At 57.2% G+C, this 57,671-nt stretch carries 51 protein-coding genes and 1 pseudogene (1 of these 52 running past the window's edge); 38 read left to right on the top strand and 14 right to left on the bottom strand.

What is annotated here, in order from left to right:
• Positions 1-771 carry the 5' portion of a sugar phosphate nucleotidyltransferase gene (locus U9R25_14715; protein MEA3337159.1) on the bottom strand. 480 nt of this gene lie to the left of the window's left edge, so 771 of the gene's 1,251 nt are visible here — the first part of the coding sequence; it begins with the start codon at positions 769-771; its stop codon lies beyond the left edge, outside the window.
• 27 nt (positions 772-798) lie between these two features.
• Positions 799-2,061 carry a glucose-1-phosphate adenylyltransferase gene (locus tag U9R25_14710; GenBank protein ID MEA3337158.1) on the bottom strand — a complete coding sequence of 421 codons (1,263 nt, stop codon included), beginning with the start codon at positions 2,059-2,061 and terminating at the stop codon, positions 799-801.
• 749 nt (positions 2,062-2,810) lie between these two features.
• On the opposite strand from U9R25_14710, the gene U9R25_14705 reads away from it, so the two are divergent.
• From U9R25_14705 to U9R25_14625, 17 genes are all read left to right on the top strand, one after another.
• Entirely contained in the window at positions 2,811-3,659 is an 849-nt protein-coding gene (locus U9R25_14705; protein MEA3337157.1) for an exonuclease domain-containing protein, read from the top strand.
• A 14-nt stretch (positions 3,660-3,673) separates the two neighbouring features.
• On the top strand, positions 3,674-4,747 hold the full coding sequence (locus U9R25_14700) for a peptidoglycan bridge formation glycyltransferase FemA/FemB family protein (GenBank protein ID MEA3337156.1): 1,074 nt from the start codon (positions 3,674-3,676) through the stop codon (positions 4,745-4,747).
• A 950-nt stretch (positions 4,748-5,697) separates the two neighbouring features.
• Positions 5,698-6,084, top strand: coding sequence for a DUF4332 domain-containing protein (locus U9R25_14695; GenBank protein ID MEA3337155.1), 387 nt, complete (start codon positions 5,698-5,700; stop codon positions 6,082-6,084).
• A gap of 95 nt (positions 6,085-6,179) precedes the next feature.
• Positions 6,180-7,085 carry a DMT family transporter gene (locus U9R25_14690; protein MEA3337154.1) on the top strand — a complete coding sequence of 302 codons (906 nt, stop codon included), beginning with the start codon at positions 6,180-6,182 and terminating at the stop codon, positions 7,083-7,085.
• 9 nt (positions 7,086-7,094) lie between these two features.
• The gene (locus tag U9R25_14685) at positions 7,095-7,961 is read left to right on the top strand and encodes a class I SAM-dependent methyltransferase (protein MEA3337153.1); all 867 of its coding nucleotides are present in this window, start codon (positions 7,095-7,097) and stop codon (positions 7,959-7,961) included.
• 356 nt (positions 7,962-8,317) lie between these two features.
• Positions 8,318-9,346, top strand: a complete 1,029-nt coding sequence (locus U9R25_14680) for a LacI family DNA-binding transcriptional regulator (GenBank protein MEA3337152.1) — start codon at positions 8,318-8,320, stop codon at positions 9,344-9,346.
• A gap of 135 nt (positions 9,347-9,481) precedes the next feature.
• Entirely contained in the window at positions 9,482-10,867 is a 1,386-nt protein-coding gene (locus U9R25_14675) for an extracellular solute-binding protein (protein MEA3337151.1), read from the top strand.
• Positions 10,868-11,096: 229 nt separating this feature from the next.
• Positions 11,097-12,032 carry a sugar ABC transporter permease gene (locus U9R25_14670; GenBank protein MEA3337150.1) on the top strand — a complete coding sequence of 312 codons (936 nt, stop codon included), beginning with the start codon at positions 11,097-11,099 and terminating at the stop codon, positions 12,030-12,032.
• Positions 12,032-13,120: a carbohydrate ABC transporter permease gene (locus U9R25_14665; protein MEA3337149.1), complete on the top strand. Its 1,089-nt coding sequence runs from the start codon at positions 12,032-12,034 to the stop codon at positions 13,118-13,120. The genes U9R25_14670 and U9R25_14665 overlap by 1 nt, the downstream gene beginning before the upstream one ends.
• Positions 13,121-13,132: 12 nt before the next feature.
• Complete coding sequence (locus U9R25_14660; GenBank protein MEA3337148.1) at positions 13,133-14,215, top strand: ABC transporter ATP-binding protein; 1,083 nt, start codon at positions 13,133-13,135, stop codon at positions 14,213-14,215.
• A 14-nt stretch (positions 14,216-14,229) separates the two neighbouring features.
• Entirely contained in the window at positions 14,230-17,481 is a 3,252-nt protein-coding gene (locus U9R25_14655; protein MEA3337147.1) for an alpha-mannosidase, read from the top strand.
• Between the two features lie 11 nt (positions 17,482-17,492).
• Positions 17,493-17,840 (top strand): hypothetical protein, encoded by a 348-nt coding sequence (locus tag U9R25_14650; protein ID MEA3337146.1) that lies wholly within the window; start codon positions 17,493-17,495, stop codon positions 17,838-17,840.
• 22 nt (positions 17,841-17,862) lie between these two features.
• The gene (locus tag U9R25_14645) at positions 17,863-18,465 is read left to right on the top strand and encodes a 2'-5' RNA ligase family protein (GenBank protein ID MEA3337145.1); all 603 of its coding nucleotides are present in this window, start codon (positions 17,863-17,865) and stop codon (positions 18,463-18,465) included.
• Positions 18,466-18,469: 4 nt separating this feature from the next.
• The gene (locus U9R25_14640; GenBank protein ID MEA3337144.1) at positions 18,470-19,840 is read left to right on the top strand and encodes a glycosyltransferase family 4 protein; all 1,371 of its coding nucleotides are present in this window, start codon (positions 18,470-18,472) and stop codon (positions 19,838-19,840) included.
• Positions 19,841-19,844: 4 nt separating this feature from the next.
• Positions 19,845-21,236 carry a glycerate kinase gene (locus U9R25_14635; GenBank protein MEA3337143.1) on the top strand — a complete coding sequence of 464 codons (1,392 nt, stop codon included), beginning with the start codon at positions 19,845-19,847 and terminating at the stop codon, positions 21,234-21,236.
• Positions 21,237-21,252: 16 nt separating this feature from the next.
• On the top strand, positions 21,253-23,016 hold the full coding sequence (locus U9R25_14630) for an alpha-amylase family glycosyl hydrolase (GenBank protein MEA3337142.1): 1,764 nt from the start codon (positions 21,253-21,255) through the stop codon (positions 23,014-23,016).
• 251 nt (positions 23,017-23,267) lie between these two features.
• Positions 23,268-24,221, top strand: a complete 954-nt coding sequence (locus U9R25_14625; GenBank protein ID MEA3337141.1) for a YihY/virulence factor BrkB family protein — start codon at positions 23,268-23,270, stop codon at positions 24,219-24,221.
• On the opposite strand, the gene U9R25_14620 is transcribed toward U9R25_14625, so the two are convergent.
• From U9R25_14620 to U9R25_14600, 5 genes are all read right to left on the bottom strand, one after another.
• Entirely contained in the window at positions 24,205-24,870 is a 666-nt protein-coding gene (locus U9R25_14620; protein MEA3337140.1) for a helix-hairpin-helix domain-containing protein, read from the bottom strand. The genes U9R25_14625 and U9R25_14620 overlap by 17 nt on opposite strands.
• Positions 24,871-25,349: 479 nt before the next feature.
• On the bottom strand, positions 25,350-25,628 hold the full coding sequence (locus U9R25_14615) for a type II toxin-antitoxin system prevent-host-death family antitoxin (protein ID MEA3337139.1): 279 nt from the start codon (positions 25,626-25,628) through the stop codon (positions 25,350-25,352).
• 109 nt (positions 25,629-25,737) lie between these two features.
• Positions 25,738-26,103: a hypothetical protein gene (locus tag U9R25_14610; GenBank protein MEA3337138.1), complete on the bottom strand. Its 366-nt coding sequence runs from the start codon at positions 26,101-26,103 to the stop codon at positions 25,738-25,740.
• A gap of 12 nt (positions 26,104-26,115) precedes the next feature.
• Entirely contained in the window at positions 26,116-27,516 is a 1,401-nt protein-coding gene (locus U9R25_14605) for a phospholipase D-like domain-containing protein (protein MEA3337137.1), read from the bottom strand.
• Positions 27,517-27,649: 133 nt separating this feature from the next.
• Positions 27,650-28,492, bottom strand: a complete 843-nt coding sequence (locus U9R25_14600) for an SPFH domain-containing protein (protein MEA3337136.1) — start codon at positions 28,490-28,492, stop codon at positions 27,650-27,652.
• Positions 28,493-28,760: 268 nt separating this feature from the next.
• Here U9R25_14600 and U9R25_14595 point away from each other — a divergent pair, with 268 nt between their 5' ends.
• The 4 genes from U9R25_14595 (at position 28,761) to U9R25_14580 (ending at position 33,627) form a co-directional block, all read left to right on the top strand.
• The gene (locus tag U9R25_14595) at positions 28,761-31,937 is read left to right on the top strand and encodes a transglycosylase domain-containing protein (protein MEA3337135.1); all 3,177 of its coding nucleotides are present in this window, start codon (positions 28,761-28,763) and stop codon (positions 31,935-31,937) included.
• A 181-nt stretch (positions 31,938-32,118) separates the two neighbouring features.
• Entirely contained in the window at positions 32,119-32,250 is a 132-nt protein-coding gene (locus U9R25_14590; GenBank protein ID MEA3337134.1) for a hypothetical protein, read from the top strand.
• A gap of 46 nt (positions 32,251-32,296) precedes the next feature.
• Complete coding sequence (locus tag U9R25_14585; GenBank protein ID MEA3337133.1) at positions 32,297-33,211, top strand: DMT family transporter; 915 nt, start codon at positions 32,297-32,299, stop codon at positions 33,209-33,211.
• Between the two features lie 89 nt (positions 33,212-33,300).
• Positions 33,301-33,627, top strand: coding sequence for a hypothetical protein (locus U9R25_14580; protein ID MEA3337132.1), 327 nt, complete (start codon positions 33,301-33,303; stop codon positions 33,625-33,627).
• A gap of 19 nt (positions 33,628-33,646) precedes the next feature.
• Here the strand turns inward: U9R25_14580 and U9R25_14575 are convergent.
• Positions 33,647-34,114: pseudogene (locus U9R25_14575) on the bottom strand (DsbA family protein).
• A gap of 12 nt (positions 34,115-34,126) precedes the next feature.
• Positions 34,127-34,528, bottom strand: coding sequence for a hypothetical protein (locus U9R25_14570; GenBank protein ID MEA3337131.1), 402 nt, complete (start codon positions 34,526-34,528; stop codon positions 34,127-34,129).
• Positions 34,529-34,858: 330 nt separating this feature from the next.
• Between U9R25_14570 and U9R25_14565 the strand changes: the two genes are divergently transcribed.
• The 5 genes from U9R25_14565 to U9R25_14545 all read left to right on the top strand — a co-directional run bounded on the left by U9R25_14565 (position 34,859) and on the right by U9R25_14545 (position 39,429).
• On the top strand, positions 34,859-36,385 hold the full coding sequence (locus U9R25_14565) for a catalase (protein MEA3337130.1): 1,527 nt from the start codon (positions 34,859-34,861) through the stop codon (positions 36,383-36,385).
• An 82-nt stretch (positions 36,386-36,467) separates the two neighbouring features.
• The gene (locus U9R25_14560; GenBank protein ID MEA3337129.1) at positions 36,468-36,632 is read left to right on the top strand and encodes a hypothetical protein; all 165 of its coding nucleotides are present in this window, start codon (positions 36,468-36,470) and stop codon (positions 36,630-36,632) included.
• Between the two features lie 18 nt (positions 36,633-36,650).
• Entirely contained in the window at positions 36,651-38,144 is a 1,494-nt protein-coding gene (gene glpK, locus U9R25_14555; GenBank protein ID MEA3337128.1) for a glycerol kinase GlpK, read from the top strand.
• A gap of 180 nt (positions 38,145-38,324) precedes the next feature.
• Positions 38,325-38,969 carry a corrinoid protein gene (locus U9R25_14550; GenBank protein MEA3337127.1) on the top strand — a complete coding sequence of 215 codons (645 nt, stop codon included), beginning with the start codon at positions 38,325-38,327 and terminating at the stop codon, positions 38,967-38,969.
• Positions 38,962-39,429 carry a hypothetical protein gene (locus U9R25_14545; protein ID MEA3337126.1) on the top strand — a complete coding sequence of 156 codons (468 nt, stop codon included), beginning with the start codon at positions 38,962-38,964 and terminating at the stop codon, positions 39,427-39,429. Before U9R25_14550 ends, U9R25_14545 begins: the two co-directional genes overlap by 8 nt.
• Before the next feature lie 33 nt (positions 39,430-39,462).
• Here the strand turns inward: U9R25_14545 and U9R25_14540 are convergent, their stop codons facing one another.
• Genes U9R25_14540 through grpE form a run of 4 tightly spaced genes read right to left on the bottom strand, consistent with a single transcriptional unit; the run spans position 39,463 to position 42,301 of the window.
• On the bottom strand, positions 39,463-40,026 hold the full coding sequence (locus tag U9R25_14540) for a pyridoxamine 5'-phosphate oxidase family protein (GenBank protein MEA3337125.1): 564 nt from the start codon (positions 40,024-40,026) through the stop codon (positions 39,463-39,465).
• Positions 40,027-40,045: 19 nt separating this feature from the next.
• Positions 40,046-40,414, bottom strand: a complete 369-nt coding sequence (locus U9R25_14535; GenBank protein ID MEA3337124.1) for a hypothetical protein — start codon at positions 40,412-40,414, stop codon at positions 40,046-40,048.
• Positions 40,407-41,402 (bottom strand): J domain-containing protein, encoded by a 996-nt coding sequence (locus U9R25_14530; GenBank protein ID MEA3337123.1) that lies wholly within the window; start codon positions 41,400-41,402, stop codon positions 40,407-40,409. The genes U9R25_14535 and U9R25_14530 overlap by 8 nt, the downstream gene beginning before the upstream one ends.
• Positions 41,403-41,458: 56 nt before the next feature.
• A complete protein-coding gene (gene grpE, locus U9R25_14525) occupies positions 41,459-42,301 on the bottom strand; it encodes a nucleotide exchange factor GrpE (protein ID MEA3337122.1) in 843 nt (280 codons plus the stop codon).
• A 518-nt stretch (positions 42,302-42,819) separates the two neighbouring features.
• Here grpE and thrC point away from each other — a divergent pair.
• Entirely contained in the window at positions 42,820-44,148 is a 1,329-nt protein-coding gene (gene thrC / locus U9R25_14520) for a threonine synthase (GenBank protein ID MEA3337121.1), read from the top strand.
• 57 nt (positions 44,149-44,205) lie between these two features.
• On the opposite strand, the gene rsgA is transcribed toward thrC, so the two are convergent.
• Entirely contained in the window at positions 44,206-45,162 is a 957-nt protein-coding gene (gene rsgA / locus U9R25_14515; protein ID MEA3337120.1) for a ribosome small subunit-dependent GTPase A, read from the bottom strand.
• A 229-nt stretch (positions 45,163-45,391) separates the two neighbouring features.
• Here rsgA and U9R25_14510 point away from each other — a divergent pair, with 229 nt between their 5' ends.
• The 11 genes from U9R25_14510 to U9R25_14460 all read left to right on the top strand — a co-directional run.
• Positions 45,392-45,832, top strand: coding sequence for a hypothetical protein (locus tag U9R25_14510; protein ID MEA3337119.1), 441 nt, complete (start codon positions 45,392-45,394; stop codon positions 45,830-45,832).
• 50 nt (positions 45,833-45,882) lie between these two features.
• Positions 45,883-47,091, top strand: coding sequence for a hypothetical protein (locus U9R25_14505; GenBank protein MEA3337118.1), 1,209 nt, complete (start codon positions 45,883-45,885; stop codon positions 47,089-47,091).
• 233 nt (positions 47,092-47,324) lie between these two features.
• Positions 47,325-48,362 carry an N-acetyl-gamma-glutamyl-phosphate reductase gene (gene argC, locus U9R25_14500; protein MEA3337117.1) on the top strand — a complete coding sequence of 346 codons (1,038 nt, stop codon included), beginning with the start codon at positions 47,325-47,327 and terminating at the stop codon, positions 48,360-48,362.
• A 107-nt stretch (positions 48,363-48,469) separates the two neighbouring features.
• On the top strand, positions 48,470-49,255 hold the full coding sequence (argB, locus tag U9R25_14495) for an acetylglutamate kinase (protein MEA3337116.1): 786 nt from the start codon (positions 48,470-48,472) through the stop codon (positions 49,253-49,255).
• Positions 49,256-49,311: 56 nt separating this feature from the next.
• Complete coding sequence (locus U9R25_14490; GenBank protein MEA3337115.1) at positions 49,312-50,496, top strand: acetylornithine/succinylornithine family transaminase; 1,185 nt, start codon at positions 49,312-49,314, stop codon at positions 50,494-50,496.
• Positions 50,497-50,521: 25 nt separating this feature from the next.
• A complete protein-coding gene (locus U9R25_14485; protein ID MEA3337114.1) occupies positions 50,522-51,082 on the top strand; it encodes an N-acetyltransferase in 561 nt (186 codons plus the stop codon).
• Positions 51,083-51,209: 127 nt separating this feature from the next.
• Entirely contained in the window at positions 51,210-52,517 is a 1,308-nt protein-coding gene (locus U9R25_14480) for an AI-2E family transporter (protein MEA3337113.1), read from the top strand.
• Between the two features lie 151 nt (positions 52,518-52,668).
• Complete coding sequence (locus tag U9R25_14475; protein ID MEA3337112.1) at positions 52,669-53,931, top strand: argininosuccinate synthase; 1,263 nt, start codon at positions 52,669-52,671, stop codon at positions 53,929-53,931.
• A gap of 126 nt (positions 53,932-54,057) precedes the next feature.
• A complete protein-coding gene (locus U9R25_14470) occupies positions 54,058-55,602 on the top strand; it encodes an LUD domain-containing protein (protein ID MEA3337111.1) in 1,545 nt (514 codons plus the stop codon).
• Positions 55,599-56,312 carry an LUD domain-containing protein gene (locus tag U9R25_14465; GenBank protein MEA3337110.1) on the top strand — a complete coding sequence of 238 codons (714 nt, stop codon included), beginning with the start codon at positions 55,599-55,601 and terminating at the stop codon, positions 56,310-56,312. The genes U9R25_14470 and U9R25_14465 overlap by 4 nt, the downstream gene beginning before the upstream one ends.
• 106 nt (positions 56,313-56,418) lie before the next feature.
• Positions 56,419-57,671, top strand: a 1,253-nt coding sequence (locus tag U9R25_14460; GenBank protein MEA3337109.1) for a hypothetical protein, incomplete at its 3' end; no start/stop codon positions are given.

Genomic DNA, 57,671 nt, shown 5'->3' with positions numbered 1-57,671 from the left:
TGCCAGCAAGGCCATGTTTGCTTCCCAATAGGACTGGACAGTGCCCGCATCCATCCAGTAGCCATCGTAGCTGTAGGTGTACAAGGGATGCCCGGCATCGAGCATGTCCGGCACGACGTTTCTGCCAAAATCCACGTCACACGCTCCCGCACCGGTCAGCCAGGAAACCAGAGCGTCTCGTTTAAACACATAGATTCCCATGGAAGCCAGCCGGCTCGTGGTGCGCCTGGGCTTCTCCTGGAAACGGATGACACGCCCTGTATTGTCTGCTCCAACCATGCCAAAACGGTGGGCATCATGGGGACTGACAGAACGCGTGGCGATGGTGCAGTCTGCATCCCTATCCTGGTGGAAACGCAACAAGGGACGATAGTCCATCTTGTAAATATGGTCACCGGCCAGCAGCAATACTGTGTCGGCTCTTTGTTCCTCCAGAAAGTCCAGGTTGAAGCGCACGGCATCGGCAGTGCCCCGCTGCCAGGCGCCCGACTCACCAGCACCGCTGACATAGGGTTGCAGTAAACGCACGCCACCAACGGCCCGGTCCAAATCCCAGGGCTTGCCAACACGGACATGATCATTGAGGGAACGGGGCTTGTACTGAGTCAATATACCGACGTTATAAATGCCGGAGTTGACACAGTTGGAAAGGGTGAAATCGATAATTCGATATTTGCCGCCAAAGGGAATCGCGGGCTCAGCTCGGTCTGCAGTGAGTATGCTGAGAGCGGGGCTGGATCCACCGGCCAGGATCATTGCGAGTACGCGCATGATTGTCTCCTATTCAATCCCTTTCTTTTATACCGTCTCGCCACTGGGGACGTTGTCGCCGAAGGCCTCGAAATCCTCCTCGTCGCGACCAGCGTTGACCAGCACGTTGCGACCGAGGCGAACATTGGGTGGAATATGGGCGCTCTTTCCCACCACACTGATGCCGGTATACAAGCGGTCAGGTATCTCCATGTTGGCGATCGTCAAATCATCGCCAAAGCCAACCAGTGCCCCTGACCCGACTACAACCTGTTTGTCGATGACAACTTTGTCCAGCACCGCGCCGGGACCGATCCACGTGTCGTTCATGACAACCGATTCTCTGATCACTGCACCGGGTGAGACGTAAACCCCGGGCGATAGAACCGAGCCTTCTACATGGCCGCGTACCACGCAGCCATTGGATATCAGGCTATCATGCACGCGCGCCTGGGGTCCCACTTTGACCGGGGGACGCTCCTGGCTGCGAGTCAACAAGGGCCACGAACTGTCGTACAGATTCAATGGGGAGTCGGGCTCCAGTAGCTCCATACTGGTCTGCCAATAGCTCTCGACCGTACCGACATCTACCCAGTAACCATCAAATTCATAGGCAAAGACATTGGCTTCTTCGATCATGCCCGGAATGACATGTTTGCCGAAATCCAGGTCAGGGAATGCCTGGGTTTCCTGCAACAGACGTTGCTCCAGGACATCGGCATTGAAAACATAGATTCCCATGGACGCCAGGGTGCCTTTGTCGCGATCCCTGGGTTTTTCGTGGAATGCCGTGATGCGAGAGTCCTCGTCGACGGACATGATGCCGAATCGATCGGTTTCTTCCAATGGCACATTCATGACGGCCACCGTTAGATCGGCGCGTTTTTCGTCGTGGAAGCGCAACATCTCTGCATAGTCCATCTTGTAAATGTGATCGCCGCCCAGGACGAGCACCCTGTCGGAAGCCAGGTCCTTGACGAAGGCCAGGTTCTGTAGAACAGCATCCGCTGTCCCCCGATACCAGACCTGGGTACCTCCACCGGCCTGGTATGGCTGGAGAAGCCTCACACCGCCTGACGCACGATCCAGGTCCCATGGTTTGCCGATGCCAATATGTTCGTTGAGTGAGTGAGGTCGATATTGAGTGAGAACTGCAATATTATAGATATTGGAGTTGACACAGTTGGAGAGGGTAAAATCGATGATGCGATATTTCCCGGCAAAGGGAACCGAGGGCTTGGCACGCCGTTCAGAGAGGACCGTCAGGCGCGTACCTGCTCCTCCTGCCATGATCATGGCAACTACCTTCATTGGTGCCTCCTGGGAGAACTTGTTGTGGAGGATCGATCGAATGGCATTGACCTGCGATGCCACGTATGTTATATTCTAGCCTACCACCCTGTTGGAGGCAAGTCTGGAAGCTGCGCAATCATGCGGAAGGCAAGTAGGGCAGGTACACAAGTAGACAAGTAGGCAAGTAGACAAGTAGACAAGTAGACAAGTAGACAAGTAGACAAGTAGACAAGTAGGCAAGTAGACAAGTAGACGGGTAGACAAGTAGGCAAGTAGACAAGTAGACAAGTAGGCAAGTACACAAGTAGACGAGTAGGCAAGTACACAAGTAGACGAGTCAACATGATCGTTGGCACACCAGCAACGATGAAAATACAGGCTGGCACGATCGGTCCCTCACTCCGATGAATGAAAATGTGGATGCGGTGCTTTCTGGGTCTGACTCACCCCCCGACCCCCTCCCAAACTGGGAGGGGGAGAGGCTCAAGCTCCCCTACCCGGCCTTTCAGGCGTCTTTTAGACGGGCTGCCTGACCGCGTCACTCCCGCTGTCATCCTCGCGGACGCGGGGAACGCGGGAATGACGATGGCCGCTTTCGCAGGGATGATGTTCGCATATCGAAAAAGCGATTGTTTTCAAAGCAGCTGTCCCCAAGCAGGAAGTAGACGAGTTCCTTGTCTACTTGTTTCCTTGTTCTTTGTTCCTTGCTTCCTGCCAGCCCATCTGAATGGTTACGAGCCTTTTTTTGGTAGATCGGATCGATCGTAATGAGTACTATCTCACCTGCGGACTATTTGGGAAATGTGACCTTCTGTGTGGTCGACGTGGAAACCACCGGCTTGAGTGTCAACAGCGGTCATCGGATTTGTGAAATCGCCATGCTTCGCTATCGCGGCGGAGAGGTTCTGGGGACATTCGAAACGCTGGTAAACCCGCAGCGCTCAATATCAGCGGGCGCATCGTCGGTCAATAACCTCACCGATTGGCACGTGGCCAGCGCACCGGTTTTCTCGCAGGTCGCAGAACGGGTCAACGAGATGATGTCGGATGCTGTACTGGTGGCACATAATGCGCCATTCGACCTGGACTTTCTGGCAAATGAATGGAGGCGTCTGCGCCGGCCACCACGAAGAGGTTTTGCCGTGGATACGCTGGCGCTGGCAAGGCGGATGTACGCATTTCGCAGCAACAGACTGGGCGCGGTAGCCCAATCTCTGCGGGTACGGGTCGACCGGCAACACCGGGCCATGGGCGATGTGTGGACGAACCTTCGGGTGCTGGAGGTCATGCTGGCCGATCTCAACCGTGAGGATGTCGTTATCCTGGCGGACTTACTGGATGCCCAGGGAGGCAATGTGCCGTGGCCCGAACGAGAACTGCTGGAACTGCCACCGACTCTCGAACTTGCCATGGCCGAAGGGCGTCGCCTTTGGCTACGTTACCGCAGTCAATCGGGCCTGATAAGTGAGCGCTGGGTTGAGCCGCTGGACGTGGTTGGAGATGAGCGGGTTTCCTATCTGGCGGCCTACTGCACGCTTCGTGGCGAAGAACGGAATTTTCGCATGGATCGTATCCTGGCTATGCGCCTTGACGACGAAGAGGTTTCCGGCGATTAAGGCGCCAGGGTTTGATGAATCCAAGGATCGTTGTCGAAAGAGCTGACTGGAATCGGGCGCTGTTGTCGCTTCCGGCACCGCATCTGTTGCAGACATGGCAATGGGGAGAATCAAAGGCTCAGACTGGCTGGTCGGCCCACCGGATTCTCTGGCAGCAGGACGAGCAGCCGCGCGCGGCTGCCAGCCTGCTGGTGCGTCAGGCTACCACGTTGCCTCTCAAGGTAGCCTATGTGCCTAAAGGCCCTATTCTGGATTGGTCCGATGCATCTCTGGCGGATCAGGTGCTTGCCGATTTGCAGAGAGAGGCCCGCCGCCTTCGGGTGCTGTTCATCAAAATCGATCCCGATGTATCCCCGGAATCCCCCGAAGGTCGAAGACTTCTGAAATCGTTGGCGACCCGGGGATGGCGGTTTTCCAATGAGCAGATCCAGTTTCGCAATACAGCCCTCGTCGACCTGCGGCCTGGTGAGGATGAGCTGCTGGCTGCGATGAAGTCCAAATGGCGCTACAACATTCGTTTGGCGGAACGGCGCGGCGTGGAAATCAGACGGGGTAACCTGGACGATCTGAGTACCTTTTATTCACTGTACGCGGAAACGGGCCAGCGCGATGGCTTCATTGTGCGCCCCTACGAATATTATGCCCACACGTGGCGCACTTTTTTGGCCCCGCAAGATGACGACTCGCCATCGGCCTTTCTGCTACTGGCTGAAGTGGACGGAGATCCTATCGCCGGATTGATGCTGTTTTCTTTTGGTGAGATGGCATGGTACATGTACGGCGCCTCCAGTAGTCGCCATCGCAAGTTGATGCCCAATCATCGGCTGCAGTGGGAAGCGATGCGCCTGGCCCGGCAGCAGGGCTGTAGAGTCTACGATCTCTGGGGAGCGCCGGACCAGCTTGATGAGACCGATCCCATGTGGGGAGTGTGGCGCTTCAAGCAGGGTTTCGGTGCTCAGTTTTCACCTCACATTGGCGCCTGGGATTATCCGGTGTCCTCACCCCTCTATCGAACATACACGGTGTTGATGCCCAAAATCCTCGACCGAATGCGCGGTCGCCATCGTACATCGACGGCGGTCAGGTAAATAACTGGAGTTACGCAGGTAACAATGTGCTCGGCAGACGGCTTTCAGAAGACGGCAGACCGCAGAGGGACGCGGCGACACGGCGACGCTGCGACCCGGCGACACGGCGCGACACGGCGACCCTGCGACGCGGCGACACGGCGACGCTGCGACACGGCGACCTTGCGACCCTGAAACTCCGGCCCTCTGGGCCACAGACGGCAGTTGTGTGTTGGCAAGAATCAGCCACGGTCCGCGGTCGTCGGTCAGTGGTCTTTCAGGGAAAGCGGGGTTTTGCACAGGCCGCGCGACTCAGGTTGACAACATCGTTATTTCTGTGCATAATATTCGGGAGGAATTTCTCAGACAATGGGAAAACCTCGGCAATCCTCCAAGTATTTGGAGGTGCCCTTCCCGTCCTTTGCAGTAATCATTGTCGCCTGGCATGTTCCTCAGACATGCCTCAGCCCAAGGGAGGAGCAACTCTCAAGAATTCCTTGCCCCACTAAATTCAGGTGGGCATTCTCGCGCCTGGCAGTTCGCTGTCGGGTGAGTGGTCGACCGCCCTCCCTCGGTCGACGCACTTGGTTATGCCTGGTCATTGGTCGCGGGGCTGGCCATTGCCGCTGTTACTAAGGTATCATGTGCAGTTGGTAACCATTGTCGCGAACCGTTCCAGGGTAGGCGTTGGAGCCGGCATCGAAGCCGACGTCAACACACACACCGGCTCTAACGCCCCTAAAACCAGCAGTCATCGTGCAAAGCTCCGGCCGAATGCCGGGGTTTTTTCTTTGGTTGGAAAGCAATCGCGTTTGACAGGCTTCGGCAACGGCTGTATGATCGGCTGAGCACAGCGGGTGATCGGGTCGAAAGGCCGGTGGTCCGCAGCCAACCTTCGCAGCGCCAGGACTCGGAGGTTGTTGGCCAGACCGTTCCGGACAGTCATGGAGTTGCTTCAGAGAGGGATCATCATGCGCAAGATCGCCATTATTGCCGTTGGCGCCGTGGCCGGCTGGGTGTTCTTCCAGTACGTGACCCAACAATCCGAGAAGAAACGGTTGTTATCCACGCGTGATCAGGCGATTCGCACCCGGGAGCAGATGGCAACGGCCGTCGATGATTATATCGAGATTCCCAAGACCGATGGCGCTGACGTTAGCGCGGAATCTCAGGACGATCTGACGGTCATCAGCGGCATTGGCCCTGTTTTTCAAGACCGATTGCGCCAGGCCGGCATTGTTACCTATGCCCAACTGGCGGCCAGCACGCCAGATCAGGTGCGGGAGGCGATCAAAGCTACTGGCAGGCAGAAAACCGAAGTGGAGCGATGGGTCGAAGAAGCTGCGGCTTTGGTGTAGCGCTACCTCCTGGCTTTCGTGTCGTTTGAGTACTTCAAGAGGGCGTGCCCACCTGGACCTGAAACCGGCCAGGGTTTCTTGGAACGATCCAGGCAATGGGTGAACTGGCAGCCCTGGCAACTTCCCTTTTCTGGTCTGTCACCTCCGTCCAGTTCACACTGGCGGGCCAGCGAGTAGGCTCACCGGTCGTCAACCGCGTGAGGCTGGTGCTGGGCTTGCTCTTTTTGTCGCTTGCTCATTTCCTGATCTATGGCCGGCTCTGGCCGCTGGATGCAGCCAGCTACAGGTGGGTGTGGCTGGGATTGTCGGGCATCGTCGGTCTGGTGCTGGGGGACGCAAGCCTGTTTCAATCCTTTGTCCTCATTGGTCCCCGTCGCTCGATGCTCGTGATGACCCTGGTTCCCGTTATTTCTGCTGCTCTGGCATGGGTCTTTTTGGGTGAGGTTCTCAGTGGCATCGAGCTATTCGCGATTGCCTTGACCGTCGGCGGGGTCGCGTGGGTGGTGTCTCAACGCACGGCTGCCGCCGGTTACACTACATTCCCCGGGGATCGAGACCGGCGAATCTACACCCTGGGGCTTCTTCTGGCCCTGGGAGGTGCCCTTGGTCAGGCCGTGGGCCTGGTGTTGGCCAAGCGGGGCCTGGCGGGCGAGTTTCCAGCGCTCTCGGCCACCATCATGCGCATGTTGGTGGCAACGATCGTTATCTGGCTGCTTGCTGTTTTACAACGAAAGGCAGTGAAGACCTTGCGATCTCTTAAGGATCGTCGAGCCCTTTTTCTCATTGCAGGTGGCGCGTTCACCGGCCCGTTTTTGGGCGTCTGGGGTTCGATGATCGCAGTGCAGGCGGCCAACGTGGGTATCGCTTCGACCTTGATGTCATTGCCGCCGATCCTTCTTATTCCCATCGGGCATCTGGTCTTCGGTGAGCAGATTACGCCGCGTGCCGTAGCTGGAACGCTGGTGGCGCTGGCTGGAATCACCTTGATCTTCCTGACATAGGTTGCGTTTATGGAACAACTGGTCTCCACTCATTGGCAGGATTACGCTCTGCTGGACAGCGGCAACGGGCGCAAACTGGAGCGCTTCGGTCCCTACGTCCTGAGTCGTCCCGAGGCGCGGGCAACCTGGACACCCGCGCTGCCCAGCGCCGACTGGAATAACGCGCACGCGGAGTTTCGCGAAAAGGGCAAAGAGAAAGGGCATTGGCAGATTCGTCGCTCCATGGAGCCATCCTGGGAAATCACCTACCGTGCCCTGCGCTTCCGGCTACAGATCGATAGATCGCGCCAGATCGGCGTCTTCCCGGAAAACGCCACCCATTGGGACTGGATTGCCCGGCGGATCGCCAACGCAGAGCAGCAAACGCACGTCTTGAACCTGTTTGGCTATACCGGTCTGGCGACTTTGGTGGCTGCCAGAGCTGGGGCGCGGGTGACTCATGTGGATGCCAGTAAACGGGCGGTTAACTGGGCCCGCGAGAATCAACGCTTATCCGGATTGCAGGACAGGTCGGTGCGATGGATCGTCGACGACGCCTTAAAATATGTTGGCCGGGAGGCGCGGCGGGGTGTGCACTACGATGGCATTGTACTGGATCCGCCTGCCTTTGGGCGGGGTCCGGGCGGTGAGGTTTGGCGCTTCGAGAAACTGTTCCCGGAGCTGTGCGAGGCATGTCGCTCTGTGCTGGGGCTGGCGCCGAAGTTCGTCGTCGCCACAGTTTACACGCGGGGGATGAAGATCGAGCAGATCACCGACGCGGTTGCCGCAATGGTTGCAGGCTTTGGGGGACAACTCAACGCAGGCACGTTGATTACCCGGGAACAGAGCGGGGGACGAAACCTGGCCAACGCGTTATTTGTGCGCTGGTGGGTGTGAGAGAGGGCTCTCAGAAGACCGCAGACGACGGAACCGCAGAGGGCTTTCAGAAGACGGCGGACGACAACACGGCGAATGGGCGAGGGGGTGACACGGCGAACCGGACGATTGCGTGTACGCGTCACTCCCGCGAACGTCAGCAGACGATCCGTGAGGTACGCGGGAGTCCGTCGTCAAGATCAGCATTCCTGCGACGATAACTCGCCTTTGGAATCGCGTCGATGGGAGCGAAGGCTCAGGAATCCTTTTGTGAAAAAAGGTCTTGACTTCCAAAACGTTTTCGGCTATAATTGAGATGTTCCAAAACGTTTTGGAACCGTGGTTATTTCCCATGGCTGTGTATGAGCAGGAGAGCAATGCCGCCTCGTCTCAAGGATATTGCCGCCGAACTTGGGCTTTCCGTTACTACCGTCTCCCGTGCGCTCGCTGGCTACGATGACGTCTCCGAACGGACTCGTCAGCGGGTGCGGGGCGTTGCCGAAACGATGGGTTATGTGCCTGACATAACCGCGCAACGCCTGCGGCAGCAGCGCACCAACGTCATCGGCTTCATCCTTCCCACCCTTGGTCCCCGGTTCTCTGATCCCTTTTTCAGCGAATTATTAGCCGGCATTGGCGATGAGGCGGGTCGTCGCGGTTATGATCTGTTGATCTCGACGGCAGCTCCCGGTCCAGCCGAGATCGACCTCTACCGCCGTAAGGTGTTGAGCCGTCGCGCCGATGGCATCATTGTGGTGCGCATCAGGCGCGAGGATGCCCGTATCAAATTCCTGCTTGAGCACGATATGCCCTTTGTGGCCTTCGGGCATACAGAAAAAGACCTGGGATTTCCCTGGGTAGATGTCGACGGAGCCAAAGGTGTTGCGATGGCTGTTGAGCACCTGGTCAATCTTGGCCATAGCGATATCGCCTATTTTGGGGCTCCCTCCAGTCTGATGTTTGGCTATCTGCGCTTACGTGCATTTCGCCAGGCGTTGGAGAACTATGGCCTTGTGGCTTCTGATGAATGGCTGTTGACCGGCGACTTGACCCAGCGCAGCGGGCATCAACTGGGCCAGCATGTGCTGGATATGCCAAGACGACCGACGGCCATCATTGCCGCCAATGATTTGATGGCTCTGGGCGCCATGGCGGCTGCTCAGCAACGGGGATTGCAGGTCGGAAGCGACCTTTCTATCGTCGGTTTCGACGATATTCCTCCGGCAGAGCATGCTCATCCCTCGTTGACCACGGTGCACCAACCTATTTACCAGATTGCTACCCGCATTACCGCCATGTTGATCCAGATTCTCAACGGAGAAGACCTGGAAGAAAGGCAGGTGTTGCTGGCGCCCAAATTCGTCATCCGCCAATCGACGGGATCGATGGTGCCTGCATTTGCGTGAGGCCGCGATCCCCCGAAATTGTGGAGTTCCGGTCGGTACAACGGACCGGTTTCCGATAGTAGAAGATGTGGTGAATCGGCGATGAAACCGTTTATCTGCCGAAAAGTGTTCAGTTCAACTTTAGGAGGAAAGTCAATGAAACGCTTGAGTATTCTCACAGTACTCACAATCGTCGGGGCGCTGGTCATAAGTGCCTGCGTCGCCCCACCACCGGAGACGATCGAGGTGCCGGTCGTCCAGACCGTGCTCGTCGAAATCGAGAAGGAAGTGAAGGTCGTTGAGACCGTCGTGGTTGAGGTCGAGAAAGAGGTTGAGAAAGAGGTTGAAAAGATCATCGAGAAGGAGATCGAGGTACCCAGCAAGACTTTGGTCTTCTCCTCTCGCCTGTTCAGCCCCCCGCGCGAGCAGGAGTTCTTCATCAACGAGATTATCAAGCCGTTTGAGGAAGAACATGGCGTGACCGTCAACTTCCAGATTCTGGACGACAACACCTTGCTCGATCGCGCCCGGGTTCAGCAGGAAACCGACCATGTCACCACGGACATCGTGGTTGCCCACAACAGCCGCATGCCCGAGTGGACTGAGGCTGGCTGGGTCGAGGATCTCACCGATCAGGTCGCCGGCTGGCAAGACCGCACGTTCATGGAGACCTTCAACCAGGATACCAACATGGACGGCAAGCAGTTCTTCCTGCCCGTCGGTGCCGATGTTTATCTGCTGTTGGCCAACAACAAGGCACTGCCCTATGTGCCCGAAGGTGCTGACATCGATAACATCACCTGGGAGCAGTACGCCGAATGGGCCAAGGCCATTGCCGAAGGCGAGGGTGAAGGCAAGGTCTGCATCACCGGCATCCCCCAGAAGTCGTGGATCTATCAGTTTGGTGGCGAGGCCTTGTCCTTCGGCGCCGGTTTCCCCGATGCCAATTCCCCCGAGGCCATGGAAGCCTGGAAGATCTGGGGCGACATCGGCGTGGCCGGTGGCTTCATTCCCGGCGTGTTGAACGTGGACAGCTGTGTTGATCCAATGATGCGTGAAGAGGCCTGGTTGACGGTATTCCACAACGCCCGCGCTGGCCAGGTTTTCGCCTCCAATGAGACCCAGTATACCCTGGGCCCGGCCCCGAGTGGCCCGACCGGCATCGGTACGATTGCCGGCGTCAGCGGCTACGGGGTTATGAAAGGCTCGGAGAACTACGACCTGGCGGTCGCTTTCCTCGAGTACCTGACCCGACCCGATGTCCAGGTGAAGTTGGCCAAGGGAACCGGCGGCTTCATCCCGCCCGTTCAGGAAGCGATCGATTTCCTGGGCGACGATCCCACTGATGAGGTCATCAAAAAAGCTATCCTGGTGCTGGAGAACGGTATTGCTTCTGGCGTGCCCGCCGGCAACTACCAGGACTGGGGCGCTGTCAAGCAGTGCCTTGACGACCTGTTCCAGGACACCCTTATGGAAGGCAACGAGGTCACGCAGGAGCGCGCCGATGCAGCTCAAGCGTGCATCGACGGCCTGCTGAAATAAGCATGTTGGCGTAATGGCACTGGTCCTTTGAGGATCGGTGCCATTACCGCCATAGGATTAGGCTGAAACGAGCTATTGGTGGGGTCGGCGGATCCGACGCCAGCAAACGATGCGAGACGTCAGCACGCCTGCTACCTCCCGGTACGCCTGCTGGCGTGGCGTAACGTCGCAATGACAAACTGGAAAATCTTGCTTTCCAAAGCACTGGGTATGGACAAGGAATTATCCCATGTCTGAAGCTGTAGCCCTCGAGGGTGGTGGTGTCGCCAGGGCACCGAAGCGCGGACAATTTTCATGGAAGGCTGCCACACCCTACCTGCTGATTGCCCCTGTCATCATTTACTACATCTTTTTCTGGTTGCGGCCTGTTGTAGAGTTGGTAATCGGCAGCTTTACGGCGGTCGAAGGGGGATTTACCCTTCAAAACTTTGGCCTGGTTCTTCAGGACCCCACTTTTTGGCCCGCTGTGCGCAATACGACGATCATCGTGGTCTTCTCCGTTGCGCTGGAATTCGTTGTGGCCTTTCTATTGGCCTTGCTCATCAATGAGAAGTTTCCGGGGGCCAGCGCGTTCCTTTTTGTCGCCATGTTGCCCATGGCGCTGCCTGCCATGGCCGTAGCTGCCATGTGGCAGACAGGACTTACATCCCACGGCTGGATCAACAGCCTGCTCTACTATATGGGCTTTCTCGAGGAGGGGCAGAAGATATACTTCCTCACCGGCTCTGATCTCAAGAACCTGTTTTTGATCATCTTTGTGGACGCATGGACCGTCATCCCTTCCGTCATGATCATTTTGCTGGCGGGATTGCAGAATCTGCCCGAGGAAGCTAAGGAGGCTGGCTATGTCTTCGGTGGCACCTGGTGGACAGTGCTCAGGAAGATTATAGTTCCCATGGTCAAGCCGACGATTCAGACCGCCGTCATTTTGCGGCTGATTGCAGCCATTCAGATTTGGCTCATTATCGTCATGCTCTTTGGCTTCAACCGGCTGCCGGTGTTGGTTGAGCGAATCGTCTACTACACTGATGAAGTGCCCGGGCTATACAATTCATACCAGATGGCCGCGTCCTATACTATCGTCGTCTCGCTGGTTGTCTCAATCGCTGCTATTGCGTTTTTACAGGTCACTGGTGCCTTCAGAAAACAGGCGGAGGACGTTTAATGAGCGATCGATCAGGACGTTCTAATATAAAAAGGGTGGGCCGCAGGACAGTGCTCTATATCGTGGTAGTGGGCGTGGTCCTCGTTATATTGACACCGGTATACTTCCTGGTTAGCCTTTCCTTTTTGTCGACCCGTGAGGCCTATCAGTATCCCCTGCCACTGTTCCCCGATTTCACCACGGAATTCAAGTTGGAGCGGGGTGAAAGGGGCTATCTTCTCAGCGTCTACGATGACCAGTCAGGTGAATATGAGACCGTGCTCGACACGGAGGACATGGAGAAGGTGTCCACCTACATGCGCACTTTTCTCAACACCCTCATGACTCCTGAAGAGATCCAGCAGCAGGTTGACAGACTCGAGTCAAACATCACGGTGACAGGTATGGAGAATGATGCTATCACCTTCACCCACCGCAGGGACCTTTTCCAGAACTACAAGGTGTTTTTCAGGATTACCCGCGATGCCGTGCCCGCGCTGATTCGCAGCCTGCAGATTGCTCTTCTAACCATTATTATCTCCCTCTCTATTGGAGGTATGGCGGGATATGCCTTTGCCCGCTATCGTTTCAAGGGTCGGGAAGGCCTCAAGTTCAGCGTGCTGTTTGTTCGCATGTTCCCTGCCGTGGCGATCGCTATTCCCATGATCATTATTCTGGCGGATATGGGCCTCTATGACCAGCCGCTGGGACTGTCGCTGGTCTACTCGGTGGGTTCTATCGGCCTGACGGTCTGGATTACGGCCAGCATCTTTATGGGGATTCCGGTCTCATTGGAAGAGGCGGCTCAGGTCTTCGGTGCCAGCCGCCTGCGCGCTTTTCTGCGTATCACCCTGCCCCTGGCCTTTCCTGGCCTGGCTGCCGCGGCCATGTATGCTTTTCTTGGCGCCTGGAACGAAACGGTGTCGGCCATTATCCTTACCCAGTTCAGGCCTACCTTCTCTGTGGTCGTTTATCAGACGCTATTGGGGTCTACCGGTCAGGTCAACCTGGCCGCGGCCGCGGGCATGACGATGGCCGTCCCTGCAGTGATTTTCACATTCTTCATTCGCAACTACATCAACCAGATGTGGGGCGGGATCACGGTGTAAAAGGAGCCTGCCGTGGCGGAACTAAACCTGATCAACGTAACAAAACGCTTTGGCGATATCGTCGCCGTCAATGATCTGACGCTGGATGTCTACGATGGCGAGTTCCTGGTGCTGCTGGGGCCATCGGGCTGCGGCAAGACCACAGCTATGCGCATGGTGGCCGGTCTGGAGGAAGTGACCGCGGGCTCGATCACCATCGACGGCCAGGATATCACAGATCTTCCCCCACGCAAGCGCAATATCAGCATGATCTTCCAGAACTACGCGGTCTGGCCCCACATGACGGTCTACGAAAACATCGCGTACGCCCTCAAGTTGAAAAAGATGGACAAGGAGACGATCGATCAGGTCGTCAATGATGTGGCGGGCATGACCAATATCAGCGAACTCCTGGAAAGGTATCCCTCCCAGTTGTCGGGGGGGCAGCAGCAACGTGTTGCTGTTGCGAGAGCCATTGCTGTCAAGCCAAAGGTCTTTCTGATGGATGAGCCTCTCTCCAACCTGGACGCGAAGCTGCGCGGTACGATGCGAACAGAGCTGAAGGCAATTCATACCAAGACCGAAGCCACCACCGTCTTTGTGACCCATGACCAGTCGGAAGCCATGAGCATGGCCGATCGAATCGTTATCATGAAAAATGGCGGGATTGTCCAGATTGGCGCTCCGGATGAAGTCTACGAAAACAGTGCCGACATCTTCGTAGCAGGCTTCATCGGCACCCCTCCAACCAATTTCCTGGATGTCGACCTCAAGCGGACCAACGGCGAATTGCACCTGGCGAATCCCTACTTCGACATCGTTGCCACACCAAACCAAGCCCAATTGTTGAAGGACCACGGCAAGAAGTCGGTGGTTATGGGCATCAGGCCGGAGAATATCTATATCGTTCCCGAAAAGGACTCGATGATGACCACCGAGTGCCTGGTGGCCGAACCCCAGGGGTCACACCAGATTGTGGCGGTCGAGTTCGGCGATACACTGGTGAAGATCGTCGCGCCTCCCCGTCCCAAGATCGCAAACGGTGAGGTTATCCACCTGGCATTCGACGAGGAGACCACCCACTTCTTCGACATCGATACCACGATGCGGATCTGAAGCCAGGCAGTAGAATGTATCACGATATTCGCTGGACCTCCGAGAAGGTCCGGCAACGCCTTGCCCTTATCGAACCTCTCGTCTACCGATTTCGCCATCCTATTCCCGAGTTTCGCCTGGCAGCTCAGAAGGAGTCGCAGGCCAGCAATCCGGCCGCGGACGACACCGGGGCAGTGATTTCCTGGCACAGTTACTGGGCTGGCACAGACGAGGATTTCGTGCTGCATTCCCGATTTCAGGTGCCTCCCTCCTGGATCGGGCAGGGACCCGTTTCCCTCTATCTTCCCATTGGCGATGCAGGGGATTTCAGCCATCCGGAAGCGCTGGTTTCTATCGATGGCGAATCCTACGCGGCTTGTGACCGTCACCATCAAGAGATCCAACTGCCGCCCCGCTGGTGCCAGGGTGACTACCATGCATTGTTGCTCAGCGGCTGGACCGGTGGCACCCACAACCTGCGCGCACAGGGGCAACCACCGGCTGGCCATCTTTCGCCAAAGTCGAAACTCCAGATGGGGCGCTGTTGGGTTGTTATGATCGATCAGGCTACCCGTGATCTTATTGCGCTTGGCCGGGTGGCACTGGATGTGGCTGATTCGCTGGATCGCAACGATCCCTGTCGGATTAACCTGCTGAACGCGTTGGATGATGCGTTCAAGGAACTGGATACCAGGGAGCCGTTGGATCAGGCCTTTTACGATTCCGTCCCGGGCGCTCATGCCCTGTTGCAGTCCGGCGTCGACCAGGCCGGCCCATCCCTGGACGTGGACGTGATCGCCGTTGGGCATGCCCACATTGACTTGGCCTGGCTCTGGCCATTGGCAGAGACTCGCCGCAAGGCAGGCCGGACCTTTCACACCATGCTGCGTTTGATGGAACAATATCCCGAGTTCCGCTTCGTCCAGAGCCAGCCACAGCTTACCCAATGGGTCCGGCAGGACTACCCCATGCTCTTCGAGGCTATCAAGGAACGGGTCGAGGCGGGGCAATGGGAAGTTATCGGCGGCATGTGGGTCGAGGCGGACTGCAATATTCCAGGTGGGGAGGCATTGGCCCGGCAGTTCCTTATAGGACGAAATGCCTTTCGCGAGCACTTCGGAGAAAACACTGAATCTCCGGTGCTCTGGCTGCCCGACGTCTTCGGATATGCGTGGAGCCTTCCCCAGTTGATCAGGGAGGCGGGTCTGGAATACTTTTTCACCATCAAGATCGGCTGGAGCCAGTACAACAGAATGCCCTATGACTCCTTCTGGTGGCAGGGGCTCGATGGCACCAGGGTACTTACCCACTTCAGCCCAACCAGGGAGAGCGGCAGTGCCTTTGCAAGCACCTACAACGCCAAGGCCACCCCAGGCCAGGTACTGAGTACATGGACCAATTTCCGCCAGAAGGACGCAGGTAAGCCGGGCGCGACTCCACCGCTGTTGATGGCCTACGGCCATGGCGATGGCGGTGGCGGACCAACGGGGGAGATGCTCGGGAATATTCGTCAGCTTAACTGCTTTCCCGCCATGCCGCGCACTCGATGTGGTACCGTCCGTGAATTCTTCCATGACCTGGAAACCGGTGCCGGTGACCGGCTGCCGACCTGGAATGGTGAGCTTTACCTGGAATATCATCGCGGCACCTATACGACCCAGGCCCGCAATAAACGGGCGAACCGAAAGAGTGAATTCCTGTTACACGACGTCGAGTTTCTGGCAAGCTACGCGGCCCTTCTGGCAGATCAACAGGCTGCTTCCGCAGCGTGGCAACATGACTATGAATATCCCGCTGAAAAAATCCACCAGGCCTGGCAACTGGTCTGCCTCAATCAGTTTCACGACATCCTGCCCGGCAGCAGCATTGCCCAGGTGTATCGGGACTCACTGGCTCAGTATGCCCGGGTGGCGGAGATCGCTGAATCTCTCAAGCAGGTTGCCCTGGCTGTCATCGCCGCTGATCTTGGCGGCGACTTCCTGCTGGTGAACCCCACCTCCTTCGCTCGCTGCGATCTTGCTTACCTGCCTGACGAACTGCCTGAAGGCACCATGCTCCGGCGGTTGAACGGCGAGCAGGTTGCCCTTCAGCCGGTCGAGTCGGGATGGCTGCTTGATGCCGGGGAGCTTGCGCCCTACAGTGTCGAGCCACTGTGGCTGGGGAAGGGCAGGGATCAGACCGAGAGGCCGATGACCATGGATCGGGTCACCGTTGCCAAAGATCGCCTCGAAAACGGGTTCCTTCGGGTTGAGTTCAACGCCAACGGCGAGATCGAAAGCATTTTCGATAAGCAACTGGAGCGGGAGGTGCTGCCGGCGGCTGCTATCGCCAACCAGTTTCAGCTCTTTGAGGACCGGCCCAGGACTCCTGATGCCTGGGAAATCGACATCACCTATGATGACGTGATGTGGACCACAGGCCCGGCACAATCTGTGCGCGTCATCGAAGCGGGCCCGTGGCGAGGCATGATCGAGGTGCGAAAGAAACTTATGTCGAGCCAGGCGATCCAGCGCATTTCCCTGGCAAGCAACAGCCGTCGCATTGACTTTGATACCACCGTTCACTGGCGGGAACGGCACGTCATGCTCAAGGTGGCGTTCCCGGTCGATATTCTATCCCCTGTTGCCACCTACGAAATCCAATGGGGCAACGTCCAGCGACCAACCCATCGAAACACCAGCTGGGACTGGGCCCGTTTCGAGACCTGCGCTCAGAAGTGGGTTGACCTCAGCGAGGGCGACTATGGAGTCAGTTTGCTCAACGACTGCAAGTACGGCCACGATATCCGCGACAACGTGATGCGGCTGACCTTGCTTAGGGGACCGACCGATCCCGACCCTCAAGCCGATTTGGGAGACCATCGATTCACTTACAGTCTCTTTCCCCACCCGGGACGCTGGGACGAGAACACGATGCGCGAGGCCTACTCGCTGAACGATCCGTTGATTGTCTGGCAGAATGAAGTGCAGGGCGCAGGACGCAAGTCGCAGGGCCCAGGGGCCATCTCTCTCATCGCTGTCGACCAGGCCAACGTGGTGATCGAGACGATCAAACGGGCGGAGGATGGCAAAGGTATCATTGTGCGACTCTTTGAGAGTCAACGGCGGCGCAGCCGCTGCCGGCTGACAATCGGCTTTCCACTGCGCGAAGCCTGGCGAACAAACCTGCTGGAAGAGAATCGGGAACGGCTCGTAACCGGGGAGAACCACTGTACTTTTTTCATCAAACCTTTTCAGATTGTGACCCTACGGCTAGTACCGGCGTGGCAGGCAGGCCAGACAGCTTGACGGAGGTAAAGATGGACTTCAATGCATTCATCGTTGCATGGACGATGCACGACTTCACACAGTTGAAGAAGAAGTTAACCGGGAACGGCTTCGCTTTTTCCCGGGAGGGACAAAGTGAGCACATCAGGGTCACTGTGCCGATTGAGCGCCTGGAGGTGTTTGCTTCGCTGTGCCAGGCTCATCTCAACGAACCTTTTAACTATGTTGACATCCAGTTTTCCGGGCAGGGAAAGACGGCGGTGGTCTTCCAGGAGAAGACCTTCGTAATCACCAGCCCAGAGGAGAATGAGCTGGTCAAACAGTGGGCCATTGGCCTGGGTTTGCCGCCTGAGCAGGCAGAGTGGTCGACAAGCTATTGATGTATCGCAATCAGGAGAGATCATGTCCGACTCCCGTTTCGCCGTTTATCTGATCCCGCCCTATCGAGTTGCCCAGGCAGTTGCCGAAGTACACCGGTTGCTGCGCAAGCAGTTCGGCTTCATCGCGGCCGAACGCTTTCAGGTTCATGCAACGATCAAGGGTTTTTTCAAGAAGACGCCAAGCCCTCTGGACGAGCTGGAGGCCAGACTGGATGCTGTGTTCGCCGGGCAACCTCCGATTCCCATTGAGTTCAGCGGCTATCGCTGCAATCCGGTTGGGATCGGCCTGGATGTGTCACGCCTGAATGGGGATGTCAATCCAGGTCTGATGGCGCTGCGTGAACAGGTTGTCGACGCAGTCCGCCCGTTCATTGCGGCCGACTGCGATTTCGTTGCCAGGGACCTGGGCGACCCTTTCCGGGCTCATATCACGTTGGCCTTTCGGGATATCCCGCCGGAGATGCAACCTGAAGTTCTGGCCTATCTGGAGCAGGCAACCCTGCCCAGCGAGCCTTTCCTGGCGGACACATTCCATTTTTTGCAGTTTCGCAGCCAGGATTGGTCTGGCGCGTGGCAAAAAACCCTCACCTGGCAATTGCTAAGATCGTGGTGGCTAAAGGAGTGACACTATGAGTACTTTCGGCATAATCCATTATCAGGTTGGCAGAACCGACGGGGTCTCCCTGGAGATCGAAAAGTGGAAGCGTGTATTGGAAGAGATGGGACACCAGGTATTCCTTTGCGCCGGCGATCTGGGGGCCGCGCAAGGCACCCAGATCGAGGAGATGTATCATCACAGAGCCGATGCCAAACGGCTGAACTTCAACACCTTCAAAGAACTGGCAGACTATCCAGACGAGCAGGCCTACCGGGATGAGCTATATGGTCTGGCGGCGGTCATCGAAAAAAAACTGCGCAAGTTTGTCGACGATTTCGCTGTCGATTATCTCATTCCGCAAAATGTGTGGTCGGTTGCGGCCAACCCGGCCGTCGCGATTGCCGTGACGCAGGTGATGCGCGACCTGGCGCTACCGGCATTGGCTCATAACCACGATTTCTACTGGGAGCGCGTCGATGGGGTCGCCCTGACCTGTGGTACTGCCATGGAATTGGCCGATAAGTACCTGCCCCCTCGTGATCCCCTGGCCCGTCATGTGGTGATCAACAGCCTGGCTCAACAGCAATTGGCTGAACGCAAGGGTGTTCAGTCCGCAGTGGTGCCCAATGTGTTCGATTTCGACGCGCCAGCATGGCAGAAGGACACCTTCAACCGGGATTTCCGCCAAAAGATCGGCTTACGGGAAAAGGATGTGATGGTCCTGCAGGCCACGCGGATTGTTTCCCGCAAGGGCATCGAGCTGGCCATTGATTTCGTCAAGGCCCTGGACAGCCAAGAGCGCCGGAAGAAGCTCAGCGACCTGGGCCTGTACGATGGACGGTCCTTCGATGCCGATAGCCGCATTGTTTTCGTGCTGGCCGGCTATGCACGCGACGATGCCACGGGCAGCTACGTCAGGCGACTCAAGGAGAAAATCGAGGAAACCGGTATCGATGCGCTGTTTATCGAGGAGATGGTTGAGGAGAGCCGCCAGATCCAGGGGGATCGCAAGATATACTCGCTCTGGGATACCTACGTCTTCGCCGATTTCGTCACCTATCCCAGCCTGTGGGAAGGCTGGGGCAATCAATTCCTGGAGGCACTGCGGGCACGGTTGCCCCTCATGTTGTTTGAATATCCTGTTTACCTGGCCGATATCAAGGACAAGGGATTTCGAGTTGTCTCCCTCGGCTCTGAGATCGCCGGCCGGGACGAGGCAGGTCTGGCTGAGGTCGATCCACAGATCATCGAAGCGGCCGCGGACCAGGCAATCGAACTGCTGGCCAATAGCCGATTGAGAGAAGAGACGGTCGAACATAACTTCCAGTTGGGACAGAAATATTACTCGATGGATGCCCTTCGAGGATATTTGGCGCCGTTGGTAGTGGGCAGTGATTTTTAGGGCAATGACAGAAGCCGGCGAATCCCGTTTCGATGAACGGGTTCTGGAACCTGACCGGGAACGACGGTCGCGCATCCTGCCAGTGCTGGATGCCGCACTGGATGCGGTCGATCCGGAGCGAGCGGTGCAGCGCGTGTTGCGAGTGAAGGATAATTGGCTTCAGGCAGGTGATCAACGATATGACCTGAACGAATTTGAGAACTGTTACCTGATTGGCTTTGGCAAGGCAACGCTTCCAATGGCCAGGGCCACGGTTCATGTGCTGGGCCAGCGCATAACCGCAGGACTCCTGGTGACCAAATATGGCCAGGGGCTTGCGACTGGCCTGATCGAACCCAACATCCGCGTCCTGGAGGCAGATCATCCGGTGCCCGACGAACAGGGTGTGGCAGCAGCGCGGCAGGTCGTTGACCTGGCCCGGCACGCCAACGCCACCGACCTCGTGCTCTGTCTGATTTCAGGGGGTGGATCGGCCCTGATGACGTTGCCCGCTGACGATCTGACGCTGGCGGACCTGCAGGAGACCACCAGTGCCCTGTTGCAGTGCGGTGCGAGTATTGACGAGATCAACACGCTGCGCAAGCATCTTTCGGTGGTCAAGGGAGGGCAGCTGGCTCGTCTGGCAGCACCGGCGACGCTTATCAGCCTGGTACTTTCCGATGTGGTGGGCAGTCCCCTGGATGTGATTGCTTCAGGCCCGGCTGTGCCCGATTCCTCCACGTGGACCGATGCCTGGGAGATCGTCGAACGGTACAACCTGGAACCCGTTTTGTCGCAAGCTGTCTTGCAGCGCCTCGAACGCGGGATTGCCGGCGAGATCGAGGATACGCCCAAACAGGGGGATCGGGTGTTTGAGCGGGTTCAAACGGTGATCGTCGCAGATAACGCCGTGGCAGCAGGCGCCGCAGCTGACAAGGCTGCCGAGCTTGGTTTCGACTCCCGCGTTCTGTCGACCTTCATCGAGGGCGAAGCCAGCGAGGTTGCCAAAGTTGCAGTGGGTCTTGCCAGGGAGGTTGTGGTCCACAACCGGCCCGCGGTAGCTCCTGCCTGTCTTATCATGGGCGGTGAGACAACTGTCACCCTGCGGGGTGATGGGCTGGGAGGACGCAACCAGGAATTGGCCCTGGCCGCTGCGCTGGAATTGGACAGGATTCCCGAGGGTGGGCGAATCGTGCTGGTTTCCCTGGCAACCGACGGCACCGATGGTCCTACCGACTCCGCTGGTGGACTGGTCGACAGCACGACCGTGAAAAGGGGCCATGTTGCAGGTATGCCGGCCGGCAAATACCTGGCCGGCAACGATGCCTACCCGTTCCTTCAGGCGGTGGGCGATATGCTTATCACCGGTCCGACCCAAACCAATGTCAACGACCTGATCATGGCCTTCGTGTTCTGAAAGGGCTCAGGTGCTCATGCCATCTGACCGCAAGATAAAAAACTATCTGGCACTGCTCTATGGCGAACGGCGAGCCGATCTGGCCTGGCAGCAACTGTCCGAAAGACTGGCAGTTTTTGCAGCGCGTTATCCTGGATTGAACAGGGGTGTCAGGTCCACCGGCCAGCGCTTGACCGAAAAGGATGCGATCCTGATCACCTATGGGGATCAATTCCTGGAACCCGACCGTGCCCCCCTTGAGACGCTGCACCGGTTCCTTCGGACTTATCTGGCGGACGTGCTTAGCGGCGTCCATATTCTTCCATGCTTCCCATTCTCCTCGGATGATGGCTTCTCTGTAATCGACTACATGCAGATCGACCCGAATCTCGGAACATGGGCAGATATTGATGCCCTGTCCCAGGACTTTCGCCTGATGCTCGATGCGGTGATCAATCACATCTCCCGGCAGAGTGCCTGGTTTCAAGCCTTCTTACAGGAGGAAAGGCCGTATTCCCTCTATTTCATCCGGGTTGATCCAGAGACCGACCTTTCCAACGTGGTACGCCCGCGGGCATTACCCCTGTTGACGCCGGTGGAAACAATATATGGCACGAGCCATGTGTGGACGACCTTCAGTGACGACCAAATCGACCTGAATTACGCCGATCCTCAGGTCCTGCTTGAGATCATCGATGTTTTGCTGCATTATGTGTCCCACGGCGCCGAATTCATTCGCCTGGATGCTATCGCCTATCTTTGGAAGGAAATCGGTACCTCGTGCATTCACCTTCCCCAGACCCATCTCGTGGTCAAGTTATGGCGCGCGGTGTTGGATATGGTTGCTCCGGGGGTGATGCTGATCACCGAAACCAACGTGCCTCATGAGGAGAATATCAGCTATTTTGGCGATGCGGTGCCAGGGACAGGGAGTACCGACGAGGCACAGATGGTCTATAATTTCTCCCTGGCTCCGCTGACCTTGCATGCACTGCAGACAGGTGACGCGTTGCGCCTTTCCCGGTGGGCATCGATGCTCAAAACGCCGGTGCCCGGGGCCACTTTCTTCAACTTTATCGCGTCCCATGATGGGATCGGTGTGCGACCTGCCGAAGGTATCCTGACCGCTGACGAGGTGCAACGACTGGTCGATCAAACGATTGCCCATGGTGGCCAGGTGAGCTACAAGGACAATCCAGATGGCACTCGCAACGTCTATGAGTTGAATACTACCCTTTACGATTTCCTGAACGACCCGCGCAGTCCTGATCTCGAAATCGATGTAAACCGTTTCCTTGCTTCACAGGCGATCCTGCTGTCGCTGGCGGGGGTACCCGGTATCTACGTGCACAGCCTGTTTGGTTCGCGCAACTGTCGACCCTGTTATGAGGAAACGGGCAGATCCCGGTCGCTAAACCGGGAGAAGTTCGAATGCTGGCAGATCGAGGAAATGCTGGCCGATCAGTGCTCGCATTGCCATCATGTGTACCATGGAGTTCGCCAGCTGCTGCAGCTGCGACGAGAACACTCTGCCTTTCATCCGGCGTCGATCCAGGAGGTGCTTGCACTGAGTCGATCGGTTTTCGGGCTCATCCGTTCCTCTCTGGATGGTAGCGATACCGTCATTTGCCTCATCAATGTGTCCGATCGCAGCCAGGAGGTGGATCTGAGTCTGAATGCCATGTCTCTGACCCGCGGCGGGAGTTTGCAGGACCTCGTTAGCCAGGCAGATATTGGAGCCACGGATGGCCGATTGCATGTGGTTCTTCAACCCTATCAAATCATGTGGCTGACCAGCTAGCAAATTGTCAATTGTCAGTGGTCAATCCACTTCGCCCGCTCCGCCCACTTCGCTGACGCTCCGGGGTGGTTCTCCAAGGGCACCTGGCGGTGGGACCCTGGGGTGAATAGTCAATTGTTTGTGCGAGGTGTTCGCACTCATTTGCCCTGCGGGGAACGATTTGGTAGACTATGGCAGACCAGATCGTTCGATACCATAAAGGATCGTTCGCAATGAATCCGAAATGAATCGGTCACGCGGATTGGTGTGAGATGGCGCAAGAGAACAATACCCAAAAGCTGGCCGAGCAATTCGAAGAATTGTACGAGGAGGCCAACGCCAGATCCGGGGGAGTAGCAGGCATCCTGCGCCGGACGGTTGAGCAAGTCAGCGAGAAGCGGGCTGCCCAGTCGGCTGCAAGCATTTCCTATTACACCCTCTTCTCGCTTTTTCCCTTGATGCTTTTTTTGGTGTTCCTCGCCAGCCTGTTTGTCGACGTCAATCAGGCTCAGGCGTTTTTTGTCGAGATAATGTTTCTGGTGTTACCAGATGCTTTGGGGATTCAGGATATGGTAGTCAACACCATCGAAAGAGCTTTTACAGTGAGGGGAGAGATTGGGATTATCAGTGTCCTTGGTCTGCTCTGGGCGTCATCAGCGGCTTTTTCAACCCTTACCCTCAGCATTGGCGCCGCCTGGGACTATGAACCTCTTCGAAGCCCGATTCAACACCGGCTGTTGGGCATCGCGATGATCATCATCCTGGGTGTCGCGTTGATTACAACGCTGGTTGCCAGCACAGTTATCGGTGTTCTCGAAGCGCTGGATATCCCATTGGTGAGCGAACTATGGAACGGTGGCACCCTACTGGGAGCGAGCTATCCACGGGTTGTAACATTGGCGGTCAGCTTCCTTGTCTTTCTGGCCCTATATCACTGGATTCCCCGCGCCCATGTGCCCTGGCGTGCTGCGGCTATTGCAGCGGGACTGGCTGCCCTGGCCTGGCAGGTGCTTTCTGTTGGCTTTTCCTGGTATTTGAGCAGTGGGTTGGCTCGCTACGAGTTGGTGTATGGGTCCCTTACGACGGTCGTGGTTGTCATGTTTTGGGTATATCTCAGCATGCTCATCATCCTGGTCGGCGCGCATCTGAGTGCTGCGATCTCACTTCACCTGCGTAGCAAATGGTGGCGCTCCGCCAGGGAGAAACTCATCACGGACCAACAGTGATGAACTGCCTCAGCTTCGCCAACGTACTTTCTCCGATTCCTTTCACCTCTACGATATTGTCCACAGCAGCAAATGGACCGTTTTGGTCGCGATAGGCCAGGATTGCTGCAGCCGTTTTCGGTCCAATACCAGGTAAAGCCTGCAGCTCTGCTTCCGAGGCGCGGTTGATGTTTATGGGCATTTCAACCGGCGTTTCCTCAGCCGGGTTTTCCCCGGTCTGCATTTCCACGATCGGCTGAGGCGGCGGGGTTTCTCCGGCCACCGGTACGTATACCTTCTGACCATCTCGCAGGGCCACTGCCAGACTCAGGCTTGCCAGATCTGCTTCCTTCGCCAGGCCGCCGGCCGCCGCAATGGCATCCTGCAGCCGGCTGCCCGGCGCCAATTGAACTACGCCAGGGGTCTCGACTGCCCCATCCACGTGAACGAGTAACGGTGGCGGCGTGGCTGTCGGTTCTGGCGTGGCTGTTGGCAACGGCGTTACCGTCGCCGGTGGCGGCTGGATTTCGAACGCGACGGGCGCCGGTTTGCGCCATAGGAACAGCGCCAGGCCACAAACTGTCACCCAAAACAGGGACGTCAGCAGGACCGCCAGCGGCACGCGCGATCCCTTTGCAGCCCCTTCCACCGGAGGCGTTTCTTCTCCCATGATTCCCTCCCCACTTTTCGGTTATGATCCCCTTCAATGTTGCGGCTGAGAATTCCCTAACCTGGACAAGCCAGAGGAACGCTGATTATGCAGACCTTCGGCGCAGATTCACGCCGATCTTCTCTGATCTTTTTTTGTCTGATCTGCGTTTATCAGCGTTATCTGCGGTTGTGTTTGTTTTTTCTTCTTTTCACCGCAGTGCCACACTCAAATCCGGCGCAATCCATCGATCCACTCGAAGCGTCACTGGTATCTACTTGTAGGCGTCCCGCCTATGCGTCACTCTCAAGATGGTGACGATTCTGCTTTCGTCCTCGATGTCGTACAGGATACGATAATCACCTGCGCGTATCTTGTAGCCGGCATCCCCCCGCAACTTGGAGCAACGGTGTGGGCGCGGGTCGGTTGCAAGCAGCACTATGGCAGTCTTGACGCGCTCCCACAAAGAACCGCGCAACCGATCAAGGTCTTTCTGCGCGCTAGGCTTCAGCTGCAGGCGATACACTGCTCCCCCTGCTGGTTAGATAGTCGCCAAAGGAAATTGCGCCTGGCTCGTTCTTTGCTTCTATCGCGTCCAGGGCGTCTTGCAGATCTTCCAGCTCTTCGACTATGCGATTCCACTCTTCAGGGCTTACCAACACGGCCGCGCTGCGACCGTGCTGGGTTAGCACGATAGGCTGCCCGCTCAAACTGGCAAGGATATCGTTTTGTCGTTGGCGCATGTCGGAAATGGGTACCAGCTCCGGAATCCTGTTCATGGTTCACCTTCAATCAAGCAACTGATAAGCAATTGGTTGCTTGATTTTAGCACGGATTGCAATCCGATGTCAATTTCCCGTTCTGCGATGCGCTCTGTTGTCCCTTTCTTCAAACGGAGGCGCCGGTTGGCTTCTGGACCAACTGGGCCAGTTGATCCAAAACCTCCGGCAGTTCATCGGCAGACCCCATGACCCCCATGATCGTCAGGACTTGCAGTGTTTCCAGCAGCAACCGATATTCCCGTTCACCTAGCGACAATCGTTCACCCAGCGGAGCTTCCACGTCGCGGGTCGCGGTGAATCGAAAACGGCCACTGCGATCGAGCGAGATCGTCCACACGCCCGGGGACGGTGGTCGCTCCAACCTGGCTGTCAATTCGCTCGAAGACTTGTCGACCAGTCCATCCCAACCTGCATTCACCAGGTGGTCCAGGGCAGTACTCAGGTTGATTTCCTGGAACGCTTCCTGTGTCATTTGTCGCCTCGCCTATTCTATTACAACGACCTGCTCCAGGTCGTTGACGATGATTTCGGGCCACCCCCGGTATTTTTCGATCAGCCCGGTAACCTGGATCGTCTTGTCCATGAAGGCTTCGTCCGGTTCTGCCCCATATTCCTCTTCGAAAACACCGTAGGCGCTGGGGAAGAAGACGACCTTGAAGTTCGCATCCTCGTTCTGATCGCCCATCAGCCAGATTACACTGCCGTTGGGGTTATTGTAGATCCGCTGCACCGTCAATTCCACGGTCGCATCATCCCGATAATAGTACTTGTCCGCGTCGGTATGGGGGATCACTGCCGGCATCGGCTTGTCAGCATCAGGGAACGCATCGGCCGTCCCGCGCGCCCAATCGCTCTCGAACTGCGCCACCATCTGCTCGACCGGCTCAGTGTCAGCAAAATCGATGCCCAACTCCCGGTTGTTGTCCAGGGAGTTGGTAGTGAAGTTCTGTGAGCCCACAAAGCCCCGCTTGCCGTCGACGACGAAAACCTTGGCATGGACGTAGGGATCATCCAGGTAGCGCACCTGGGCCCCGGCTTGCCGTATCCGCTCGCGCCCCGGCTCGTCCGAATCCTCGTCGATAGGAAACCTGGGCGACCCGATATAGCGCACTTCCACACCACGCCTGGCAGCATCGGCAACATGTTGCACGATCTCTGAATCCTGCAGGTTCTGGTGCTCGATCCAGAGAGAGGTCCTGGCCGAATCGAACAGATCAATGATTCGCTGGCGGGAGTTGTCAGGCGCCCAGTGCAAAAGGCTGTTATCGAGATCGATGGCCTCCCGTTCCCAGTCGGCATCGAACACGGCTGCGATTTCGTCGACTTGGGCCGGATCAGTGGTTCGTACGATGTACTCCCGATTGGCGGTCACAGCGGAGGATGTCATATTGGCCGTCATGACGTAGGCAATGGCATCATCCACGACAATGGATTTCTCGTGCAGGTATCTGAAGGTGCGGGGATCTGCTTTGAACTGGATGCCTGCCCCGCGCAGTTCCGGTATCAGCAATGCGGTGGTCGAGCCACCGCCGTAGGGATTTGTCTCTACCATCAGCTGCACATCGATTCCTCGCCCTGCTGCATCTTTCAGGGCCTGAATCACATCTGGCTGGGTCAGATTGTACAGCTTCATGCGGATGCTGGTCTCTGCTCCCTCCAAGGCGTTCACAATGGGCTCGACCCCAGCTTCCGGCTGGATCCAGAGCGTTAGCTGGGAGGTCGACTCCTGCGATTCTTCCGACAAAACCGTCGGCGCCGACGCGGTGCCGACAGGATCTGGCTGGCTCGTAGGCTGACCTGTTTCCCCCGGGAAGAAGTAGAAAACCGCGGTAAGTGCAACGATGGCTGCCAGGGCCACAATCGATATCAATAACCAACGACGCATGTGATCTCCCCTGCTTCTGGTTTAAGTGAATATGGTATGCCGCTGCGCCATTATCCTGACCTGGACAAGCCAGAGGAACGCTGATTACGCAGACCTCTGGCGCAGATTCTCGCCGATCTTTTCTTATCTCCGATCAGCGGTTATCAGCGTCTATCTGCGGTTGTGTTTTTTCTGATTTCACCGCTTCTTCAGGCTGCTTCAAACCCCTCATGCCAGCCGTGAAGCTACTGAACGCGTCCATCATCTCTACCGGTACCGGGAAGATGATGGTGGAGTTTTTCTCCGCGGCGATTTCGGTCAGAGTCTGTAGATAGCGTAGTTGGAGAGTTGCGGGTTCACTGGCCATTCTGCCAGCCGCCTCGGTGAGTTGCAGAGCGGCCTCGTACTCGCCCGATGCGTGGATGATCTTGGCTCGTTTCTCTCGCTCGGCTTCAGCCTGGCGCGCCATGGCTCGCTGCATGGACTGAGGTAATTCCACATCCTTGACCTCGACGACGCTCACTTTGACTCCCCACGGCTCAGTAGCCTCATCGATGATCTGTTGCAGCTTCTGGTTGATGCGCTCGCGATGGGCCAACAGTTCGTCCAGCTCACTCTGCCCCAATACGTTACGCAGGGTTGTCTGCGCTATATTCCATGTGGCCCGTCGATAGTCTTCCACGTTGACGATGGCCGCCGCCGGGTCGACGACCCGGAAGTAGGCGACCGCATTGACTGAAACGGTCACATTGTCCTTGGTGATCGCCTCCTGGGAGGGTACATCCAGGGTGATCACACGAAGGTCAACCTTGACCATTCGATCGATGAAAGGAATGATGAAGAACAGACCGGGTCCTTTGGCGCCAACCAGGCGTCCCAGACGGAAGATCACGCCCCGTTCATATTCCTGCACAACCTTGATGGCCGAGCTGGCAATGACCAGCACGACGGCAATCAAGATGATAAAACCGATCAACGAGTTCAATAAACCGCCCATATTGAATTCCTTTCGTTGTTGGGCAATTTCATCCCAGCAATGGGCCCAAGTCCAGGGATAGTTGCGACAGGTCGCACCTCTGTCGGATAGCAACCATCCAACGATGGTAACTCTGCCGTTATTATAGCCTTTTCTGGCAGCTACGGCAAAAGGTCTGGATAACAAACCAGCTTGCTCTACCCGGTTCAGCATGATACCATCAGCCCCCGGAGGTACAGCAGGCCATAAAATGAACAATTCGGCTAGCGAACCCGTCTAATTGGATGTCATGACAGAGCAATCTTCAGCGCGGCAGCCGCGGCCGCCAGACCCGGCCAACAGCAGACCGCAACCTTCCCGGGTGGAGGGCTGCATAGTCAGTGTTGTTCTCGGTATTCTCATGTTTGCCTGCATCGCTCTGGCGGTGGCAGGGGTAACGCTGATCGGCTATTTTGGCGTGGCTCGTGTGCTTCCTTCGCCCGGTGAGTTGGCGACGCGGGCCAACCAGGGCCAGACAACACGAATCTATGATCGGGATGGGCAACTGCTTCAGGCGCCCCTCGCGCCCAACGACCCTACGGCCGGTGTCAGGCGGCGTGTTTCGCTCGACGAAATTTCGCCCTATCTGATCGCCGCCACGGTCGCTACCGAGGATGCCAACTTTTACAACCACAGGGGCATAGATCCCGTCGCCCTGGCGCGGGCGGTCTTTCAAGCGCTGCGCACCCAGGCACCCATTGCCGGTACCAGCACGATAAGCCAGCAGCTGGTGAAACTGGTTTTCCTCTCGCCGGAGCGAACTGTGAGTCGCAAGCTCAAGGAAGCCGTCCTGGCTGCCGAAATTACCCGGCGCTACGACAAGGACAGGGTGCTTGAGTTCTACCTGAACGAGATCAACTATGGCAACCTGGCCTATGGTGCCGAGGCGGCTTCCCAGGTCTATTTCGGCAAAGCGGCCAGTGAACTGACCCTGGCGGAGGCTTCTTTACTGGCCGGACTCCCTCAATCGCCTGCCACCTACGATCCTCTTCAGAATCCGGAAGCGGCCAGGCGGCGTCAATCCGATGTGTTACGGCTGATGGTGCAACATGGGGCCATCACACCGGAGCAGGCTGATGCTGCCTGGCTGGAGGCTCTGACCTATCACGGCAGCGGCCTGGAGAGCATTCGGCTGGAGAAAGCGCCGCATTTCGTGATGGTGGTTCGCAGCCAGCTGGAACAACTCTTTGGCCCGGAAGTCGCCTACCGCAGCGGATTGCAGGTGTACACCTCGCTGGACTCCGAGCTGCAGGATGGCGCGGAAACAGCGATCCGCCAGGGGATTGACCGGCTCCGTCATTTGAATGTGAGCAACGGTGCCCTGGTCGCCATCCGTCCGGGAACGGGGGAAATCCTGGCCATGGTTGGCTCGGCAGATTTCAACGACCCCGAGATCAGCGGACAGGTCAACGTGGCGCTGGCACCGCGCCAACCTGGTTCCAGTATCAAACCCTTTACCTATCTGGCCACCTTCGAACAATCCGAGGACTGGTGGACGGTGGCTACCATGATCGAGGATGTCCGCACCGAGTTCGATGATGGCCCCGGCCGTCCGCCCTATGTGCCTGTCAATTACGATGGCAAGGAACATGGCTGGGTCAGTGTGCGGACGGCACTGGCCAATTCCCTCAACATTCCCGCTGTGAAAGCACTGGAGCATGTGGGCGTGGACGCCTTGCTGGATGTCACCGATCGTTTTGGGATCGAGACCTTGACCCGACCTGGTCATCCAGCCTACGGCCTGTCCCTGACTCTGGGCGGCGGGGACGTGACCTTGTTGGAGATGACCGGCGCCTACGCGGGCCTGGCCACTGCCGGCACATGGGTTGCACCGTCGTCCATTCTCTGCATCCTGGATGCCGAGGGACGCGTGCTTGAAATGCTCGACGTCCCTGAGTTGCCAGAGACCTGTCGCAATGCACCTTTTTCATCCGACGCCCGGGTCATGGCAGCGGAAAGAAGGCAGGCCGCGGCACCCCAGGATGCCTATCTGATCACCGACATACTAAAAGACAACGAGGCTCGCAGCTCTACCTTCGGGCCCGATTCTGCGTTGCGGCTGGATCGCCCGGCAGCGGCGAAAACGGGTACCAGCAACGATGTGCGGGATGGCTGGACCCTGGGATACACCCCCGAACTGGTTGCCGGCGTCTGGGTGGGAAACAGCAGCGGTGCTGCTATGCATCAGGATCTTTCGGGCTCCCAGGTAGCGGCGCCGATCTGGAAGCAGTTCATGACGAATGCGCTGGCATCCCAGCCGGCCCGCGGTTTCCCGATTCCCAATGGCGTGGTCGTCAGCGAGGTGTGCTCGGCCACCGGTACTGTTCCCGACAGCTCTTGCCCTCCAGAATTGCGACGGGCCGAGGTCTTCGCTGCCGGTAAGTTGCCTCCAGGCGCGGATCCCTCCCGCTATCAGGTGTTGATCGCCCAACCCCGCGACGGTCAACCGGTCGAAGGGGTGGTGCAGATCATGGGCAGCGCCAAAATACCCGACTTCGATCACTATCTGGTGGAATATGGCGAGAGTTATAGCCCGGGCGCCTGGGGGCTCATAGCGGGCCCCATCCGGGAGCAGATCGAGGGAGGCCAGCTCGCTGTATGGGACACCAGGCCCCTGCCCAAAGATGGCCCGCATGTCCTGCGCGTCGCAGCTGTCGACCGGCGCGGCGTTCGCTACGAATCACCTGCCGTGCGGGTTGATGTGATACATCCTGTACCGACAAGGACACCTACGCCTACCCTACTGCCAACCGCGACCTGGACACCGATTCCTACGGCAACATGGCAGTGGCCCACACCCTGGGTAACCGCAACGCTGACGAGTACGGTGTTGCCCCCGCTGACCGAGACGCCCGGACCTCCGATCAGCACAGCAACTCCGGCAGTTCCAACCTGGACTCCAACGCTACAAACACCGACCGAAACAGCGCTGTTGCCGACTGCGACACCAACAAGCACACCCGTTGTGCCGACGCCGACCCCTACGAAAACACCGGTGACTGCCAGCCCGACTGCTACGCAACCGCTCGCTTCGCCGACGCTGACCAACACACCCGTTTTGCCGACACCCACCGCGACACCTGGTGCCACGGTCACGCCTGTACCGACTGTGACTCCTCCTGGTCCCGGTTCCCTGGTCGTATCGCTGGACTCGCCACGCAACGGAGAGACGCTTTCGGGCGATGTCTCGATAACAGGCCGCGCGGAGGGTCTTGCCTTTCTCAGTTATCAGTTGGAATACGGCCTGAATGACGGCTGGTTTGCGGTCGATCCAGGACAGCCCGAGATCCTGGTTCCGCGTGCTGGCGAGTTAGGTGTTTGGGACACGACTCTTGTTCCCAACGGGCCTTATATGCTCAAGCTCACCGTCCGTGGAATAAATGGTCAGGCCGCGACTGCAATTGTCGGCATTGTAGTACAGAATTGATCCAGCGATTGCCGGCAAGGAGAGGAATCGAGGCTGTGCGCAGCCCCCTTTTTTTGGGTTAGCCGGGTTTCTCTGGCGCAACCAATGGCTAATGAATCGCCTGTTTTGCTGCCGTCTCCGGCGCTGTGGTATAATCGCCAACGGAAATCATACAAGTTCACCCGGCATTGGAGACCTATAAGTGGCAAAATCAAAATCAAAAAGATCACGCAAACGCCGTGACTGGCGGCAGATCCTTCTCATCATCGTCAGCCTGCTTATTGTCCTGAGCATGGCGCTGGCCTTTCTTCCGCTGCTCGTACCCGGTCAGTAGAAAATCGGGACATCCGGTGACCAACGGATAGGGCCCGGTTAAAGCCGTGGCAGAATCCCACGACACGTCCGAGGGCGCATCTGGCCGGACCCGGGCTTCCCGGGTGGCGACTACCGATAGCCGGCGCGGTCTGCTCCTGGCAGCCCTGGCGGTTTTCTTTTTTTCTACCAGCCCCGTGTTGGTGCGCTGGGCCGACCCTCTCAGTCCGACCGAAAAGACGGCAGGCCGTTTGGCGGTGGCAGCGGTTGCCGTCCTTCTTTTTTTGCGGTTGCGTGGGGAGAGAGTCTATCTACATGAAGGGGATTGGCCCAAGTTCATCGGATTTGGACTGGTGACCGCCCTGCATTTTCTCTTCTACATTGCTTCGCTAAGTTTCACGACGATCGCTCATTCGTTGGCGATCGTCTACACCGCACCGATCTTTGTCACGCTGGCATCGGCCTGGTTTTTGAAGGAGCCGATTCCCCCGAGGAAATGGCTGGGCGTTCTGGTTGCGGTGGTTGGTGTGGTGATTCTGGCTGGTTTTGAGCCCCGCTGGGATGCCCGCATGGCCTTTGGTGATCTGCTGGCGTTGGGCTCAGCCATCATGTTCGGTCTTTACTCGGTCGCAGGCCGTGGGCAGCGCGCTCGCTATCCACTGCTGGTTTATGCAGCATTGGTCTATGGCATTGCCGCGCTGTGGTGTCTGCCACCGGCGATCGCCAGCTTCACGCCCGGCGCCTATACGTTGATCCCCATATTGGCCGTTGTTGCCCTGGGCATCTTTCCGCTGGGATTCGGACACACGCTCTACAACGCTGCCCTTCGCCACACCCATGCGACGACCGTCAATCTGGTGGCCACTCAGGAGGTCACGCTTGGTATCTTGCTTGGGATGCTGCTGCTGGGCGAGGTGCCGCGGGTTAACGAGATCGTCGGCGCCGGCGTGACCGTGTTGGGCATCGTGCTTGTTATGCTTTAACTGAAACTGCAGGAAGCTGCAAGGTTTCCGCCGGTAGGGACCAGGTAACCCGGTCTCAATGGCTTCATAAACAAGAGGTTGAAAAATCTATGAGCAAGAATGCCCCCCCAAACTGCCGGTTTTACTTTGAGGATTACTTTCGCGGTCAGGAGACCATCGAATGCCGATTGTCGAAAGGACGGGAGTCCCGCCACTGGCACCGCAAGATCTGTGATACCTGTTCGGTTCCCGATGTGTTGCGAGAGACCAATTGCCCCTATCTGGCGATCGAGGGCACCATACGCAAACAGTTTCTCTCTGGCGAGCGCATGGAGATTTTTGTTATCTGCACCAAACACTCGGCGCAACTCGATGCGACTGGCTACTGCGCGCGATGCGCCGCTGAGCAGGATTCCTTGATGTCCGACGTTCTGTAGCGGATCAACCAGATGGCACTTAGCTTTCCGGTGTGGCCAACAGCTGATCCAGGAGTTGCTGGAACTGGGCAAAATCCACGAAACCGGGAATCCTGGTTCCGGTGTGATCCGCCATGCGAATGACGAAGAAGTTGGGCGTGCCAGAAACCTGGGCACTCTGGCCGAGCATTACATCCTCTTGCCAGCGTTGTTGCGCCTGGCCGCTGTCATAGCAGGCGCGAAAGGCGGCCGTGTCCAGATCCAGGTCAGCAGCATAGTTTTCGAAGAGGTCTGCCGGATCACTTGCCCGGCCCCATTCGTCGTCAGTCTCGAACAACAATCTCTTCATCTCCCAGAACATGTTCTGCTGGGATGCACATTCTGATGCTTCCGCTGCCTTGGCGGCCAACGGGTGATTTGGCAAGGGGTAGTGCTTATAGATCAATCGTACCTGGCCATCGGCGACATAGGTGTCCTTCAGTTGTGGTTCTGTCTCCAACACGTGGCGACGGCAGAACGGTCACTGAAAATCCGAAAAGTCGATGATGACGATCGGTGCATCCGGGTCACCCAGGCTTGGCGATCCATCCATGGCAAAGCCGGGCCGATCTGGATCGGCTGCCAGCGGGTCCGGGGGCGCTCCCTCCATCTCCCCACCCTCCACCGTCTCGGCGTTCGACCCTTCCGTTTCCGCGGCCAGCTCTTCGACAGGGGGTTCTGTAGGCTCAGGCTGCTGGGTGGCGCTCGCCGGTTCGGCGGTCGGGGTTGCGTTCTCCTCTACGACCGGTTCCTCGTCCGGCTCGACGGCCGGTGCATCGGGGTTGTCGGCGGGCGCTGGTGCGACTGCCACGGGCGCCTGACAGGCTGATGCTACCAACCCGATCAATAAAAGAAGGGTTAGCAGCAGGCTACGTTTTGACATATCGGTGTCCTCCTGGAGTGGCTGATTCCTCTCTCTTGATCTGATCCACCAACGCACAGCCGGCGACCAGCTTCCGGGTCAACTCAAGATGGCATCCCAAACTACCGCCGGTGAGGATCACAATGATGAGGCTTGCGTCGGGCAAGTATAGCGCAGAACCGGGGATGGAGCAACTCCAGCCCATACAGGCGGCACGCGCGTCTTTTGATCGGACAACTAGACACCGATTGATCGTCTATTGTATAATGTCCTGCAAGTTGACTGATTCACTTGCAGGCTTGGCAAACGTTCGGCATCACGAGCCCAACAGGTAGACCAAAGGAGATAACCATGACTGATCGCAAAAAGTTGACGACTTCCCACGGCAATCCCATTGGCGACAACCAGAACACCCAGACGGCAGGGCCGCGCGGCCCGGTGCTTTTGCAGGATTACCAACTTCTTGAGAAGATGGCGACCTTCAACCGTGAACGGGTCCCGGAGCGGGTTGTGCATGCCAAAGGTTCCGGGGCATTCGGCACCCTGACCGTGAGCCACGATATCACCAGGTACACCAAGGCTAATATCTTTTCCGAGATTGGCAAGGAGACTGATCTTCTCGTTCGTTTCTCCACGGTTGCCGGTGAGCGGGGTGCGGCCGATGCCGAAAGAGATGTGCGCGGGTTCGCGGTGAAATGCTACACGGAAGAAGGCAACTGGGATATGGTTGGCAACAATACCCCGGTCTTCTTCGTGCGCGACCCCTACAAGTTCAGCGATTTCATCCATACCCAAAAGCGCGATCCCAAGACCAATATACGCTCCAACACCGCGATGTGGGACTTCTGGTCTCTCTCCCCCGAGAGCCTGCACCAGGTGACCATCCTGTTCAGCGACCGGGGTCTGCCTCAGAGCTACCGCTTTATCAATGGCTACGGGAGCCACACCTACAGCTTCATTAACGACCAGGACGAGCGATTCTGGGTGAAATTCCATTTCAAGACGATGCAGGGCATCAAAACCTGGACCAATGCCGAGGGTGCCGAAATCATCGGGAAAGACCGGGAAAGCTCCCAGCGGGATCTGTTTGAGGCCATTGAAGGCGGGGATTTCCCGAAGTGGCGATTCTGTGTTCAGATCATGTCAGAAGAAGAGGCCGGGACCTACGATCTCAACCCCTTCGACCTGACCAAGGTCTGGCCCCACGGCGACTACCCGTTGATCGATGTGGGAATTATGGAACTCAACCGAAATGCAGAGAACTATCATGCCGAGATCGAACAGGCGGCCTTCGAGCCATCGAACATTGTGCCCGGAATAGGGTTCTCACCTGACAAGATGCTTCAGGCCCGGATCATGTCCTACGCCGATGCTCATCGCTATCGAATCGGTGTCAACTATGCTGCATTGCCGGTCAACAAGCCGCGATCCGAAGTGAACACCTATCACCGGGATGGCAAAATGCGTTTCGATGACAATGCTGGTGGCGCGGTCAACTATGAGCCCAACAGCATGGGAGGCCCGGAAGAGGATTCCCGGTATCTCGAACCGCCTCTCAATATCTCCGGCGATGCCGGCCGCTACGACCATCGCGACGGTAATGATGACTATTCTCAACCAGGCGATCTGTTCCGGCTCATGACCGCGGATCAGCAGGGGCAACTCTTCGGAAATATCGCAGCAGCCATGGAGGGTGTACCCGAACGGATCAGGGTTCGCCAGCTTGTTCACTTCTACCTGGCTGATCCGGCGTACGGCAACGGCGTCGCCAAGGAGCTTGGCCTGGATACAGCTTTAGTGGAAGCCTGGGCTGATCTCTCGCTCGACGAGCTTTTCTCCAATACAAGCGAAGAGGGATTCGCCGACGCGAAGTCCTGAGTGATTTGCATGGCAGGTCCGCGCGATTTTGCGCGCGGACCTGCTATTTCAGTCGCTGTCATCGAAACCAGCCCGAGAGGTGTTGGCTGAAAACAAGGAATTCCTGACCGATCTGGACTCCCCCATTGGGGATGTCGATCATGGCGCCAACATGCATAGCGGATTCGCAGCAGTGGTGGAAAAATTGACTCAATCGGAAAGAGCCGATACGTTGCAATATTCCGACCCCGTCTCCTTTGTGACCTGATAGTCAGGAGTTCCAAACATGGCCAACTATGTAGGTGCCGTCGATCAGGGTACGACCAGCACCCGATTCATGATCTTCGACCATGGTGGCGGTGTTGTCGGCAACCACCAGCTTGAGCACGAACAGATTTTGCCCAAGCCGGGTTGGCTCGAGCACGATGCCATGGAGGTCTGGCAGCGCACCCAGGAGGTCATCGCGGTTGCCATGGACATGGCCGGGATCGACAGCGGTGACTTGGCGGCTATTGGCATCACCAACCAGCGCGAGACGACCCTTGTATGGGATAAAAACACCGGCAAGCCCTTCTACAACGCTGTTGTCTGGCAGGATACGCGCACCGACCATATCTGTGGCCAGTTGGCGAGCGAGGGTGGCCAGGATCGCTTTCGGGCAACGGTTGGCCTGCCGCTGTCCACCTATTTCGCCGGCCCCAAGATCAAGTGGATTCTGGAAAACGTCGAAGGTGTGCGTGAGGCCGCTGCAAAAGGGGAGGCCATTTTCGGCACCATGGACACCTGGTTGATCTGGAACATGACTGGCGGTCCCGGTCGTGGTGCTCATATTACCGACGTGACCAACGCCAGCCGGACCATGCTCATGGATCTGAAGACCCTGACCTGGGACGATGAGATACTGGCGGTTATGGATATTCCCAGGCGTATGTTGCCGGAGATTCGACCATCCAGCGATCCCGATATCTACGGGTATTGGAACAATGTGCCGGTCTGCGGGGACCTGGGGGATCAACAGGCTGCTACCGTTGGACAAACCTGTTTTTGTCCTGGACAGGTCAAAAACACCTATGGCACCGGCTGTTTTATGATCATGAATACCGGGACCGACATTGTTCCCAGCGAGAGTGGTTTGCTGACAACTCTCTGCTATAAGTTCGGTGATGAGCCGACTGTTTACGCGTTGGAGGGCTCAATCGCCGTCACCGGTGCTCTCGTGCAGTGGCTCCGGGATAACCTCGACTTTTTCGATTTCTCTCATCATGTCGAGGATTATGCAAGAGAAGTGCCCGACAGCGGCGGGATCTACATCGTGCCGGCGTTTTCGGGTCTGTTTGCACCCTACTGGCAGTCTGACGCTCGTGGCGTGATTGTAGGGCTCACGCGCTTTATCAACAAGAACCACATTGCCCGCGCTGCCCTGGAAGCTACCGCCTACCAGACACGGGAGGTCCTGGACGCGATGGAAAAGGACTCTGGTGTCCAGGTCACCGCGCTTAAGGTTGATGGCGGGATGGTTTACAATGATACGCTGATGCAGTTTCAATCGGATATTCTGGATATGCCAGTGGTGCGGCCTGTCGTTGCTGAGACCACGGCCCTGGGCGCTGCCTACGCGGCCGGCTACGCTGTCGGTTTCTGGAAGAGCCTGGAAGAGATGACAGAAAACTGGCAGATCGACACTACGTGGCAACCCCGGATGGGTGGGGCGACCCGGGATAAATTGTACAGGGGGTGGCTAAAGGCTGTGCAGCGCACGATGAACTGGCTGGATGATTGAGAATCGTAAGTATTGTGCCTGTCTCCCACAGCCAGCCGTTGGCGCAGGCTGTACGCTGTGGCCCGCCGGTTGTCACGCCAACATGGTCAGCTGTTGCAAATGAGGTATAATAGCGGCGTCATTGATTTGCCCAATCACCCACCGACGCCTGTGAAACTCTTCCAATGAAAGGACCAGATTATGTCCGAAGAAATCCTCGACCAACTTTACGATTGCATCATCGATGGTGATGCCCAGGGCGCTGCCGACAATGTTCAGGCGGCCCTGGATGCTGGAATCGGTCCGGCAGAGATTCTCAACGACGGCATGGTTGCCGCCATGACCGAGGTTGGGCGCATGTTCGAGAACCAGGAGTGTTTTGTGCCTGAGATGTTGATCTCCGCCCGTGCCATGAAGCAGGGCATGACCGTCTTGCGGCCTCACCTGGTGGCTGCCGACATCCAACCGGTGGGCAAGGCAGTTATCGGAACCGTTCGCGGTGACCTGCACGACATTGGCAAAAACCTGGTGATCATGATGTTGGAAGGTGCCGGTTTCGAGGTCGTTGACCTGGGCGTCGATATGTCACCGGAAGCCTTTGTGAAGGCTGTCGAAGAGCACCAACCGCAGATCGTCGGCATGAGTGCGTTGCTCACGACCACCATGACCAGCATGAGAGCCACCGTCGAAGCCCTGGAAGAGGCGGGTGTACGTGACCAGGTTGCCATCATGGTGGGCGGCGCTCCTGTCACCGATGGCTTTGCCGAGGAGATTCAAGCGGACCTGTTTGCGCCCGACGCGTCTTCCGCTGCCAAGCGAGCAAGGGCCTGGGTAGAGAATGCCTGAGCCCCCGGCGTCGGGCTTTTTCTCCAATCTGACTTCTCAATCCAGCGCGGCCGCCCAATCGGCAACGATCCAGGCGACCGAGCTGAGTCGTGCTTATGCGGCCCACGATCCGAACCGCTGTGCCATTCATCATTACAACCTCAGTAACCACCTGGAATTCGCCGGCGCCAGGCCGGAAGTCTATCTGGCCCATCGGCTGGCGGCTGCCGTGATCGCCTTTCAGACCGGATCGCAGATGATGTTTCAGGCCATTGGGGCGCTGGCTGCCGGCGCAATGGCCCAGCCAGTCAAATGGCAGGTGTTGCCCGGGTCCTTTCCAGAGCTGTGTGCTGCAGTTGCGGCTGTGGACGGGGTGGATCTGATGGCTCTGGTCGATGACCTGAGCGTTGGCGGCGGGGCCAGTGGCGATGAAGCGATGCACGGGGTGATCGGTATGGCGAAAAGCATGTCATCGGGCTGAACCGAACTCGGGCCAAACCAGCCGTTGGGTGGCTCAGCCTGCCATTTCTCCGAACAGGAAGGCACCGGGAAAGCCAGTATCCGCAGCCTTACGTTTGCCCGTGATTCCCTCGATGTCGATCCGGATCACCGTAGTGCGGCTCAGTTCCTCTTCTATGATGGGCCGGTAATCGCGGCCAGGCTTCAGATGGGGGAAATACTTGTCCAGCAGGTGCTGCAGGCCATAGCTGGCTTCATCCCTGTCGGCGATGATGGTTGCCCGCCCGAACAGAGTAACACCTTCGTATTCAACACTGAACTCCAGCGCCACATCGGCGGGCAAAAGGCGGCCCATCGCTGCCACGTGGAAGCACACCCGGTTGTTGGCCTCGATATTGTCTCGCGTGCGGCCCGTGCGGGCAGTGTGTATGTAGATGCAGCGACTGGCTCCATCGTAGACAAAGAGATTGCTGTTGACGAAAGGCTGTCCATCACGTTCGGTGGCAAGGATTCCAAAGGGCGCCTCGCTCAAAAAACTCCCTATCCATGCATCATCCTCCACTGCACGGTCGGATCGCCGCATGTGGGTGGGTGGAAGCTGTGACGTATCTCTGGACATGTGGAATAACGGTGGGCAGCTATTCCCAGCTGCCTGCGAGACTCATTCGACGTCGCATCTGGTAGACCTGGCTCAACAGTTCTTGCTCGCGCTGCTCAAGCTCTTGTTCCAATTGGCCGATTTGCTGCCGCAGGTCGACGATCTGACTGCGCATGTTGAGCACTACCTCGACGGTATCGAAATCCAGCTCCAATATCTCGACCATATCTCGAATCCGAACCAGTTCCCGGACATTCAGAATGCTGTAGCAGTGCGTACCGGGAGCTTCTGACCGGACACGGACGAGTTCGTTCTGTTCACATTTTTCCACGAATTGCACGGACACGCCGGCGAGTTCGGCAGCCAAAATGCGGGTATAGCGGGGCTTGTCTACTTGCGGATCAGCCATTGTCGCCTCCTCGTCTTCGAGTTTGCTGCCACTGCTTGACAAGTTCAACCTCGGCATCACTCAATTTTTCAGGTAACCTGGTATCGATGGTGACGAAAAGATTTCCACGTTCATCGCGGTTTTTCAGCTTGGGCATGCCCAGGCCATTCAGACGGAACGTCTTGCCATTTGTCGTACCCTTGGGGATGGTCAACTGCACCGTTTTATCCATGGTTGGCACCTGGACGGAGCCTCCGAGAAGCAGTTCAAACAGGTCTACCGGAATCGTGATGTTCAGATCATCTCCGGTGCGATTGAACGTGTTATCTGGCAAGACCTCGATATTCAGGTAAAGGTCGCCGGCTCCGCCGCCACCGGCCCCCGATTCTCCCTGGCCGCGGAGTCGCACCTTGGATCCGGTGCGCACGCCCGGGGGGACCTTGGCTTCGATGACCCTGCCATCATCGTATTGAATCGAACGCGTTGTGCCGTTGAACGCTTCGTTCAGGCTAAGTTGGACCGGGACTGTACTGTCTCGGCCTTGTCGCGGGCGAGGCTGAAAACCACCTTCGGTCCGGGCGGTGCGATATCGGGCGTCCCCGCCGAACAGGGTTTCGAAAAAATCGGAGAAATCTGCCCCTTGCTGGTTGCCGAAAATCTGTTCGAACTCTTCTGGGGAAACAGTGCGTGTACCGCTTCGTTGCCCGCGTTGTCGTGCACCTGCACCAGCACCGGCCCACTGCTCCCAGTTGAAGTCCTGCGGTTGTCCACCCATCTGTTCATACTCGCGCCACCGGGCCCCAAACCGATCGTACTTGCCTCGCTTTTCCGGGTCGGACAGGACTTCGTAGGCCTCATTGGCTTCCTTGAAGCGTTCCTCGGATGCCTTGTCGCCCGGATTTACATCAGGATGGTAAGTGCGAGCCATCTTGCGATAGGCTTTTTTGATAGTGTCCTGGGTGGCGTTTTTGTCAACACCTAGAACCTGGTAATAGTCCTTGATATCCACGGGCACCTCTTTCCTCGACTAGGAAACGACCGAATCGGGTATATCTGCAAAAATCTTTATCCAGGTGTCACCAACACGCGGGCTGGACGCAATATGTCGTCACCGTATCGATATCCTTGTTGCTCCACAGCCGCTACGGTATCCGGGGCCAGGCCTGGCGCGGGCAACAAACCGATTGCTTCGTGGATCGTGGGATCAAATGGCTGGCCAACCGCATCGATCGCCTGTATCCCATTTTTTTCCAATACGTTGACAAACGTTCTGCGCGTCAACTCGACGCCCTCGCGAAGTGTGTCGGCGTCTGGCTGCTGTCCCGGAGTAAAATCGAGGGCCCGTTGCAGGTTGTCCAGCACCGGCAGCATTTCCAGAAGCATTGACCGTTTATCCTGTTCTGTCTGGTTGGCGAACAAACGCTCAAGCCGCCGACGGCTGTTGCGGTATTCCGCCTCCTGGTGGAGCAGTTCTTCCTGCAACTCGGCGATCCTGGTATCGGAGGCCTGGGCATCGGACTGCAACGTTTCTATGCTCTCCTCTGCCGTCAGCATTTCGGTCTTCAGGTCGTCGATTTCCTGATCCTTCTCTTCCGGTTGCTCCCGGGCTTCGACTACTGCGGCCCTTAATTCACGCGCCCGGGCCTCCCAGTCTGCAGACTGTTGCCGGGCCTGTTCGACCAGCTGTTTGCAATAGTTGGTTTTTTCCTCATAGTCACTGGCTCTTTCCTGAGCCTTCTTCGCCGCAGTTTCCCATTCCCTGGCCGCGGTTTCCCACTGTTTCGCCTGTTGTTTTACTTCCTCAAAGGCGTTCTCGATCTGCTTCAGTTGACTTGCCGTCAACGTTCGTGTGGGTTCGCCCTGGGCGCGCTGACGGCGAAGGTAGTCATCATAGTCGGATCTTCTCATGGCCAGCTTCCTTGTATTCCTTGCTTGTACTCAATTGATTTCCTGACCTGGACAAGTCAGAACCTGGAACTTCGACACCGCCCCTCGACGGTTCGACCTGGCTCACCGCCACGCTACGCCAGCAGGCGGGCCGAGAGGTCGGCGTGCCGGGAGGCAGCAAGCGGTGCGTGAGCTAGCCGATGTGAGAGCTAGCAAGCGCTCCGTGAGGAGGCGGTTCGACTGAGCTCGCCGAAGTCAAGTTCGGGACGTTGCTCAGGACAGCGCTGCAGTTCATTTCCGCGTTTTCCTCAAGACTCTACGGAGGAACGCTGATTACGCAGACCTCCGGCGCAGAGGTCGCTGATCTTCTCTTGATTCATATTGTAGTGTAGGTCTGCTGCTATGACAAGAATGATACATTCGAAGAAGCAGAAGAAGTTCCCTTTGACACCGCTTGCGAACGGTGCTAGACTGCTTCTATCCCTTAAAGATCTACCTATTGGCCGGATCCCCCAATGCTGATTTAGGAGCGGCATGGCATGGCATACTCAGCCTGTTTTCAGTGTGTGCGCGGCTGTGAAGGACGTTGGTCGCTCTATGAGGTAATCTACCGCTGCCCCCAATGTGGTGGCCTTCTTGAGGTAATCCACGATGTGAACGCGCTCAGGGATCGCAGTCCGATCGCCTGGATGCGGTTGATGGACCAGCGGGTAGGCACCACGCAATGGCCCTATGGCAGTGGTGTATGGGGAAAACAGGAGTGGGTAGTCCCCGACATTCACGAGGAGAATATCGTGTCAATGTTTGAGGGAAACTCCAACCTGTTCTGGGCAAATCGATTGGGCCAACAGCTGGGGGTTGAGGATCTCTGGGTCAAGATGTGTGGAAACAGCCATTCCGGCTCTTTCAAGGACCTCGGCATGACCGTGCTGGTCAGCGTTGTGAACCAGATGATTCGCAGCGGAAATAGTCCGGTTAAGGCTGTCGCCTGTGCCAGCACCGGTGATACCTCTGCAGCCCTGGCTGCCTACGGTGCCGCGGCCGGTATTCCCACCATCGTCTTTCTACCCCGCGGAAAGGTCAGTGCGGCACAGCTCATTCAACCTATCGCAAACGGCGCTCTGGTCCTGGCCCTGGATACCGACTTCGACGGTTGTATGCGAATAGTCCAGCAGGTCACGGAGGACAACAGCATCTACCTGGCAAACAGCATGAACAGCCTGCGCATCGAAGGCCAGAAAACGGTGGGAATTGAGATCGTTCAGCAGTTTGATTGGGCAGTGCCTGACTGGATCATTATGCCCGTGGGAAATCTTGGGAACATCAGTGCATTGGGCAAAGGACTGCTTCTGCTGCGCGAGTTGGGGATCGTTTCCCGGTTGCCTCGTTTGGTCGCTGCCCAGGCGGCCAAGGCCAACCCTCTCTATCAAAGCTATCTTGGGGACTTTCGGGAGAAGGTCGCCGTAACGGCCCGGAAAACCCTGGCATCGGCAATCCAGATCGGGGATCCGGTCAGCTACGAGAAGGCCATCAAGGTCCTGCAGCAGTTCGACGGAATCGTGGAACAGGCCACAGAGCATGAATTGGCCAACGCTGCGGCCCGGGCCGACCTGACAGGCATGTACTGCTGTCCCCACACCGGAGTGGCGTTAGCTGTTCTGCACAAGCTGGTCGAACGGGGGGAGATAAAACGCCACGAACGGGTAGTGGTCATTTCGACAGCCCACGGGCTCAAGTTTACGCGGTTCAAGGTGGGCTATCATGAGGACACGCTGTCGGAAGTCGAGGCTATGGCAGCCAATCCCCCTGTCTACTTGCCTGCCGACGAGAAGATTGTGAGGCAGACGATCGAGCGACGGTTGGCTTGACAGCGCCCGGGCACGGTTGTTTGCCTGAAGCTCGAACCTGCCAGTCTGATCGCCCGATTACCCCTCCGTCTGCTCCTCCATTTGCTCGAAGAAGCGCTGGTAGCTGTCGTATCGTTCCTCGTCGATCTTTCCCCGCTCCACCGCATCCATAACGGCGCAACCTGGTTCGTGAGTATGAAAACAATCGCTGTATTGGCAGTCGTTGAGGAAGGGGCGAAACTCCCGATAGCACCAATCCAGGTCCTTGTCCATATCCCAGGGAACAAGCTGGCGAATACCGGCGGTGTCTGCGATGAAGCCGCCGAAACCGAGCGGCAGAAGAACCGTTTCAACCGTTGTATGCACCCCTTTTCCACTCCACTGGCTGATGTCAGTTACCTTCCGCCTGAAATCAGGTTCAATGGCGTTGATCAGGCTGGACTTGCCTGTACCAGAGGGTCCACTGAGTACACTGATCTTATCGGTCAGTGCTTCCTTCAGCTCATCGAGGCTATCCCCTCTGACGGCGCTGGTACGCAGTACTGGATAGCCGATCTTTTCATAGATGAGGAGGGTCTTGTCGATTTCCCGATCAACCAGCAGATCCACCTTGTTGAAGCACAGGATGGTGGGAAGCTCCGCAGCCTCGGCAATGGCAAGAAAACGATCAATCAGGCGGGGATTGGGATCAGGCTCGTGGCAAGAGAAGACAAAGACAGCCTGGTCGGGGTTGGCCAGGATGATCTGTTCCCGGGGCGGCCATCCACGGGCTCTTCGCGAGAAGACTCGCGTTCGCGGAAGAACTTCTTCCACAACGCCGCGCCTGGATGCGAAAACATCGATACGTACTTGATCGCCAACCGCGATGGGGTTGGCCGTTAAGCGTCCCTCGCTCGACCGTTTGAGGCGGCCGCGAATCCGGCATTCAACCTCGCCGTTTGACGTCAGAACGGTGTAGTGTCCTGCCTTTGCTTGCACGACGGTGCCCATCGCGCTGTAGGTGGACGGCTTCTCAATCTGTGTGGCTGGAGACATTCAGGTTTAATTTCCCGGCATCGATTTGAAGGAAACTCCCGGCTGATGTATACTGTCGATTGCCCCGGAATGGGGCCTGCTGGCAGCGAAGGCCTGTCAAAATCAGAAAGTTCAGGATTGAGTAATCACCGCTACGATTATACAGAACGCATCGCCACGACGCAATTCCTGGGTTGGACCCGATTTTCGGTTGGCATGTTGAGCAAAAAAGCCTGGCCTGAAACAAGAGATGAATACGCAAGCACAGATCTTTCGAACTAGCTGGGGCTTTCGGCTGTTATACCTGGTTCCCCTGCTCCTTGTGCTGCTGGCTCTGGTCACCCAGGTGAAAAGTCCAGCTCAGTATGGCTGGCTCCTTGTGCTGTTGGCCATTGTGTTTTCAGTGATGACGGTGCCGCGCGCGCTGACGAAAGTCATCGTAGACGATGAGAGTCTTGTGGTAAATACGCCGCTGCGAAAGTCCACCGTGATTTACCTCCGGCAACTGGTTTCCGTTGAGCGCTCGCCGCGGGTGGGTCATGCCTTGCTTTTGAGATATCATCCCATGGACGAGCGGGGACGACTGGATATCGCTAACCAGGAATTCAAGGGCCTGCCGCCCCTGGAGCAACAGGAGCAATTGCTTGACCTGTTGAAGGGTGCTGTTGGCGAAGATGGCATTGTGGGATGAGTCCTGCCATTTCCTGCGTCGTGTGAGTCAGAGTAATTCTGGGAGTTGCCATGGCATCATGGACTAGTGTTGGACACATCTGGAAGATGTTGGGGGAGATTGATCTGATGTCGCTGCGCGATGAGGCGTTGCTCCTGCCGCGTCTGGCTCTCCTGGGCCCGCCCGACAAGGTAGCTGCATTGCAGGCTATGCTTCAACAAGGTCCCCACGCGATAGGACAACCAATCACGGCTGCGCCTGTGTACCGGTTGGATCCGGCCCGGGACGAGATTTCTACCCTTGCCCGGTACGACCTGGTGCTGGTTCTGTTTGACAGCCTTGATCAGTTGCGCACCTCCACCATGACTGACCTTGTGGCTCAGTCGCCGAATACGCTGTTGGTACTGGATAAACCCCATATCCTTGCCCAACAGGTGCTGGCAGCTGCCGGCTTTGGTGTTGAAGATTCGATTCCGCTCGCTCAGAGTTTTGTGGTCTGTGCTCTGGATGATCCGGATGAGGTTGAGGAAATCCTGTATCCCCGAATCGTGGCGGCATTCCCCGATCGAGAGGTTGCGCTCGCTCGCGCCTATCCGGCGCTGAGACCGGTAGTGGCCAAAAAGCTGGTCAACGATACCTCGGTAACCAATGCTGCCTACTCCTTTGGCACAGGCATTGGTGAACTGGTTCCCGGCCTGTTGATTCCTCTAACGGTCGCCGATAGCATCGTTCTCACCAAGAATCAGCTATTGCTGGCTTACAAGATCGGCCTTCTGATGGGCGAAACCGGTACCGCCAGGGAGGTGATTCCCCAACTGGCAGCGGTGGTAGGATTCGGATTCATCTGGCGACAGATGGCGCGCTCGCTGGTGGGCTTGCTGCCTGGAATCGGCCTCGTACCCAAAGTTGGCATTGCCTACGCCGGAACCTACGCCATCGGCCAGATGGTCTACCAGTGGTATGTCACCGGCGTAAGGATGGAAGGGGATGCGCTGCGGGAGGTCTTCGCCGAGGCAGTAGCGCGGGGCCGGGAATATTCAGCCGAACTAGTGAACAGCGTCCGCCAGGAAGGCTCCGAGCAGACGACCACAGGACGCATCGCGCGTGCCATTCCCAGGATAGTTCCCTTACGGCTTCGGCGCCCCACCGTGAGGTCGCCTGACAGAAAACGAGGGAGATCCACGACGGTGGACGATGAGCCGGATGCGTCGTCTGACGGTCCAGAGGGCTTCAATGAGCCGATGGAGGCCGATTTCACCCTGCAGGAAGATCAGGATTAGGCCATTCTCACCCAGCCGATGTATGCTCTCCCCCGGTCGCGCGGCGTTTGACAGCCCTGTAATTCTATGCTATAACCCCGAGCAACAATCATGAACACAACTTTGTACTTCCCCAGGAGGCCTGATGTCATGACCCGGACGTAAGTCTGGATGGTTGGCATGGGCCGGTTTTCAAGGTTGATGACTGCGGCTGAGCTCTCCAGATGGAGAGCTTTTTTTGTTGGAGGAATTGCATGATACGAGCAGGTGTCATCGGTGCGACAGGCTATACAGGCATCGAACTGGTCAAACTGTTGCGGGGCCACCCTGAAGTGGAACTTGCCTGGCTGACCTCGGAAAGTTACGCTGGTCGGACACTTTCCCAGGTCTATCCCTGTTCCTGGCACGATCCACTGTTACCGCTGGCAAGGGCACCCCTGACCAAAGCCGACCTGGTCTTTGTTTGTCTTCCCCATGCAGCTTCCATGAAGGCAGTCGCGACCGTGCGCAAGGCAGGTGTCAAGGCGATCGATCTCAGCGCCGATTTTCGCCTGCGCGACCCTATGGCCTATGAGCACTGGTATGCAACGCCACACACCGAGAAAGATCTGTTGGCCGAGGCGGTCTATGGTCTGCCTGAACTTTACCGGGATAAGATCGCTGGCAGCGAGCTGGTGGCCAATCCTGGCTGTTATCCGACCAGTGTCATTCTGGCGCTATGGCCCCTGGCTCAATTGGGTTGGCTCTCGGGGCAAGTGATCGTGGATAGCAAATCGGGCGTCAGTGGTGCCGGGCGGAAACCTAAGTTAATGACCAGCTTCGTCGAGGCCAACGAAAACCTGTCGCCCTATAGCATCGGTTACGCCCACCGGCACATTGCAGAGATGGAACAGGAACTCTCCTTTGGCGGTGGTATGAGCCAGGTCCTATCCACCGCTTCAGGCAAGCCGCGGTTTATTTTCTCTCCCCACCTGGTCCCGGTGAGCCGCGGTATCCTGTCGACGATCTATCTGACTCTGCCAGAAGGTGTCGGCGAGGCCGATCTGTTCTTTGCCTTTGGGGTAGCCTATGAAACGGAACCCTTCGTGCAGGTGCTGCCTGGCATTGAGCCTGCTACTATGAAGCATTCGGCCGGATCCAACCGGTGTGTCATCGGGCTTACTCCGGTGCCTGGTACCCGAACTCTGATCATTACCAGCAGCATCGACAATCTGCTCAAAGGGGCCGCTGGACAGGCGTTGCAAAACATGAATGTTGTATTTGGTCTGGACGAGACGCTGGGGCTGCCATGATCCAGTGCCTGGCGCATCGGCCAACTTGTCTACGGTATGGTTTGAAGCGCCTGAATCCGCTGAAACCTCGTGTGGCTGTATGAATGCAAAACCACAAGGATCTCTCCATGAACACCTGTGATACAATTGGTCAAGTCATCGTTGTGAAGGTCGGCGGAAACGAGATAGACGACGACAGCTTTTTGGCTGAACTCGTTGCAGCAGTCAAGGCTATCAGTGAACAGTCCAACGTCGTTGTCGTTCATGGCGGCGGCAAGGAGATTGCCGACCTGCATGGCCGCCTGGGCGTTCCCTTTGACTTTGTCGAGGGCTTGCGAGTCACCAGTTTTGACAGTCTGCGCCTGGTCAAGATGGTCTTGAGCGGGGCTGTCAATACCCGGGTGACCCGCTGGCTGGTCAACGGCGGCGTTAACGCTCTGGGCTTGAGCGGCGTTGACCTGGGCCTGATCCGGGTGCAGCCCCTTCGGCCCAGAGGCGTTGATATCGGTTATGTTGGAAAGGTTGTTGAGGTGCGGGTCGAAAAACTGTGGGCACTGCTGGATGCCGGGATCGTGCCGGTGGTCTCTCCCCTGTCCCTGGGGGTTGACGGGCAGTCCTACAATGTCAATGCCGATCAGGTGGCCGCTGCCCTTGCGGCATCCCTTGAAGCCGAGCAGCTGGTCTTTGTAAGCAACGTGCCGGGTGTCATGCTGGATAGTTGGGATTCGATGCCAGTGTCCGAACTGACCGCGCAGCAAGTAGAAGGCCACGTGGCCGAGGGTCGTATCAATGGTGGCATGGTGCCCAAGGTGCGCTCGGCTTCCGAAGCCGTTATGAACGGTGTGCATCAGGCTGTGATCACCGATATCGCTGGCTTACGAAGCGGCCGCGGCACCGCCGTCGTTGTTGGATAGCCGCTTACCCCGCTGCCGCGGGACTGCGTAACGATGTGGCAAGGAGTGAAGGATTGATGGAAAGCCAAACTGTGATCGATCTGGAAAAGAACTATGTCCTGCAGGTATACGCTCGCCCCGACTTCGTGTTGGAGCGAGGGGAAGGTTGTCGAGTCTTCGACTCGGCAGGCAAGGAGTATCTCGATTGCGTTGCCGGCATTGCTGTGAATTCCCTGGGATATGGGGACCCAGCGAGCCTGGCGGCGTTGACCGAACAGGCGGGAAAGCTATGGCACGTCAGCAACCTGTATCACACCGCTCCCCAGGCCCGGCTGGCGAAGTTGCTGTGCGAAACCAGCTTTGCCGACAAGGTGCATTACGCCAATTGCGGCGCCAGCGCCAACGAGGGTGCTTTCAAGTTCGCACGCCGTTATGCCCGCGAACAGCACGGCAAGGATAAATCCACAATTGTCGCCTTTAGCGGTGGTTTCCATGGCCGCCTTTTCGGTTCCCTGGCAGCCACCGATCGGCCCAGGTACCGGCAACCCTTTGAGCCCCTGATGCCCGGCGTTCGCTTTGCCCGCTTCAACGACCTGGCGTCCGCGGCAAGAGAGATCGACGACTCGATCTGCGCGGTGATCGTGGAACCTATACAGGGAGAGGCTGGTATTCTGCCAGCCGAAGCCAGTTTTCTGAAAGGACTCCGGGAGCTATGCGACACTCACGACTCCTTGCTGATATTCGATGAGGTTCAGTGTGGGCTGGGCCGCACCGGGCATCTGTGGGCATATCAGGGATACGGAGTTTCTCCCGATCTTCTCACAGTTGCCAAACCCCTGGCGGGAGGCCTGCCCATGGCGGCAATCCTTATGACCGACCAGGTCGCCGGCGCAATTCATGCCTTCGACCATGCCAGCACCTTTGCCGGCGGCCCTCTGGTGGCCGCGGTTGCTGAAGCGGTTGTCGGGCGCATCAGCCAGCCTGAGTTTCTGGCGGATGTTCGGGCGAAGGGCGCCTATTTTTTCGACCGTCTTTCTGAAATCAACAGCTCTCATATTGAAGGGATTCGAGGCCAGGGTTTGCTGATCGGAATCCAGTTGGATATCCCTGCTTCGACCGTCGTCGAAGCGGGGCACGAACAAGGCCTGTTGACTGTGGGTGCCGGCGCCAATGTGCTCCGTCTGGTACCCCCGCTGATTATTTCGCGAGAGGAGATCGACCTGGTGGTAGAGCGTCTTTCCACGGTCTTTTCACAGCTATGACGATTCGTTTTCAAGAGGTGTGTTTTTGAACGAAATCAACATCCGGCCTGCCATCGGGGCCGACGTTCCTGCCATATCCGAGCTGGTGAACAGCTTCGCTGCCCGCAATCGCATGTTACCCCGGAGCGAAGCTCAGGTGTCATCGGTACTTGCCGATTTCCTGATAGCCGAAGATGACAATACCATCATCGCTTGCGGATCGTTGGTTGCCTTGACTGTCGGGCTGGCCGAAATCCGTTCAGTGGCGGTCGCGGAGGCCTTTCAGGGCAATGGCCTGGGCGGCAGGCTCGTGGCCGCCCTGCTGGAATTGGCGCGCGAGCGTGAGCTCGACCACGTCTGCGCGCTCACCTTACGCCCCCGTCTCTTTCAGAGATCCGGCTTTCACGTGGTTGATCGCTGGACCCTGACCCCAAAGATCTGGAGCGAATGCGTTTATTGCCCCAAGTTTCACCGCTGCGATGAAGTTGCTGTCCTGATTCATCTGGAAGAACCAGGTCAGGCTATGGAACTATCCCCCCGGTGGACCACCCTGGCCCGGCGCGTGCCCTTGCCCGTCTTGCGTCGACTTGGTTCCCTGCTGCTGTAGACGCTGGTATATTGCGGTTGTCTGCGATATAATCGAATCGCTGCGGTTCAGCCAGAAAACGGTCTGGTTGCTCCCCCACAGCGGAATAGCAGTCGCTTAGGTGCTACAGAAGGGTACCTGCATTTCAATGTCCGAAAACGCCAACACCTGGACACGGGATACCAAACGGATCGTCGTTGTCGTGATACTGATCGGGGCAGTTCTCTTGCTCTATCTGGCCCGATCCATGCTGTCACTCCTGGCATTATCAGCCGTCCTGGCATACATTTTTCAACCCCTGGTGGGTCATCTCGAAGGTCGGATGCCTCGCGGTGTGGCTGCGGCGATATGCGTGCTCTTGATCGTGCTTCTGGCTGCCCTGGTCCCGGTCCTCGTAACGCCGTGGGTGATCGAAGGCGTTGCGGAAATTCTCAGTGCATTGGCCCAGATTCCCCGGCTTTTCGATCGGGAGGTGCCTGAGATAGCCGCGTTGATTCCCGATTTTGCGGTTGGTGGCTACGATGTCGATTTGGGAGATGCCCTGATTTCGCTGGAGCGAACCATCAGTCAGGCTATTCAGGAGGCATCTGTACCTTCCATAGGTGAGATCGTAGGCTATCTGGTGGAAAGTGCAAAGGCAGCAAAAGGGTTATTGGGCACTGCTGCCGTTGTGCTGACCGACGCGATGGCTCTTTTGTTCGGGGCTGCCCTGGGCGCGATATTGCTGCTCATGTTTACCTTTTACCTGACCAAGGATGGACCCAAGCTGCGTTCCTGGCTGAAGTCAATCGCACCGGAGGGCGCCTGGCCCGAGTGGGAAATTCTCTTTTTTCGGCTGCAAATAGTCTGGGACTCCTTTTTCCGGGGCCAGCTTGTTCTGTCGTTGACGGTAGGGGTTGTTACTTTCATTGTGGCATTGATTCTGGGCTTGCCTGCCGCTTTCGTACTTGGGCTGCTTGCCGGCGTTCTCGAGGTCGTGCCCAACCTGGGTCCCATCATGGCTGCCGTTCCTGCCGTGGTGCTGGCATTGATACAAGGTTCCACTCATTGGGATATCAATAACGCTGTATTTGCTCTGATTGTCATTGCAGCTTACGTGTTGATCCAACAGTTGGAGAACAACTTGCTTGTGCCGCGTATCATTGGAACCAGTCTTAATCTGCATCCGATGATCGTCCTGGTGGGGGTGATCGCCGGTACGGCAACAGGTGGAATCCTTGGTGCATTTTTGGCAGCGCCGACGTTAGCTTCAGTCAAGATATTCTTTGATTACGCTCATTCCAAACTGAACGATCGTCCCCCGTTTCCAGAAACAACTGGCATGGGGGAGGGAAGTCAGGTGCCTGTGTTAGCCGCACCAGATGCATCTGACGAGGGAGCCGTGGGACTGGAGGATTTTCCGGAGATCCTCACGCCTGGGGATGATGATCAGGGTGCGGAGGAGCCTGTAACCTGATGGAAACCCGCGACCTGTTGCTGATCGGCCTGGGAAACGTACATCGCCAGATCGATTTTGGCAGGACAGCCGAAGACTATGATCGGCACTCTACCGGATATTCGCCTTGATCTGCAAGGCTCCAGATAATTAAGCTCAAAGGAAAGCGCACATGACGAAACAAGAAATCGAAAAGGTCGTTCTCGCCTACTCGGGCGGCCTGGATACCTCTGTAATCGTGCCCTGGTTACGCAACAACTATGGCTGCGACGTGATTTGTTTCACAGCCAACCTGGGCCAGGATGAAGAGTTGGAGGGTCTTGAAGAAAAAGCGATAGCATCAGGCGCCAGTAAGATCTACATCGAGGACCTGCGCGAGGAATTCATTAGCGATTACCTCTATCCCATGATGCGCGCCGGTGCTGTTTACGAACGTAAATATCTCCTGGGTACCAGCGTGGCGCGGCCGCTGATCGCCAAGCGGATGGTGGAAATCGCTGAGTTGGAGGGCGCCGATGCCGTTTCCCACGGCTGTACAGGGAAGGGCAACGACCAGGTTCGTTTTGAGCTGACTGTGATGGCCTTGAATCCGCGCTTGCGCACCATTTCGCCCTGGAGAGAGTGGACGATTCGCAGTCGAGAGGATGCGCTGGACTATGCAGCCGAATATAACGTGCCTGTGGCCGCTTCCGAAAAGTCGATCTATAGCCGGGATCGCAATTTGTGGCATTTGAGCCACGAGGGTGGGCTTTTGGAAGATCCCTGGAATGAGCCGGAAGAGACTATGTTTCTCTGGAGCAAGAGCCCAGAGGATGCTCCCAACCGGCCGGAGGAGGTTACTATCGATTTCCAGTCAGGGTATCCCAAACGGTTGAATGGCGTTGCCATGGGACCGATCAGCCTGATGGACAATCTGAACGCGGTCGGCGCCAAACACGGGATCGGTCGGGTTGATCTGGTGGAGAATCGCCTGGTGGGCATGAAATCCCATGGTATCTACGAGACGCCTGGTGGCACCATTCTTTACGCGGCTCATCAAGCGCTGGAGGAACTGTGCCTGGACAAATCGACCTTGCACTTCAAGCTGCAGGTCGCATTGAAGTACGCTGAACTGACGTACAACGGGTTGTGGTTCACCCCATTGCGCAAGGCGTTGGATGCTTTCGTGGACGCTACTCAGGCCAATGTGACCGGCAGCGTGCGGCTCAAGCTTTACAAAGGCAATTGTCTTGTGGTTGGACGACGCTCACCCTATTCGCTCTATCGTGAGGACTTCGCTACTTTCGGCGACGAGGATGTGTACGATCAGCAGGATGCTGAGGGTTTTATCAAGCTCTACGGATTGCCCATGAAGGTCGAGGCGATGCTCGATATCGCTGGGGTTGGCGTAAGCAAATACCGGGCTCCCGATTACTCCAAGTTCAAACGGGACTGATCGTTCAGGAAGACGGTTTTTCCTCCTGTCTGAACTGTGGGCTGGCCCGCTCCCGCTGACCTGGCGCAATTATGCCGGGAGGATTGACTTTGGCCATGGACAGAGCCCGATTGGTGTCTTGGGACTATGACTACCGATTTCAAAAGACGTGCGAATGAAGCACTCGGCGATTCTTCCCTGCGCACCACTGTCGCACGGTCGACAACGCTGCTAAGGCGTCGCCGTCAGGAAGCCACTGCGAAAGGCACCTCCTTCGAGCAGTTGCAGTCGGCTGCTCGATCCATTCGGTCGCGCAATCTGGCCCATCTGCCCGATCTGCTGGCGCAATTGGAGGAGCAGGTGCTGGCCAACGGTGTTCAGGTATTCTGGGCCGAGGATGCCGCCGCCGCCAATCGGTACATCGTTGGGTTGGCAGAGCAGCATCGGGTAAGAACCGCGGTCAACAGCCAATCCTTTCTTAGTCGGGAGATGGGCCTTGCCAGCGCGCTGCAAGCCGTTGATGTTGCCTTGGTTGAAACCCAACTGGGCGATTATATCCTGCAACTGTCTGATGACCGGCCTTCTCATCGTGTATTTGGGGCTCTGCATTGGCGAAAGGAGGACGTCGCTGCGCTGTTTGAGAAGAAACTGGATATGCCAGAGACACTCAACGTGCAGGCGATGTCTGGTATGGTCTGCTTCAAGTTGCGGAAGGTGTTTGCGGAAGCCGATCTCAGTGTTGGCGCGCTGGATTTCAGCGTTGCCCAGACAGGCAGCCTGGTCACACTTTCGAACAGCGGGAACGACCGCTACGGTTATGCGCTGGCGCCGATTCACGTCGCAATCATGGGGATCGACCAGGTCGTTTCTTCCCTGGAGGATGTGAGTCTGTTGGCTCAAGTAAAAACGCGCAGCGCCTCGGGGCAGGCTATGCCAACCTACCTGAATCTGCTCCACAGGCCTTCCCGACCTGGTGACCCTGACGGTCCGGTCGAGGTTCATCTCGTGATTCTCGATAATGGGCGAGGAAATCTTATTCGGTGGGGTTATGGGGATGCCCTGGGCTGTATCGGTTGCGGTGCCTGCCTCAATGCCTGCCCGGTCTACCGTGAGGTTGGAGGCCGCGCCTATGGGGGAGGCGCCAGCGGGCCGATAGGTGCTGTGACACTGCCTCTGATGCCCATGTCGAGTAGCCCTGCCGGAGATGAGGCTGGTGATCAGAATGGAAGGCGATGGTTCCAATTCCCCGGCAAACAAGTTGATTGCCCAAACGTTTCGCAGTCTCTGGCGTCCGTGCTAGGGCAGACTCCATTTGCCGATTTGCCATTTGCCAGCACGCTGTGCGGCGCGTGTGCCGATGTCTGTCCCGTTGGGATCGATCTGCCTCAGCTCCTGATCAAATTGCGCAGCGATATCGACGGCACCGATCGTACCGTCAAAAACCAGCAGACCCGTCGCCTTTATGCCTGGGCAACGAAGGATAGTAACGGATACCGGTCGGCCACAAAATGGCTGACACGGCTGAGCCGACCCTTTGGTCGGGAGACCATTAGCCATCTACCCCCGCCATTTCATGCATGGGTTTCCGGTTCGGATCTGCCGGCCCCTGCCCAGCGTTCATTCAGGGAGCGATGGGCAGAGCGCACTCAGGATTCGGGGCAAGCTGTCGAAGCAATCGATGGCAGCCCATGATGGCGAGCTCGAAGGAGGTTATTTTGGGCCGGATTGCTCAAGAAGACCTGCGGCAAAGATCGCCCGCTGATAGGGGATACCCCGCTGTGACGCGCTATCATGACCATGAATCGTATGACCTGATCGAAACCTTCACAGCCGCTCTTGATCGGCTGGAAGTGACCTGGGAGATATCAGAGAGTCCTGCCATCGCTCGCCTGGGCTTGATGGTGGCGTTGCAGGAGGAGGGTGTGCAGCGGGTTCTTAGTTGGGATGCAGATCAGCTGCCGGTGAGCGGCCTGTTGGAAGCCTTGGATGTATTGGAAATTGAGGCGGTTGTTCCCGACTTGAGGGCCATTCGGGATGCGAGGCCGGCAGTCGCGGCGCGCGAACGCCGGGAACTGATAAGGGACCTGGAATCCATCCCTGTGGGCATTACCGGGGCCGATGCTGCCATCGCTTCAACCGGCACCCTGGTACTGGCCAGCGGTCCTGGACGATCCAGCCTGGTGAGCGAAATTCCCAGACGACACGTTGCTTTGGTACCTGTGCGCCTTCTGCACGCGACAATGCTGGATTGGGTTACTCAGGAGGATACCATTGGGATCTGTGATCGCAGCAATGTCACAATGATAACCGGTCCCAGCATGTCCCTGGATATCGAGCTTATCAGGACAATCGGTTTATTTGGTCCTCGCCTTATCCATGTGATATTGGTACATGGTACCTGATGATTTGCCCTTGACGCGGTGAAGTATTCTTGTGGCGCTACTGGCAGGATCGTGGTATACTATGCGCTGCGTCTTTCGTGGAAAATAGCAAGGAGCCACATTGCCCATGCGTCGTCCTTCACTTCACTTGCTTGCTCTGCTCCTCATCGGTTCCTGGCTGGTAGCCTGCACAACTGCTGACTCCTCCTCAGTATCCGATATTCCTTTGCAGACCCCACAACCCAGGGAATCAGCGTTTTCGTTCTCTGTTGATCCCGCGACCTTCGTCACAGCCGAGTATAGACGGACCGGGGGCGCTGATGGTGTGGACAACCATGCCCAGCTTTTTCTCGACGGTCATGTTATCCTGCAGCAGGGAGACGAGGAACCGGTTACCTTTTGGTTGACACCGGCTGAAATGGCTCACATTCGAGTCGCTTTCGATTCGGCCGACTTTCATCGCAGTGTGGCTGAACACGAGGCTCCGGATGAGCCAGCGGGAGAAGGCTACCGGTACAATATCACACGCCGGGACACATTACTGCGCTCGACGTTAGACACCGCAGAAGGTGCCGTGCCAGCATGGGCGCGGCCGATTGTACCCCTGTTTGATAATCTCCTGTTGAAGCCCCAGCCTGGGCGGGAAAACCGCCAGTCGGTTCAACAAACGGAGGGTGATGCGCCGCAAGCGCCTTCCAGCCCGGTAGTCATTGAATTCTACCGTGGCGGTGGTGACTCGCAGGCCGAAGAACGCGTTCTAGTGCATGTGGACAGAAAGTACAGCATCGCTCGAGATGGGGTGATCCAGGAAGGAGAACTGGACCGGGACCAAATGAAGGAACTGTTGTACCTTATGGAAGGTGCAGATCTTCGCGCAAACCGAGGTGAGTATCTTTCTGGCGGGCCTGCCTCTGACCAGACGCTCTATGCTTTGACCTATCGTACCTTGATGGGAGCTTACGATGTGACCACCACGGATGAGGATATGCCAGATTGGTTCCATCCCATCCTGGAGGGGATCGTGGGGCTGGTCGTCGCGCCCGACCAACTGGCACAAGCAGGACAATCATCCGATCGGGAAATCGCTGGTGAATCGCACGAGTCGGATACAAATCAAGTGGCAGTCCGCGCGAACGAAACGCCAGAAGAGCAGGAGGAACCGACCATACCTGCTGAGGCTACGCCGACCGTTTTGCCCACATCGACGCCAACGGAAAAACCAACAGCGACAGATGCGCCGGCTGCAACGGCAACCCCTTTGCCTGCCAACACGCCTGCGCCAGCGCCTACTGATACCGTCACACCCGAACCTGCCGACACGGCTACACCCGAACCTGCCGACACAGCTACACCCGAACCTGTCGACACGGCTACGCCTGA

Source organism: Chloroflexota bacterium, from assembly GCA_034717495.1.
In the GTDB taxonomy this organism is placed as follows: Bacteria; Chloroflexota; Anaerolineae; order JAAEKA01; family JAAEKA01; genus JAYELL01.
The sequence above is the reverse complement of the archived record's forward strand: the minus strand, read 5'-3'. Positions and strand labels throughout refer to the sequence as shown.

Coding starts and splice junctions, on each gene's coding strand:
- U9R25_14710 (MEA3337158.1), bottom strand. CDS start 2,061: ATGAAGGTAGTTGCCATGATCATGGCAGGAGGAGCAGGTACGCGCCTG.
- U9R25_14705 (MEA3337157.1), top strand. CDS start 2,811: ATGAGTACTATCTCACCTGCGGACTATTTGGGAAATGTGACCTTCTGT.
- U9R25_14700 (MEA3337156.1), top strand. CDS start 3,674: ATGAATCCAAGGATCGTTGTCGAAAGAGCTGACTGGAATCGGGCGCTG.
- U9R25_14695 (MEA3337155.1), top strand. CDS start 5,698: ATGCGCAAGATCGCCATTATTGCCGTTGGCGCCGTGGCCGGCTGGGTG.
- U9R25_14690 (MEA3337154.1), top strand. CDS start 6,180: ATGGGTGAACTGGCAGCCCTGGCAACTTCCCTTTTCTGGTCTGTCACC.
- U9R25_14685 (MEA3337153.1), top strand. CDS start 7,095: ATGGAACAACTGGTCTCCACTCATTGGCAGGATTACGCTCTGCTGGAC.
- U9R25_14680 (MEA3337152.1), top strand. CDS start 8,318: ATGCCGCCTCGTCTCAAGGATATTGCCGCCGAACTTGGGCTTTCCGTT.
- U9R25_14675 (MEA3337151.1), top strand. CDS start 9,482: ATGAAACGCTTGAGTATTCTCACAGTACTCACAATCGTCGGGGCGCTG.
- U9R25_14670 (MEA3337150.1), top strand. CDS start 11,097: ATGTCTGAAGCTGTAGCCCTCGAGGGTGGTGGTGTCGCCAGGGCACCG.
- U9R25_14665 (MEA3337149.1), top strand. CDS start 12,032: ATGAGCGATCGATCAGGACGTTCTAATATAAAAAGGGTGGGCCGCAGG.
- U9R25_14655 (MEA3337147.1), top strand. CDS start 14,230: ATGTATCACGATATTCGCTGGACCTCCGAGAAGGTCCGGCAACGCCTT.
- U9R25_14650 (MEA3337146.1), top strand. CDS start 17,493: ATGGACTTCAATGCATTCATCGTTGCATGGACGATGCACGACTTCACA.
- U9R25_14645 (MEA3337145.1), top strand. CDS start 17,863: ATGTCCGACTCCCGTTTCGCCGTTTATCTGATCCCGCCCTATCGAGTT.
- U9R25_14640 (MEA3337144.1), top strand. CDS start 18,470: ATGAGTACTTTCGGCATAATCCATTATCAGGTTGGCAGAACCGACGGG.
- U9R25_14635 (MEA3337143.1), top strand. CDS start 19,845: ATGACAGAAGCCGGCGAATCCCGTTTCGATGAACGGGTTCTGGAACCT.
- U9R25_14630 (MEA3337142.1), top strand. CDS start 21,253: ATGCCATCTGACCGCAAGATAAAAAACTATCTGGCACTGCTCTATGGC.
- U9R25_14625 (MEA3337141.1), top strand. CDS start 23,268: ATGGCGCAAGAGAACAATACCCAAAAGCTGGCCGAGCAATTCGAAGAA.
- U9R25_14620 (MEA3337140.1), bottom strand. CDS start 24,870: ATGGGAGAAGAAACGCCTCCGGTGGAAGGGGCTGCAAAGGGATCGCGC.
- U9R25_14615 (MEA3337139.1), bottom strand. CDS start 25,628: ATGAACAGGATTCCGGAGCTGGTACCCATTTCCGACATGCGCCAACGA.
- U9R25_14610 (MEA3337138.1), bottom strand. CDS start 26,103: ATGACACAGGAAGCGTTCCAGGAAATCAACCTGAGTACTGCCCTGGAC.
- U9R25_14605 (MEA3337137.1), bottom strand. CDS start 27,516: ATGCGTCGTTGGTTATTGATATCGATTGTGGCCCTGGCAGCCATCGTT.
- U9R25_14600 (MEA3337136.1), bottom strand. CDS start 28,492: ATGGGCGGTTTATTGAACTCGTTGATCGGTTTTATCATCTTGATTGCC.
- U9R25_14595 (MEA3337135.1), top strand. CDS start 28,761: ATGACAGAGCAATCTTCAGCGCGGCAGCCGCGGCCGCCAGACCCGGCC.
- U9R25_14580 (MEA3337132.1), top strand. CDS start 33,301: ATGAGCAAGAATGCCCCCCCAAACTGCCGGTTTTACTTTGAGGATTAC.
- U9R25_14570 (MEA3337131.1), bottom strand. CDS start 34,528: ATGTCAAAACGTAGCCTGCTGCTAACCCTTCTTTTATTGATCGGGTTG.
- U9R25_14565 (MEA3337130.1), top strand. CDS start 34,859: ATGACTGATCGCAAAAAGTTGACGACTTCCCACGGCAATCCCATTGGC.
- glpK (MEA3337128.1), top strand. CDS start 36,651: ATGGCCAACTATGTAGGTGCCGTCGATCAGGGTACGACCAGCACCCGA.
- U9R25_14550 (MEA3337127.1), top strand. CDS start 38,325: ATGTCCGAAGAAATCCTCGACCAACTTTACGATTGCATCATCGATGGT.
- U9R25_14545 (MEA3337126.1), top strand. CDS start 38,962: ATGCCTGAGCCCCCGGCGTCGGGCTTTTTCTCCAATCTGACTTCTCAA.
- U9R25_14540 (MEA3337125.1), bottom strand. CDS start 40,026: ATGTCCAGAGATACGTCACAGCTTCCACCCACCCACATGCGGCGATCC.
- U9R25_14535 (MEA3337124.1), bottom strand. CDS start 40,414: ATGGCTGATCCGCAAGTAGACAAGCCCCGCTATACCCGCATTTTGGCT.
- grpE (MEA3337122.1), bottom strand. CDS start 42,301: ATGAGAAGATCCGACTATGATGACTACCTTCGCCGTCAGCGCGCCCAG.
- thrC (MEA3337121.1), top strand. CDS start 42,820: ATGGCATACTCAGCCTGTTTTCAGTGTGTGCGCGGCTGTGAAGGACGT.
- rsgA (MEA3337120.1), bottom strand. CDS start 45,162: ATGTCTCCAGCCACACAGATTGAGAAGCCGTCCACCTACAGCGCGATG.
- U9R25_14510 (MEA3337119.1), top strand. CDS start 45,392: ATGAATACGCAAGCACAGATCTTTCGAACTAGCTGGGGCTTTCGGCTG.
- U9R25_14505 (MEA3337118.1), top strand. CDS start 45,883: ATGGCATCATGGACTAGTGTTGGACACATCTGGAAGATGTTGGGGGAG.
- argC (MEA3337117.1), top strand. CDS start 47,325: ATGATACGAGCAGGTGTCATCGGTGCGACAGGCTATACAGGCATCGAA.
- argB (MEA3337116.1), top strand. CDS start 48,470: ATGAACACCTGTGATACAATTGGTCAAGTCATCGTTGTGAAGGTCGGC.
- U9R25_14490 (MEA3337115.1), top strand. CDS start 49,312: ATGGAAAGCCAAACTGTGATCGATCTGGAAAAGAACTATGTCCTGCAG.
- U9R25_14480 (MEA3337113.1), top strand. CDS start 51,210: ATGTCCGAAAACGCCAACACCTGGACACGGGATACCAAACGGATCGTC.
- U9R25_14475 (MEA3337112.1), top strand. CDS start 52,669: ATGACGAAACAAGAAATCGAAAAGGTCGTTCTCGCCTACTCGGGCGGC.
- U9R25_14470 (MEA3337111.1), top strand. CDS start 54,058: ATGACTACCGATTTCAAAAGACGTGCGAATGAAGCACTCGGCGATTCT.
- U9R25_14465 (MEA3337110.1), top strand. CDS start 55,599: ATGATGGCGAGCTCGAAGGAGGTTATTTTGGGCCGGATTGCTCAAGAA.